General features: G+C 69.8%; 35 protein-coding genes and 1 riboswitch. Of the genes, 15 read left to right on the top strand and 20 right to left on the bottom strand.

Going from position 1 to position 50,777, the window contains the following annotated elements:
- A partial coding sequence (locus ABZY11_RS15375) for an MFS transporter (RefSeq protein ID WP_356479602.1) occupies positions 1–1,006 on the bottom strand: 1,006 nt, incomplete at its 3' end.
- A gap of 147 nt (positions 1,007–1,153) precedes the next feature.
- Here ABZY11_RS15375 and ABZY11_RS15370 point away from each other — a divergent pair.
- Entirely contained in the window at positions 1,154–2,344 is a 1,191-nt protein-coding gene (locus ABZY11_RS15370) for an ROK family transcriptional regulator (protein WP_356479601.1), read from the top strand.
- Between the two features lie 149 nt (positions 2,345–2,493).
- Here ABZY11_RS15370 and ABZY11_RS15365 read toward each other — a convergent pair whose 3' ends face one another.
- Positions 2,494–4,833 (bottom strand): chitinase C-terminal domain-containing protein, encoded by a 2,340-nt coding sequence (locus ABZY11_RS15365; protein WP_356479600.1) that lies wholly within the window; start codon positions 4,831–4,833, stop codon positions 2,494–2,496.
- Between the two features lie 268 nt (positions 4,834–5,101).
- Positions 5,102–5,232: riboswitch (FMN riboswitch) on the top strand.
- A gap of 158 nt (positions 5,233–5,390) precedes the next feature.
- Between ABZY11_RS15365 and ribD the strand changes: the two genes are divergently transcribed.
- The 10 genes from ribD (at position 5,391) to ABZY11_RS15315 (ending at position 13,945) form a co-directional block, all read left to right on the top strand.
- Positions 5,391–6,491 (top strand): bifunctional diaminohydroxyphosphoribosylaminopyrimidine deaminase/5-amino-6-(5-phosphoribosylamino)uracil reductase RibD, encoded by a 1,101-nt coding sequence (gene ribD / locus ABZY11_RS15360; protein ID WP_356479599.1) that lies wholly within the window; start codon positions 5,391–5,393, stop codon positions 6,489–6,491.
- Positions 6,492–7,109: a riboflavin synthase gene (locus ABZY11_RS15355; RefSeq protein ID WP_356479598.1), complete on the top strand. Its 618-nt coding sequence runs from the start codon at positions 6,492–6,494 to the stop codon at positions 7,107–7,109. It abuts the gene before it with no gap.
- Positions 7,106–7,750, top strand: coding sequence for a nicotinamide mononucleotide transporter family protein (locus ABZY11_RS15350; RefSeq protein ID WP_356479596.1), 645 nt, complete (start codon positions 7,106–7,108; stop codon positions 7,748–7,750). The genes ABZY11_RS15355 and ABZY11_RS15350 overlap by 4 nt, the downstream gene beginning before the upstream one ends.
- A complete protein-coding gene (locus ABZY11_RS15345) occupies positions 7,747–9,045 on the top strand; it encodes a bifunctional 3,4-dihydroxy-2-butanone-4-phosphate synthase/GTP cyclohydrolase II (RefSeq protein ID WP_356479595.1) in 1,299 nt (432 codons plus the stop codon). Before ABZY11_RS15350 ends, ABZY11_RS15345 begins: the two co-directional genes overlap by 4 nt.
- 28 nt (positions 9,046–9,073) lie before the next feature.
- The gene (gene ribH, locus ABZY11_RS15340; RefSeq protein WP_356479594.1) at positions 9,074–9,559 is read left to right on the top strand and encodes a 6,7-dimethyl-8-ribityllumazine synthase; all 486 of its coding nucleotides are present in this window, start codon (positions 9,074–9,076) and stop codon (positions 9,557–9,559) included.
- A 34-nt stretch (positions 9,560–9,593) separates the two neighbouring features.
- Positions 9,594–9,866, top strand: coding sequence for a phosphoribosyl-ATP diphosphatase (locus ABZY11_RS15335; protein ID WP_018524273.1), 273 nt, complete (start codon positions 9,594–9,596; stop codon positions 9,864–9,866).
- 71 nt (positions 9,867–9,937) lie between these two features.
- The gene (hisG, locus tag ABZY11_RS15330; RefSeq protein ID WP_072489486.1) at positions 9,938–10,786 is read left to right on the top strand and encodes an ATP phosphoribosyltransferase; all 849 of its coding nucleotides are present in this window, start codon (positions 9,938–9,940) and stop codon (positions 10,784–10,786) included.
- Positions 10,787–10,821: 35 nt separating this feature from the next.
- Positions 10,822–11,286, top strand: a complete 465-nt coding sequence (locus ABZY11_RS15325; RefSeq protein WP_356479593.1) for a PH domain-containing protein — start codon at positions 10,822–10,824, stop codon at positions 11,284–11,286.
- Positions 11,287–11,471: 185 nt separating this feature from the next.
- Positions 11,472–12,842: a hemolysin family protein gene (locus ABZY11_RS15320; protein ID WP_356479592.1), complete on the top strand. Its 1,371-nt coding sequence runs from the start codon at positions 11,472–11,474 to the stop codon at positions 12,840–12,842.
- Positions 12,839–13,945 carry a hemolysin family protein gene (locus tag ABZY11_RS15315; RefSeq protein ID WP_356479591.1) on the top strand — a complete coding sequence of 369 codons (1,107 nt, stop codon included), beginning with the start codon at positions 12,839–12,841 and terminating at the stop codon, positions 13,943–13,945. Before ABZY11_RS15320 ends, ABZY11_RS15315 begins: the two co-directional genes overlap by 4 nt.
- Before the next feature lie 56 nt (positions 13,946–14,001).
- Here the strand turns inward: ABZY11_RS15315 and ABZY11_RS15310 are convergent, their stop codons facing one another.
- Together ABZY11_RS15310 and ABZY11_RS15305 are read right to left on the bottom strand one after the other, a co-directional pair.
- Complete coding sequence (locus ABZY11_RS15310) at positions 14,002–15,915, bottom strand: AAA family ATPase (RefSeq protein WP_356479590.1); 1,914 nt, start codon at positions 15,913–15,915, stop codon at positions 14,002–14,004.
- Between the two features lie 362 nt (positions 15,916–16,277).
- Entirely contained in the window at positions 16,278–16,907 is a 630-nt protein-coding gene (locus tag ABZY11_RS15305; RefSeq protein ID WP_356479589.1) for a hypothetical protein, read from the bottom strand.
- Positions 16,908–17,085: 178 nt separating this feature from the next.
- On the opposite strand from ABZY11_RS15305, the gene ABZY11_RS15300 reads away from it, so the two are divergent.
- Positions 17,086–18,456, top strand: a complete 1,371-nt coding sequence (locus ABZY11_RS15300) for a peptidase C39 family protein (protein ID WP_356479588.1) — start codon at positions 17,086–17,088, stop codon at positions 18,454–18,456.
- 150 nt (positions 18,457–18,606) lie between these two features.
- Here the strand turns inward: ABZY11_RS15300 and ABZY11_RS15295 are convergent, their stop codons facing one another.
- On the bottom strand, positions 18,607–18,807 hold the full coding sequence (locus ABZY11_RS15295) for a hypothetical protein (protein WP_356479587.1): 201 nt from the start codon (positions 18,805–18,807) through the stop codon (positions 18,607–18,609).
- A gap of 743 nt (positions 18,808–19,550) precedes the next feature.
- Between ABZY11_RS15295 and ABZY11_RS15290 the strand changes: the two genes are divergently transcribed.
- The 3 genes from ABZY11_RS15290 (at position 19,551) to ABZY11_RS15280 (ending at position 21,641) form a co-directional block, all read left to right on the top strand.
- On the top strand, positions 19,551–19,742 hold the full coding sequence (locus ABZY11_RS15290; RefSeq protein WP_356479586.1) for a hypothetical protein: 192 nt from the start codon (positions 19,551–19,553) through the stop codon (positions 19,740–19,742).
- A 92-nt stretch (positions 19,743–19,834) separates the two neighbouring features.
- Positions 19,835–20,704: a cupin domain-containing protein gene (locus ABZY11_RS15285; protein WP_356479585.1), complete on the top strand. Its 870-nt coding sequence runs from the start codon at positions 19,835–19,837 to the stop codon at positions 20,702–20,704.
- Between the two features lie 34 nt (positions 20,705–20,738).
- Positions 20,739–21,641, top strand: coding sequence for a cupin domain-containing protein (locus ABZY11_RS15280; RefSeq protein ID WP_356479584.1), 903 nt, complete (start codon positions 20,739–20,741; stop codon positions 21,639–21,641).
- A gap of 67 nt (positions 21,642–21,708) precedes the next feature.
- Here the strand turns inward: ABZY11_RS15280 and ABZY11_RS15275 are convergent, their stop codons facing one another.
- The 15 genes from ABZY11_RS15275 to eccD form a co-directional block, all read right to left on the bottom strand.
- Positions 21,709–23,658 (bottom strand): amino acid transporter, encoded by a 1,950-nt coding sequence (locus tag ABZY11_RS15275; protein ID WP_356479583.1) that lies wholly within the window; start codon positions 23,656–23,658, stop codon positions 21,709–21,711.
- 723 nt (positions 23,659–24,381) lie between these two features.
- Complete coding sequence (locus ABZY11_RS15270) at positions 24,382–25,422, bottom strand: FAD-dependent oxidoreductase (RefSeq protein ID WP_356479582.1); 1,041 nt, start codon at positions 25,420–25,422, stop codon at positions 24,382–24,384.
- 191 nt (positions 25,423–25,613) lie between these two features.
- Complete coding sequence (locus ABZY11_RS15265) at positions 25,614–26,987, bottom strand: alkaline phosphatase (protein WP_356479581.1); 1,374 nt, start codon at positions 26,985–26,987, stop codon at positions 25,614–25,616.
- Between the two features lie 256 nt (positions 26,988–27,243).
- Positions 27,244–28,692 (bottom strand): argininosuccinate synthase, encoded by a 1,449-nt coding sequence (argG, locus tag ABZY11_RS15260; RefSeq protein ID WP_356479580.1) that lies wholly within the window; start codon positions 28,690–28,692, stop codon positions 27,244–27,246.
- Between the two features lie 133 nt (positions 28,693–28,825).
- Positions 28,826–30,205, bottom strand: a complete 1,380-nt coding sequence (locus ABZY11_RS15255) for a hypothetical protein (protein WP_356479579.1) — start codon at positions 30,203–30,205, stop codon at positions 28,826–28,828.
- Positions 30,202–30,888 carry a type VII secretion system-associated protein gene (locus ABZY11_RS15250; RefSeq protein ID WP_356479578.1) on the bottom strand — a complete coding sequence of 229 codons (687 nt, stop codon included), beginning with the start codon at positions 30,886–30,888 and terminating at the stop codon, positions 30,202–30,204. The genes ABZY11_RS15255 and ABZY11_RS15250 overlap by 4 nt, the downstream gene beginning before the upstream one ends.
- Positions 30,885–43,409 (bottom strand): hypothetical protein, encoded by a 12,525-nt coding sequence (locus ABZY11_RS15245; protein ID WP_356479577.1) that lies wholly within the window; start codon positions 43,407–43,409, stop codon positions 30,885–30,887. The genes ABZY11_RS15250 and ABZY11_RS15245 overlap by 4 nt, the downstream gene beginning before the upstream one ends.
- A gap of 19 nt (positions 43,410–43,428) precedes the next feature.
- The gene (locus tag ABZY11_RS15240; RefSeq protein ID WP_356479576.1) at positions 43,429–43,773 is read right to left on the bottom strand and encodes a hypothetical protein; all 345 of its coding nucleotides are present in this window, start codon (positions 43,771–43,773) and stop codon (positions 43,429–43,431) included.
- Between the two features lie 7 nt (positions 43,774–43,780).
- The gene (locus tag ABZY11_RS15235) at positions 43,781–44,275 is read right to left on the bottom strand and encodes a YbaB/EbfC family nucleoid-associated protein (protein WP_356479603.1); all 495 of its coding nucleotides are present in this window, start codon (positions 44,273–44,275) and stop codon (positions 43,781–43,783) included.
- A gap of 8 nt (positions 44,276–44,283) precedes the next feature.
- Positions 44,284–46,950 carry an AAWKG family protein gene (locus ABZY11_RS15230; RefSeq protein WP_356479575.1) on the bottom strand — a complete coding sequence of 889 codons (2,667 nt, stop codon included), beginning with the start codon at positions 46,948–46,950 and terminating at the stop codon, positions 44,284–44,286.
- Positions 46,951–47,100: 150 nt separating this feature from the next.
- The gene (locus ABZY11_RS15225; RefSeq protein ID WP_356479574.1) at positions 47,101–47,544 is read right to left on the bottom strand and encodes a type VII secretion system-associated protein; all 444 of its coding nucleotides are present in this window, start codon (positions 47,542–47,544) and stop codon (positions 47,101–47,103) included.
- A 13-nt stretch (positions 47,545–47,557) separates the two neighbouring features.
- Entirely contained in the window at positions 47,558–47,881 is a 324-nt protein-coding gene (locus tag ABZY11_RS15220; RefSeq protein WP_329814345.1) for a WXG100 family type VII secretion target, read from the bottom strand.
- 109 nt (positions 47,882–47,990) lie between these two features.
- Positions 47,991–48,356 carry a hypothetical protein gene (locus tag ABZY11_RS15215; RefSeq protein ID WP_356479573.1) on the bottom strand — a complete coding sequence of 122 codons (366 nt, stop codon included), beginning with the start codon at positions 48,354–48,356 and terminating at the stop codon, positions 47,991–47,993.
- A gap of 102 nt (positions 48,357–48,458) precedes the next feature.
- Positions 48,459–50,009 (bottom strand): type VII secretion protein EccB, encoded by a 1,551-nt coding sequence (gene eccB, locus ABZY11_RS15210; protein ID WP_356479572.1) that lies wholly within the window; start codon positions 50,007–50,009, stop codon positions 48,459–48,461.
- Positions 50,010–50,027: 18 nt separating this feature from the next.
- A partial coding sequence (eccD, locus tag ABZY11_RS15205; RefSeq protein WP_356479571.1) for a type VII secretion integral membrane protein EccD occupies positions 50,028–50,777 on the bottom strand: 750 nt, incomplete at its 5' end.

Here is a 50,777-nt window from a genome sequence, read left to right as displayed (position 1 = left end):
CCTGGCTCGGGTTCGGGCCGCTGCGCCCGGCCGCCGCGAAGGCGAGCGGGACGACCACCGCGACACCGAGGCCCAGGAGGCCGAAGCCGCACATCGCGAGCGGCGCGCTCGGCGAAGCCACCACGAGCCCCCCGCCGACCGTCGCGAGGACGCCGCCGACCCGTACGGTCCTGACCGCGCCGAAGCGGTCGACGATCTTGTCACCGGCGATCCGGGCGACCGCCATGGTCAGCGCGAACGCCGTCGTGGACGCCGCGGCGAGCCCGGCGGAGGTGTCCATCACGTCCCGGAGGTAGACCGCCGACCAGTCCAGGCTGGCGCCCTCGGCGAACACCGCGCAGAAGCCCACCGCGCCGATGATCAGCGCCGACTTCGGCGGCAGGGCGAAGCGCGGCGGCGGCTCCTCGTCCGGTTCGCTGCGCAGATCGAGTACGCTCCGACAGGCGATCAGGCCGAGCGTGGTGAGCACCAGCGCGGCGAGGGTGTGGTGCAGCCGGGCGTCGGCGCCCAGATGCGCGGCCACCGTGCCCGCCGCCGAACCGATCAGGGCGCCCACGCTCCACATCCCGTGCAGCCCGGACATGATCGACTTGTCGAGGCGGTTCTCCACCTCGACGCCGAGGGCGTTCATCGCCACGTCCGACATGCCGGCCGTCGCCCCGTACACGAGGAGCGCGGCGCACAGCGTCAGCAGGTTGGGTGCCAGCGCGGGCAGGATCAGCGCCAGCGTCCACAGGGCGAGCAGTCCGCGCAGCGCGGTCCTGGCGCCGAGGCGATGGCTGATCGCACCGGCCAGCGGCATGGCGAGCGAGGCGCCGATCGCCGGGAAGGCGAGAGCGAGGCCGAGCTGACCGGCGCTGACCCCGGCATGGTCCTGGATCCAGGGCACCCGGGTGGCGAAGCTGCCGGTCACCGCGCCGTGCACGGTGAAGACCGCGGCGACGGCGATCCTGGCCCGCCTCACCTGCTCCATGCCGAAGCCCGTCTCTGTGGAATCCGCTGTCATACCGCCGTGCCCTCCCCTGGGAAATTCTCCGACTCCGGTGGTCCCGGTGCCCGTCTCCACGGTGCGGGCCGTAAACTATCAGGAACCCTGCCTGATAAATAGTGCGCCTGTGCAGCCAGTGCGTCAGCGATCTGGAAGGATCCCGGCATGCCCGCATCACCGAGCACCGCACGGGCCATCAACGACCGGCTCGCCCTGCGACTGCTCCAGCAGGACGGTCCGCTGACGGCCACGCAGCTGAAGACCTTGACCGGCCTCTCCCGGCCCACCGTCGCCGACCTCGTCGACCGGTTGCAGGGGGCCGGTCTGATCCGTGTCGTCGGCGAGGCCGGTGCCGAGCGCCGCGGTCCCAACGCCCGGCTGTACGGGATCGCCGCCGACCGCGCCCATCTCGCCGCCCTCGACGTACGCACCGGCAGCGTCGCCGTGGTCGTCGCCGACCTGCTCGGCGCCACGCTCGCCGAGGCCACCCTGCCCATCGGCAGCGACACCGACACCGAGGCCGCCGCCGAACAGGCCGCCGCGCTCCTGGAACGCACCGCGCGCGAGGCCGGTGCCGGCCCGCTGCACAGCGTCGGCATCGGCGCACCCGGCCTGATCGACCCGGTCACCGGAGAACTCCGCGACACCACCGGGCTGCCCGCCTGGCACCGGCGACTGGTGCGGGTGCTCCAGCAACGGCTGCCCGCGACCGTGCTGGTCGAGAACGAGACCAATCTCGCCGCCGTCGCCGAACACCGCGGCGGCGCGGCCACCGACCGCGACACCTTTGTGCTCTTCTGGCTCGGCCACGGCGTCGGCGCCGCCGTCATGCTGGACGGGAAGCTCCGCCGGGGAGCCTCCGGCGGCGCGGGCGAGATCGGCTTCCTGCCGGTTCCCGGTATTCCCGGCCCGCCGTCGGCCGTCAACTGCGACGGCGGGTTCCACGCGCTGGTGGGCTCCGCCCCGGTCTGCGAACTGGCCGCCGCCCACGGCATCGCCGTGCCTCCGGGCGCCGCCGAAGGGGACAAGGAACCGGGCGCGGCGTCCGCCGTACGGGCCGCGCTGGCGGGGGAGGGGGACAGCGAGGCGTTCCTGGACGCCCTCGCCGGCCGGCTCGCCCTGGGCGCCGCCGCCATCGCTTCGGTCCTCGACCCGGGCTGTGTGCTGCTGGCGGGCGAGGTCGGCCACGCGGGCGGAGCCGCGCTCGCGGCCCGGGTCGAGGAGCGGCTGACCCTGATGTCACCGCTGCGCACCGAGGTCAGGGCCGGGCAGCTGGGCGGCGCGGCGGTGCTCCGCGGCGCGCTGCTCACCGCCCGGGAGGCGGCTCAGGACGAGCTGTTCACGCCGGCCGGCTGAACCGCCGGGCGGGGGAGCTCCCCGAACACCGTGCTCTGCGCGGTCCGTTCGGGGCGCGATCTGCCGCAATGCCGGTGTTCCGCGGAGCGCGGCCGAGCCCGGCGGCGACCGGGGGCGAACCGGTCACCGCCGGGCGGTACGGGGGAGGGTCAGCAGGCCCCGAGGTCCTGCCAGACGCCCCAGTCACCGGTGGAGCCGGGCGTCTCGCCCTTCGTCCACCACTTGGCCTTCCACCGGTGCGAGCCATGGCCGACCGCCGTACCGGCGCCGTACTCGGAGCTGGCGCTCCAGGCGGGCGCGGTGCAGTCGCCGCCGGGCGTCGGGCCGGTGCCGGTCGACGGGTCCGGTGACGGCGACGAGGTGCCCGTGCCGGGGTCGACCGGGGTGGTGCCGCGCGCCAGGTCGGCGGCGAGGGCGTACGACTTCCCGCCGAGGGTCACCGTCCAGTTCGACGGTGTGGAGGTCGGCAGGTAGTAGACGAAGTCGACCTGCACCGAGGCGCCGGGAGCCAGGCTCTGCCAGCCCGGCAGCTTCAGCGAGACGCGGTTGTGGTCGCCCTTGAGCCCGCCGATGTTGTTGGCGGCGGTGTGATCGCTGCGCACGATCGTCGTGCCGAAGCCCGACTGGTCCTTGGCGTTGGCCGGTGCGGACGTCGCGTAGTCGAACTGGAACTCCGTGCCGCCGGGCAGCGTCGCCTTCGTGTTGTTGGTGATCTTCAGCTTGGGGCTGATCGGGTAATTGGAGTCACCGAGCGGGAACTGGTCGAAGGACACGTCGATGTCGAGCGCCTCGGTGGGCAGAGCGATGGTGGACCGCTTCGCACCGTACGGGGTGGCCGACTTGAACTTGTCGTACATTGTCGAGGTGAGCGTGGAGCCCGGCTCGTACTGCCCCTTGGCGGCGTTCCAGCCGTAGTCGCCCGCGAGCTCCCAGATCATGGTGCCGCCGATGCCCTTGTCGACGACGTAGTCCGCCTTCGCGGCGACCGACTGCTCGTCCTCGGTGGACAGGAAGACCTTCTTCTCGGCGTTCCACAGCCAGGGCGCGACCAGCGTCGGGTCGTACCTGCGGGCGTAGCTGCCGGTCAGCTTCGTGTCCGAGGGGAAGCCGTAGTCGGTGACGTAGTCGCCGACGATGCCCTTCTCCAGGTTCTTCGCATGCCACATCGGGTTGGAACCGGCCGGTGATTCCTTGCCGTTCGCGTCCTGGTCGTGCCAGAGGTTGTCGATGCCGACGGCGCCGTCACCGCACTTGGTCAGCCCCGCGCCGGCCGGGCAGTCGGTGGTGGCGGCCCGGCCCCACAGCCCGTCCGTACCGCCCTGCACGTTCTTGAAGCCGCGGGTGTAGTACGGCAGACCGATGTTGATCCGGCCGGACGGCATGGAGCCGCGGAAGTAGTGGTACGCCCAGTCGGTGTTGAGGTAGCCGGTGCCGCCGTACTGCGAGGTCGAGTAGACGCTCGCCTGGACGAGTTCGGCGTCCTTGCCGTCGTCGTACAGCGCCGCGTTCGGACCGACGTACTCGTTCCAGGCGCCGTGCAGGTCGTACGACATGATGTTGACGTAGTCCAGGTACTTCTGGACCTGGAAGGTCTCCATCCCGCGCAGCAGATAGCCGGACGAGGGCGCGGCCACGCTCAGCAGGTAGTGGGTGCCGTCGGCGGCGGAGGCGCGGTCGAGCTTCTCGCGCAGGGTCTTCATCAGCGCGGAGTAGCCCTTGACCAGACCGGCCCGGCGCGTGTTGGAGAGCGTCCGGTCCAGCGGGTTGCCCGCGTCCTTCATGGTGGTCGGGTACTCGTAGTCGATGTCGATGCCGCTGAAGCCGTACTTCTTGATGAACGCGACGGCCGAGTCGGCGAAGGTGTTGATGCCGGCCTGGTTGACCGAGCCGTCGGCGTTGGTCGCCATCGAGTAGAAGCCGCCGGAGTCCACTCGCTCGCCGCTGTCGTCGAAGTAGCCGCCGGTCTCGGCCCAGCCGCCCACCGACACCATGGTCTTCACGTCCGGGTACTTCTTCTTGAACTTGTTGAGCAGGTTGAAATGGCCCTTGTAGGGGAGGTCCGGGTCCATCTCGGCGCCCACGACTCCCGGCCAGGTCATGCCGGTCGAGGCGTTGTCCGGCCCGTCGGCGCCGACGGAGAGCTTGTTGCTGCCGTCAACATGGGCGAACGCGTAATTCAAATGGGTGACTTTGTCCCAGGGGATGTCAGAGACGAGATAGGCGGGCTTGCCGTCCTTGCCGGTCCGCCAGTCGGTGAAGTATCCGATGACCCGCCGCTGGTGGTCGGCGCCCATCTTCTCGCGGCCCTCGGTGTCGTAGACGGAGCAGTAGGGGACGGCGACACCGGGGGTCCCGTAGAGCCCGTCGGGGCGACAGGACTCCTGGTCGGCGGCGGCCGACGGGGTGGCGGCGAGCGAGCCCATCAGTAGTCCGGCGACGACTGCGCCGGCTGCGAGCAGGGTGGCTCTCGCGCGGGTGGGGGACAACACGTTCGGTTCCTCCTGGGGAGGTCGGGCAGAACACAACTGGCAAAGGGGTGGGTCGTGTTGGTGCCCCGGGTGTGCGCACACCGCGGGGCCGCTCCTCGGAGGTGACGCAGAGATTAAGAGGACTAGACCAGTGCGTCAATAGGTCTGGACCTTCAAGGGTCGACTTGTTCGGAAGGGGTATCCCTCGCGGGCCCCCTGTGAGCCAGTCCACAGGAACTCACCCGCATGGCCCACCGCCGGGCGTGGCACACTGATCGTGTACCAGCAGCAGCGCACTCCGGGGTCGGTGCAATTCCGAACCGGCGGTTATAGTCCGCGACCCGTCCGCATCCAGCGGCCGGTTGACCAGGTGGGATTCCTGGACCGACGGTTAAAGTCCGGATGGGAGGCAGTGCGCGGCGGGCCGTTTCGCGGGTACGCCGCCGTCGGCGGATGGTTTTCGGGTGACCGAGCCATCCGTGTTTTCCGGCTTTCCGGCGTTCTCCTGTGGCGTTCCCGTTTCATCTGTCGTCATCGACAGGCCCCGGAGTCCGTGCCCGAAGAGGCAGGAGGACCCGGTGGACACCGCAGCCGACATCACCGCCATGCGCCGTGCGATCACGCTCGCCGCCCGCGGTCTCGGCTCCACCAGCCCCAACCCCGTGGTCGGCTGCGTCATTCTCGACGCCGCAGGCCATCCGGCCGGAGAGGGCTTCCACCGGAGGGCCGGCGGACCGCACGCCGAGATTCACGCCCTGCGCGACGCGGGCGAGCGGGCCCGGGGCGGCACCGCCTACGTCACCCTCGAACCCTGTAACCACACCGGCCGCACCGGCCCCTGCGCCCAGGCGCTCATCAAGGCCGGTGTCACCCGCGTCGTCTATGCGGTCGGCGACCCGAACCCGCAGGCCACCGGTGGTGCGGACACCCTGCGCACGGCCGGGGTCAAGGCCGAGCAGGGGCTCCTCGCGGCCGAGGCCGAGGCGGGCAACGCGGCCTGGCTGACCTCGGTGCGGCTCGGCCGCCCGTACGTCCTGTGGAAGTACGCGGCGACCCTCGACGGCCGGATCGCGGCCGCCGACGGCACCAGCCGCTGGATCACCTCCGCCGAGTCCCGCGCCGACGTCCACCGGCTGCGTGCCGAGGCCGATGCCGTCGTGGTCGGCTCCGGCACCGCCCGTACCGACAACCCGCAGCTCGGTGTACGTGGCCTCGAAGGCGCCGTGCAGCCGCTGCGGGTGGTCGTGGACACCGGCGCCGCCGCGGTCCGCCCCGGCGCCCGTGTCCTCGACGGCACCGCGCCCACCCTGATCGCCGTCGCCGAGGACGCCGACGCCCGGCACCTGCCCGAAGCGGCCGTCCTGCGGCTGCCGCGCGCCGTCACCGGCCCCGGCCTGGACATCCCCGCCCTGCTCCGTGCCCTGTACGGGCGCGGCATCCGCTCCGTACTCCTCGAAGGCGGCCCGACCCTCGCCGGGGCCTTCGTCGCCGCGGGAACGGTCGACAAGGCCGTCGGCTATCTCGCCCCCGTGCTCCTCGGCGCAGGCCCCGCGGCCCTCGCCGACGCCGGAATCTCCACCATCGCCGAGGCGTTGCGCCTCGATGTGACCGAGACCGTCCGGATCGGCCCCGATCTGCGCGTCACCGCCGTCCCCGGCCCTGCCCGGAAGGGAAACTGAGTGTTCACCGGAATTGTCGAAGAACTGGGTGAAGTCACTGCCGTCGAGAAGCTCGACGACGCCTCCCGATTCCGCCTGCGCGGCCCCGTGGTCACCGAAGGGGCCAAGCACGGTGACTCCATCGCCGTCAACGGCGTCTGCCTGACCGTCGTCGAGCTGGGTGACGGCGAGTTCACCGCGGACGTGATGGCCGAGACCCTCAACAGGTCGAGCCTCGGCGCCCTGGACACCGGCTCCCGGGTCAACCTTGAACGCCCCATGGCGGTCGGCGGCAGGCTCGGCGGACACATCGTCCAGGGCCATGTCGACGGCACCGGCCGCATCGTCGAGCGCAGGGTCTCCGAGAACTGGGAGATCGTGAAGATCTCCCTCCCCGCGGAGCTGACCCGGTACGTGGTGGAGAAGGGGTCGATCACGGTCGACGGCGTCAGCCTCACCGTCGTGGACGCCGGACCCGACTACTTCACCATCAGCCTCATCCCCACCACCCTCGCCCTGACCACGCTCGGCATCAAGGAGCCCGGCGACCCGGTCAACCTTGAGGTGGACGTCATCGCGAAGTACGTCGAGCGACTGCTCGGCAACACCGCGCAGGAGCCCGAGGAGTCGGCGAAGTGACCGCCCTGAGCTGGCTGAACTCGGAGGCGTTCACCGTCTTCGGACAGCACATCATCTGGTCCGACATGATCGGCAACACGGTCGGTCTGCTCGCGCTGACCCTGGGCTGGCTCCGCTCGATCTGGACCTGGCCGGCCCAGCTGCTGTCCGGTGTAGTCCTGGTCGCGGCCAACGCCTCCGTGCACCAGGCGGGCAGCGTCGGCAAACAGCTCGTCGTCATCGCCGTGGCCGTCTGGGGCTGGCAGCAGTGGACCCGGGGCAGGCAGCAGGCCCAGGACGGCTCCATCGCCGTACGGTTCGCCACCTGGCGCGAGCGCGGGTACCTGCTGGGCGGCGCGGCGCTCGGCACCCTCGCGGTCGGCGGCCTGTTCACCGCGTTCCCCTCGCTCTCCTGGAGCCCGTGGGCGGACGCGTACATATTCGCCGGCACGCTCGTCGCGATGCTCGCCCAGGCCCGCGGCATGGTCGAGTTCTGGTTCGCCTGGCTGCTGGTCGACCTGGTCGGCGTACCGCTGAACTTCCACAGCGGACTCGCCTTCTCCGGTCTCATCTACGTCGTGTACGGCGCCCTCGTCCTGTGGGGCATGCGCGACTGGTGGCTGCGTTCGCGCACACCCGCTCTGGAAGGAGCCACGGCATGACTGCCCAGCCCACCTGGTTGCACCGGGAACACGAAAGCGCCGCCGAGGACCTCCGCCTCGACCCCGTCGAGCAGGCGATCCGCGACATCGCCGCCGGCCGGCCCGTCGTGGTCGTCGACGACGAGGACCGGGAGAACGAGGGCGACCTCGTCATCGCCGCCGAGAAGGCCACCCCCGAGATCGTCGCGTTCATGATGAGCGAGTGCCGCGGTCTGATCTGCGCACCCATGGAGAACGACGAGCTGGAACGGCTCGAACTGCCGCAGATGGTCGACCACAACACCGAGTCGATGCGCACGGCGTTCACCGTCTCGGTCGACGCGTCCGCCGCCCACGGCGTCACCACCGGCATCTGTGCCGCCGACCGGGCCACCACGCTCCGGCTGCTGGCGGGCGGCGAGGCCGGCCCGGGCGACTTCGTGCGGCCCGGCCACATCTTCCCGCTCCGCGCCCGCTCCGGCGGGGTGCTGGTCCGCAACGGCCACACCGAGGCCGCCGTCGACCTCGCCCGGCTCGCCGGGCTGCGGCCCGCCGGGGCCATCGTGGAGATCGCCGGCGAGGACGGCGTGATGCTGCGGCTGCCCCAGCTGGTCCCGTTCGCCCGCAAGCACGGCCTCACGATCATCTCCATCGAGGACCTGATCGCCTACCGCCGCAGCTCGGAGCCGACCGTCCGCCGCGAGGCCGAGGTACGGCTGCCGACGAGCTTCGGCGCGTTCACCGCGTACGGCTACCGCTCCACCACCGACGGCGTCGAACATGTCGCGCTCGTCCACGGCGACCTCGATGACGGCGACGACGTACTGGTCCGGGTCCACTCCGAGTGCCTGACCGGTGACATCTTCCAGTCCCAGCGCTGTGACTGCGGCCCCCAGCTGCACGCGTCCATGCGCCGGATCACCGAGGAGGGCCGCGGCGTCGTCGTCTACCTGCGCGGCCACGAGGGCCGGGGCATCGGCCTGCTGTCCAAGCTGCGCGCCTACGAACTCCAGGAGCGCGGCATCGACACCCTCGACGCCAACCTGGAGCTCGGCCTGCCCGCCGACGCCCGGGACTACGCGGCCGGCGCCCAGATCCTCAAGGACCTCGGCGTCCACAGCCTCAGGCTGATGACCAACAACCCCGACAAGACGGCCGCGATCCTGCGGCACGGACTCGCCGTCACCGGCCGCGAGCCGATGCCCGTCCAGGCCGGCGAACACAATCTGCGCTACCTGCGCACCAAGCGCGACCGCATGGGGCACGACCTGCCCTGGCTCGACACCGCCACGGCGTCGACCTGCGGCAACCAGTGAGATCACGGAAACGAGCGGTGGGAGAGACATGAGCGGCAAGGGCGCACCCGAACTGTCCGTACGCAACTGCGGCGACCTGCGCGTGGCGGTCGTCGCCGCGCAGTGGCACGAGAAGGTCATGGACGGACTCGTCGACGGCGCCCTGCGCGCCCTGCACGAGCTCGGCATCGACGAGCCGACCCTGCTCCGGGTGCCCGGCAGCTTCGAGCTCCCGGTCGTCGCCAAGGTCCTCGCGGGCCGCGGCTACGACGCGGTCGTCGCCCTCGGTGTGATCATCCGCGGCGGCACCCCGCACTTCGAGTACGTGTCCCACGGCGTCACCAACGGCCTCACCCAGGTCGCCGTCGACACCGGCGTCCCGGTCGGCTTCGGCGTACTCACGTGCGACACCGAGGAGCAGGCGCTCGACCGGGCCGGCCTGGAAGGGTCCAACGAGGACAAGGGGCACGAAGCGGTCACCGCGGCCGTCGCCACCGCCGCCACGCTGCGCTCGGTCAGCGAGCCCTGGCGCTGAGCACAGGGCACGGACCCCGTACCCTAAGAGCATCATGGCGAACAAAACCTTCGAAGAGCTCTTCGCCGAGCTGCAGCTCAAGGCCGCCAACGGCGATCCCTCCACCTCCCGTACCGCCGAGCTCGTGGACAAGGGCGTCCATGCCATCGGCAAGAAGGTCGTCGAGGAGGCCGCCGAGGTCTGGATGGCCGCCGAGCACGAGAGCAAGGACGCGGCCGCCGAGGAGATCTCCCAGCTGCTGTACCACGTCCAGGTGATGATGGTCGCCCGCGGGATCTCGCTCGACGACGTCTACGCACACCTCTGAGCACCACCTCCGCACCACGTACATCCGCACGTCCGCAGAAGACTCCCTCCTCGCAAAGGAAACCTGACCTCATGCTGCGCATCGCCGTCCCCAACAAGGGTTCACTCTCCGGGCCTGCGATGGCGATGCTCCATGAGGCCGGCTACCAGCAGCGCAAGGAGTCCAAGGAACTCGTCCTCGTCGACCCCGAGAACGAGGTCGAGTTCTTCTACCTGCGGCCGCGCGACATCGCGATCTACGTCAGCTCCGGCCGCCTCGACATCGGCATCACCGGCCGCGATCTGCTGCTGGACTCCGGCGCCGACTCCGAGGAGATCCTCCAGCTCGGCTTCGCCCGCTCCACCTTCCGCTACGCCACCAAGCCCGGCACGGCCCAGGGCCCGCAGGACTTCGACGGCATGACGATCGCCACCTCCTACGAGGGCATCGTCGCCAAGCACCTCGCCGACGTCGGCGTCAACGCCTCCGTCGTCCACCTCGACGGCGCGGTCGAGACCGCCATCGAACTCGGTGTCGCCCAGGTCATCGCCGATGTCGTGGAGACCGGCACCAGCCTGCGCAACGCCGGGCTCGAAGTCATCGGCGAGCCGATCATGAAGTCCGAGGCCGTCGTCATCCGCCGCACCGGCGCCCCCGACGACGACCCCAAGGTGCAGCAGTTCCTCCGCCGCCTCCAGGGCGTCCTGGTCGCCCGCTCCTACGTGATGATGGACTACGACTGCCGCGTCGAGCACCTGGAGCGCGCGGTCGCCCTCACCCCGGGCCTGGAGTCGCCGACCATCTCGCCGCTGCACCACGAGGGCTGGGTCGCCGTCCGCTCCATGGTCGCCGCCCGGGAGGCCCAGCGGATCATGGACGATCTGTACGACCTCGGCGCCCGCGCCATCCTCACCACCGCCATCCACGCCTGCCGCCTCTGACGGCCGGGCGACCACCCGGAAGACAGAAGAACACCATGTCCGCCCCCGCACCCCGGCCCGAACTCCCTACCCTCCCGGTCACGTTCCGGCCGACCCGAACCCGGGTGGTCCTGCTGACCGTGGGGGCGGCGATGTTCCTCGTCATCACCGCCGTCGCTCTGACCCTGGAGCAGCTGAGCCCGGGGGAGCGGGCCAGCTTCATCTTCACGGCCCTGCTGTTCTTCGGAGTACTCGCGCTGCTCAGCCGCCCGAAGGTCGTCGCGAACGAGGACGGGGTGACCGTGGTCAATCTCACCCGGACGCGCCGGCTGTCCTGGGCGGAGATCCTTCGGGTCAACCTGCGGGTCGGTGACCCCTGGGTCTTTCTCGACCTGAGTGACGGGACCAGCATGCCCGCCCTCGGCATCCAGCCGGGAATCGCCAAGCAGCAGGCCATCCGCGACGCCCGCGCGCTCCGTGCCCTCGCCGAGAACCACGGCACCGGAACGGACATCGGCTGAGCCCCTGCCCCGTACGGCCTCTTCTTGATTACTCTGGAGGGCGGCGGTGCCCCTGTGCACCCCGCCCCGCACCCAGAGGTCCATGAGACCGGCGGGGCTTTCCTGCGACCCAAGGAGTGACTCCTTCCAGCAATGGACGGACCGTCCGGTAGTACCTGCGCCGCCCCTTCCCCGGAGGCGGCGGCATGACCACCCCCCTGCTGCTTCTCAGCGCGGCATTCCTTCTCATCCTCGCCAACGGATTCTTCGTGGCGGCCGAATTCGGGCTCGTCACGGTGGAGCGGCCGGACGCCGAGCGCGCCGCCGCCGAGGGCGACCGGCGGGCCCGCACCGTCGTCGAAGCCCTGCGCGAACTCTCCTTCCAGCTCTCCGGCACCCAGTTGGGTATCACCATCACCTCACTGGTCGTCGGCATGCTCGCCGAACCGGCACTCGCCCAGCTGCTGGACGGCCCACTCACCGCGACCGGACTGCCCGACGGTGCCGTCCCCGGCATCAGCGTGGTCATCGGGATGATGGTGGCCTCCGCCGTCCAGATGGTGATCGGTGAACTCGTGCCCAAGAACTGGGCGGTCTCCCGGCCGCTCCAGGTCGCCCGGTTCGTCGCCGGCCCCCAGCACCGTTTCTCCGCCGTGTTCCGGCCGGTGATCAGTCTGCTGAACACCGTGGCCAACCGGCTGGTGCGGCTGCTGGGCGTCGAACCCACCGACGAGCTGGCCTCCGCACGTACCCCCGGGGAACTGGTCTCCCTGGCCCGGCACTCGGCCGAGGCCGGCACCCTCGAACAGGACACCGCGGATCTCTTCGTACGGACCCTGTCGCTCGCCGGACTCACCGCCCAGCACGTCATGACCCCCCGGGTGAAAGTCAGCGCCCTGCAGTCCTCGGCGACCGCACAGGACGTCCTCAACCTCACCCGCGCCACCGGCCTCTCCCGCTTCCCCGTCTACCGGGAGCGGATCGACGAGGTCGTCGGCATGATCCACCTCAAGGACGCGCTCGCCGTGCCCGCCCAGGACCGGCTGCGCACCCCGGCCGGACGGATCGCCGTCCCGCCGCTGCTGGTCCCGGAGACCCTGCCCGTCGAACAGCTGCTCCAGCGGCTCCGCAACGAGCAGCCGATCGCCGTAGTGGTCGACGAGTACGGCGGCACCGCCGGAGTCGTCACCCTGGAGGACATCATCGAGGAACTCGTCGGCGAGGTCAGGGACGAGCACGACGCCGAAGGCGCCGACCGGCCCGAACTGGCCCCCGCCGCTCCCGAGGACGGCCGCCCGGCCTGGGACGCCGAAGGCAGCTGCCGGGTCCTCACCCTGCGCCGGATAGGACTCGACGTCCCCGACGGCCCGTACGAGACCGTGGCCGGACTCGTCGCCGATCTGCTGGGACGCATCCCCGCCCCCGGCGACCGGGCCGAGCTGCCCGGCTGGCGGATCTCCGTCCGCCAGGTCGGCCACTACCGCGCCGAGAAGGTCCGCTTCGTACGCACGGTCGAACCGACCGACCCCGGCGCCGGGGCCCCGGCGGCCCACGAAGTCCTGGAGGCCGTGCGATGAGCCTGGTCCAACTGCTCTTCGCCGCGCTCCTCGTGCTGGCGAACGGCTTCTTCGTCGGTGCCGAGTTCGCTCTCGTCTCCGTACGGCGCAGCCAGGTCGAGCCCCTCGCGGCGGTCGGCTCGGGCCGGGCCCGCCAAGTGCTGTACGGCCTGGAGAACCTGCCGCAGATGATGGCCGCCGCCCAGTTCGGCATCACCGTCTGCTCACTGACCCTCGGCGCCGTCGCCGAACCGACCGTCGCCCATCTGCTGGAGCCGGTCTTCCAGTCGATCCACCTGCCCGAGGGCCTCATCCACCCGCTCGGCTACGTCCTGGCACTCGTCTTCGTGGTCTTCCTCCACCTCGTCATCGGCGAGATGGTCCCGAAGAACCTCGCGATGGCGGCGCCGGAGAAGACCGCGCTCTGGCTCAGCCCCGGCCTCGTCGGCTTCGCCCGGCTCTGCCGCCCGGTCACCGCCGCACTGGGCGCCTGCGCCCGGCTGGTGCTCCGGATCTTCGGCGTCGAACCGAAGGACGAGGTGGAGGCCGTCTTCACCAGCGAGCAGCTCAACCGGCTCGTCGAGGACTCCGGCCAGGCCGGACTGCTGGAGCCGGAGGCGCAGGAGAGGCTGGAGGACGCACTGGAGCTGGGCAGCCGGCCCGTCACCGATGTGCTGCTCCGCCGGGCCTCCCTGGTGACCGTGGACCCGTCCGTCACCCCGCACCGGATCGAGGAGCTGACCGTACGCACCGGCTACTCACGCTTCCCCGTGTGCGCGGAGGGCGGCGGCCCGTTCATGGGCTATCTGCACGTCAAGGACGTCCTGGACCTGGAGGACGGCGAGCGGGCCGTCCCCCAGCACGTATGGCGCCCGATGGCGACCGTACGGGCCGAGCTGCCCCTGGACGACGCCCTGACCGTGATGCGCAGGGCGGCCACCCATCTGGCACAGGTCGCCGACGCGTCCGGCCGGATCCTCGGCCTGGTCGCCATGGAGGACGTCCTGGAGATGCTGGTCGGCGAGGTGCGCGACCCGGCCCACCGGGTCGCGGTACCGCGCCGGGCGGCGGAACCCGCGAGCACGACGACCGGCTCCGGGGAACTCACCGCGTCGGTCCGCTGACCACGTGGTCCCGGTTGCCGCAGGGGCCGTCGCCCGGTCCCTTCGGCAACCGGGGCTCACAGGAGCGGCGGCTCCTGCTGTCCCCGGTCCACCGGTCCCCGGCCGGACAGCACCTCGCCGTACGCCTGCATCAGGTCCGGCAGCCGCAACGTGGCCAGATCGTCCCGGCTCGGCACGGCCGCGTAGCCGGAGAGCCGCAGATCGCGGTAGGCGCAGCTCTTCTCGTACAGGGTGCGCAGGAACCGCCCGTTGCCCAGCTCGTCGATCCACCCCTGCTCGACGACATGGCCGCTGATGGAACGCAGCTCGTCCAGGGACTCCTCGTCCCACGCGTCGCCGTTCTCCGCCGCCAGCACCTCACCGATCGAGGTGAGCTCCAGCGGCCGGTAGCTCGGGAAGTCCACCCGGGTGGTGAAGCGCGAGGAGAGCCCCGGATTGGTGGCCAGCAGCCGGTCCATGCCCTCCGGGTAGCCCGCGAGAATGACGACGAGATGGTCCCGGTTGTCCTCCGCACGCTTGAGGAGGACCTGCAGCGCCTCGTCGCCGTACGCGTCGCCCTTGCTGTAGCCGCTGTTGGCAAGGCTGTACGCCTCGTCGACGAAGAGCACTCCGCCGAGCGCCGAGTCGATCAGCTCATTGGCCTTGACCGCGGTCTGGCCGAGGAACTCGCCCACCAGATCGGCCCGTTGGGCCTCGACCAGATGGTCACCGCCGAGCAGCCCCAGCGCGTAGAAGACCCGGCCCAGGATGCGGGCCACCGTGGTCTTGCCGGTGCCGGACGGGCCCGAGAAGACGAAATGGCGCTTCGGCGGCTGCACGGGCAGCCCCTGACCGGCCCGCAGCCGCGCCATGTTCAGCTGCGCGGACAACGCCTTGACCTGGCGCTTGACGGGCTCCAGACCCACCATCCGCTCCAGCTCGGCCAGCGCCTCGGCGAGCAGCACCGGATCGCTGGGCCCCGCCGGGAACGGGGACGGCGGCTGTCCGGGCGCCCCCGCCCTGCGCCGCGCCCCGCCGGACGGCGGCGGCATCACGACGCCCGGAAGACCGGACGCCTCACCGCCGGGCCGCAGCTCCCGGCCGTCCACCGGGTCGGCGCCGAGCAGCGGATCCGATTCCGGCTGCGCCTCCGACACGGTGCCGTCCGTACCGAGCCCGGCCAGGGACACGGCGGCCAGGCCCGCGGCCTCGTCCGAGCCCTCCAGGCCGTCGTAGTCCGCGATCGCGGCGAGCCGCGCCGAGGTGTCCATGAACGCCGGGTCGATCCGGTGCACCGCCCGGTAGAGCGGCAGGGCGGCGGCGCTGCGGCCGGTGCCCTCGTGCGCACGGGCCAGCCAGTAACGCAGCTCCTTGCGCTGTGGCTGCTCGCTGCGGCAGCGCATCAGGGCGGTGGAGAGCAGCGGCTCGGCCTGCCCGTACATCTCCAGACGCACCCGCGCCATGCCGCCGAACAGCCCCGCCTCGATGCCGAGCAGCGGATCGTCCACCAACTGCTCGGTGTTGCGTACGAGCTGCTCCCAGTCCTTGACCAGATACGAGCGACAGGCATGCAGAAAACGCACCTGTGGGTCCGCGTCCACCGGCGGCAGGCCCGCGAGCGCACGGTCCAGCTCGGGGACATGGCGGCCGTCCAGCCAGTGCGAGGCGTGCGCGAGCAGCAGATCACGCGCGCTCTCCAGCACCGGCTGCACCCACCAGCCCAGCCAGTACCAGGAGTTGAGCGTGCGCCGATGGCGGGTGCGCTGCTCGCCGAAGCGCTCGCGATGGCGGTACATGCGCAGCAGCGCCGTCGTCGTGTCGACCCTCAGCGCATGGAGGCCGAGCCAGCCGTCCGCCATGCCTGGATCGAGGCGAACCGCAGCCCTGAACTCCTCTTCGGCCTGGGGGTAGGCGCCCATGGTGTAGGCGTCCACGCCGCGCAGCCAGGCGAGGTCGGCAGGGGCCTGCGTGCCCTGCGTGCCGATGTCCATCTGGTCCCCCACAAACCGTGCCCCCAGGATGTCCCGCCGCACGATTCTGCCCACCGGGGCGCACCGAATCACATGGCCACGGACGGGAATTGACCGCACCGAGAGGCATCGTACCTGCGCAGGGAGTGTGCGACTAAGAGCGCCGCAGGCAGAAGGGAGACCGTGACCCAGGGTGAGCGGAATCCGCCGGACCGGCGTGGGGGAGGGGGGTGCGAGGGCAGAACGAAGCCCCCGATCACGGGGGAACAACCGGGGGCTTCGCGTCTGTGAGGGCTCCGAAAAGCCGCACATTGAGAACGTAAGACCTGTACCGCCCCTGGGTCAAGCGGAGTTGAGGTACTTCCGGGGCGTTTTCTCACCATTCAGGACGGCGGCGCCACGTACTCACGGTCCGTGACGGAATGGTTCGCTCCTGCTGCCGTTCTGGGTCCCTCCAGCAACTCGTACCCCACTGACAACTGCCGTATCAGAGCGTCCGCGTGGGGGCGGGAGGGGTCGGCCGAGAAGTGCCGCTCCTCGGCCGCCGTCCAGCCGTCCCAGAACTCCGAGAGCGCGGGCCCGTCCCTGCGGCGGCCGCGCTCCCAGGACTCCGCGGCGGCGAGATCCATCCACAGCAGCCGGGCCAGCCACGGCCGCAGCGCCCGGCGGCCGGCCCCGACCCCCTCGATCAGGACCACCGGCGCGGGCTCCAGGCTGCGCGGCGTCCCGAAGGTCCGCGCGGTCCAGTCGTACGGCGCGTACCGGGCGCACTCGCCGCGCTCCAACGGCCCGAGTACCTGCTCCCGCAGCCGGTCCACCCAGGTGAAGAAGGACTCGTGCGTGGCCATGTCGTCGAGATGCAGGACGGGGGCGTCATCGAGGGCGGCGGCCAGGCGGGAGGTGAAGGTGCTCTTCCCCGAGCCCGCGTGGCCGTCGACAGCGATCAGCCGGACCGGTCCGCAGGACGGTGCCAGGGCGCGCAGCCGTGCGGCGAGGAGCGAGAGGTCGTTCATGGCCCCCAGCCTACGAGCCGGTCCGGAGCAGTCGCAGGTCACGCCAGTGGACCAGACCAATATTGGTTTATTGACGCAAGCCGAACCGCTGGCCGGACCCGGCCACGACCCGCGATAGTTGGCGGCGCACTGTCGCGCACCAGCAGCCCCATTCCGCTTACGACCGGGGGTCTCGCCCATGAACAGACCGACCTCACGCCGAACCGTACTGACCGCCGCGCTCGCGGCAGCCGCCACCGCCGGAACGATGTCGACCGCCGGTCCCGCGGCCGCCGCCGTTCCCTCCGCCGCCCCGCCCCACGCCCCCTCGGCGAAGGCCCCTGCCGTGGACAACCGGTTCTGGCACACCTACACCGACTGGCGCGGCGGTTACCGCGCCGGGACGCGGGTCGTCGCGGGCCGCCGCCCCGGGCTGGTCATCGACCACGCCGCCGGGCGCACCGACTACACCGATCCGCACACCGGCACGACCACCACCTGGGAGTACGCGACCTGGACCTCGCCCGTCCACTGGTCCACCGTCCCGGCGACCGAGGTGATCGCCTCCTGGAACGCGGAGACCCCGGCGGGCACTTGGATCCAGATCGAGCTCCAGGGCCGCTACTCGGACGGCACCCCGACACCCTGGTACGTGATGGGCCGCTGGGCCGCCGGTGACGGCGACATCCGCCGTACCTCCGTCGACGACCAGACCGACGGCAAGAGCTCCATCTGGACCGACACCTTCTCGGTGGACGACGCGGCGAGCGGACTGCGACTGGTCTCGTACCGACTGAGGCTCACCCTCCACCGCGCCCCGGGCAGCCGCCTGACGCCCACCGTCCGGCGGCTCGGCGCGATGGCCTCCGACGTCCCGGACCGTTTCACCGTGCCCGCCAGCACCCCCGCCCTCGCCCGCGAGCTGTGGGTGCCGCGCTACTCGCAGAACGTCCACGTGGGCCAGTACCCCGAGTACGACAACGGCGGCGAGGCCTGGTGCAGCCCCACCTCCTCGCAGATGATCATCGAGTACTGGGGCCGTCGGCCGACCGCCGAGGACCTCGCCTGGGTCAAGCCCGGCCTGGCCGACCCGCAGGTCTGCCATGCCGCCCGGTTCACCTACGACTACCAGTACGAGGGCTGCGGCAACTGGCCGTTCAATGCCGCGTACGCGGCGACGTACGACGGGATGAACGCGGTGGTGACCCGGCTGGACTCGCTCACGGACCTGGAGCGGCTGATCCGCGCGGGCATCCCGGCCATAACGTCGCAGTCCTTCCTCAAGGAGGAGCTGACCGGCGCCGGGTACGGGACCTCCGGCCACTTGATGACCGTGATCGGGTTCACCGCGGACGGCGACGTGATCGCGAACGACCCGGCCTCGCCGAACAACGAGGCCGTGCGCCGGGTCTACAAGCGCAGGGAGTGGGAGAACATCTGGCTCCGCACCAAGCGCTACGACGCGAACGGCAAGGTCAGAAGCGGTACGGGCGGGGTCTGCTACCTCTACTGGCCGTCTGACCCGACACCGGGTCAGCGCTGGGTGCTGAAGTCGTTCGGCCTGCTCTGAGCCTGCGCGGCACCACAGCCGCCTCGACCACCTGACGGCAGCGTTCCCGGCCGTCCTGGGTGAGGTGGCCGTACTTGTCCACCGTGACCTTGATCGAGCGATGCCCGAGCCGGCGAGATACTCCGTGCATGGACACGCCGCTCGTCAAGGTCACGGTGGTCCATTTGTTTCAGCTGCCCCCTCCCGGTGGCGACGCGCGTACAGGCCCTCGATGTCCCCCGCAGTGACTTGGGAGATCGTCTTGCGCCCCAGGTGAGGGACTATGTGGAGGCGGACGATGCGCTCGCAGGACTCGAGGGTTCCAGCAGAGGCGGTCTTCTTCGCAAGCCAATCCGAGGCGTACGAGCGCAACGAGACCTTGCCGGCACTGGGGTCGACGTATACGTTCTCTCGCTTGTCGTTCTCTACCTCGGTGGCGAAGTCGACCGCGTCCTTCTTCCGGTCGAATGACTTCTACCGCTGCCGCGCTGTGCGCCCGCCCGGCTCCCTTTATCGGACGGTCCACCGCTTGCGCGACGCGCCAGGACCCTGGTCGATTATCTGAGCCAACTCGTTCACCTATCTCTACGCCTGTGCCCGATGGTCAGGGCCGTTCGTCGTAGGTGGTGTTGTAGTCGACGATTCCGGCCGCGCCAAATGGTTAAGGCCGAGAGATTTTCTGGCGGACGTTTTGTGTGGCTATCGCGCCAATTCACGGACCAGCCCCTCCCTGAACAGCCCCAGGACCGGAAGGGCGGGAGACGCCTCTGAGCTGGTTCGGATCGTCCTCGTCTTGACCCCCGGCATGCTGGTGATGGAGAAGCACAGGCCTCGTTCGTTCATCTGGCGAACCTGCCAGGTTCTCCGGGAAGGGGGGTCACCTCAAAACTCGCCGTCACCCTCTGCTGCTGCACACGACGACTCCTGCGACTCACAACACAGGACACTGTCCGGGGAGGAGAGGGCGCATCAGAGATCCGTAAGTGGTGTATGGAATACGTCAGTGCTGCTTCTCCTCCGTACGCGGGCCGACGCAAGATCAGTCCCGGCCTCGGAACCGGGGTCGAGTGAACACCCGGGTGCGGCGGAAACCGCTGCCGGGGAAGGGAGTGGTCATGTCGTATTCCCAGGCCGTAGAGCCGTTGAAGCGTGCGGAGATCTCCAAGCGTGCCGCGCTGAGCGTGGCGGCGCTCGCCGTTGCCGGAGGGGCGTTCTTCGTGCTGTCCGTCGGGGATGCCGCCGCGTCCCCGACCTCGGACCAGAAGATCGAGGCCGGGTGCGGGGATTGCTACCCCGACGTCATCTGATCGGCTGACCGACGCGCACGCGAGTGCGCGCAAGCGCGTCCGGGACCCGCCGGTGCTCACACCGGCGGGTCCACTCGGAGAGGGACGGAACTATGGACTGGCTGGAACGGTGCGTACCGAACGTGGAGCAGCTCCTGGGTACGTATTGGCGGAAGGAACCGGTGCTTCTGCGGCCGCAGGACCCGCCGTTGGAGGTGCTGACACTCGCGGACGTGGACGCGCTCCTCGACGCGGGGCTGCTGCGCGTTCCGTATGTCGGCCTGTACACCGCACAGGGGAGCATCGCCGACGAGCGTTTCTGTCCGACGCGCGTCATCACCGGGAACCCTGCCCAGGGGTACGTTGATGCGGCGGCGGTCCGACGACTGATCGATGAGGAACGGGCGACCCTGCAGTTCCGTTACGTCGATCAATGGCATCCCCCCGTGCGTGAACTCACGAGGGGCGTTGCCGAGCGGCTCGGCCGGCTTGTCGAGGCGTTCTTCTTCCTGAGCCGTCCCGGCCGCCGGGGTCCGGTGCATCGGGACGACGGGGACCTGCTGGCCATCCAGCTCAGCGGTGCCAAGCACTGGCAGGTGTACGCGGGTCCGGCCGACGGCGACTGGGCGCCGGTCCGCGAGGAGAATCCGGGAGCGCCACTGCTGGACACGGTCCTTGAGGCCGGGGAAGTGTTGTACGTGCCGAGAGGTTTCGCGCACACCGCCACAGCCGTGGGCGACTCCTCGTCGGCTCATCTGACAGTGGTGGTGAGGGAAGCCGGCGCGGAGCATCTGCGCACCGCTCTGCTGAGGGGGATCGTCGACGGCCTGGCTCTGCCGGGCCGTCCCCTGGACGATGACGCCCTGCTGCGCACTGCGGCCGACCTCTTGGACCATCTCAGCGCACGGCTCGACGCAGTCACCCCGGATGATGTCATCGGCCGGGCACGACCGCGTGCGTACAGCAACCGCCAGACCGTCTGATCACGCCGACGGCATGGAACGTGGAGAGGCAACGATGGACCCGCTTGCACGATTTGTGGACGACGAGCAGGCTTTTCATCACACCTTGTGGCGCCGTACACCCGCCGTACTGCATCCCCGCACACCCCTGATGGAGATGCTGAAGGTCGCCGAGCTGGACAGGATCCTGGATGCAGGTCTCCTCACCACCCCTTACGCGACGCTCGTGCACGAGGACGGTCCTGTACCGGAGGAGCGTTACTGTTTCCCCCGAGTAGTCCTGGGCGGGATCGACAATCGCTACGTGGATTCCGGGGCGGTGCGCCGACTGATCGGCGAGGAGGGAGCAACGCTCCTTCTGCGGTACGTCGACCAGTGGCACGCAGGCGTGCGGGAACTGGCCGATGGGCTCGCGGAGTGTTTTCGACGCCAGGTGGAGGCGTTCTTCTTTCTCACCCCGCCGGGGACGCAGGGCCGTCCTGTGCACCGCGACGACGCCGACGTGCTGGCCGTGCAGATACACGGTTCGAAGCGGTGGCGTGTGTATCCGGGACCGCCCGGCGGGAACTGGCAGCCCGAGCGGGTGGACGGCGACCCGGGGGATGCGCTGCTGGACGTGGTTCTGCGTCAGGGCGAAGTCCTTTACGTACCGAGGGGGTTCGCGCATGTGGCCGAAGCCACCGGGGGGAGCGCGTCTGCTCACCTCTCGTTCACGGTCCGCGAGGCCGGCTCCGCCCACTTGTACGCCGTTCTTGAGGCACTCCTGCTGGACGGCGACGGACTGCCCGCCCGGCCCAACGATGACGCAGCGCTGACCGGGGCCGCGAACGACCTCATCGCGCATTTTCACCGCACGCTCACCGGTCTCACGCCAGAAGAGCTGGTGCATCTGGCTCGGGGCGCGATGCGTCGCGAACATCACACCACCGAGGGTTCTTCGAGCGCACTGCTGGGCTGACCCGGTTGGGAGGGCGAGGTGAGTGGGGAGGTGAAGGCGTTGGCCTGGACCCGGGTGCTCGACCGGTTCATCCGACGTGGACACGGGGGCGTCGGGCCCGGTCGGGTTCGGCTTCGCGAAGGACCTCGCGAGTGACGGGGGCGACCTCGCCCTGGCCGAAAAGGAAGAAGCGCAGGAAGTTGGTGAAGGGGTTGCCTTCGGTCCATTCGAAGTAGATGTGCGGGTTGTGTCCGGTGAGGTCGCGGACGTGCAGGAGGAGGGCGGCCAGGGCGTTGGGGACGGAGGAGCTCTCCAGGGTCAGAACGCGGTAGCGGCCGTGCAGGACTTCGCCGCGTACGTTCAGGCCCGCTTCGAACTCCGAGGGGTCGAGGACGGTGACCTCGACGAAGACGAAGTCCTCCTGGACCGGGACGTCGTTGTCGTGACGGATCTGTTCGATCTTGTCGCGGTACTCGGCGACGTCACGGTTGTCGGGCTCATTGGCGATGAACCGGATCCTGCGGCTGGCGGCGTCCCGTACGAAGCGCTCCGCAATGCCGTCCATGGTCACGCTGGTGACCCGCAGCTCGAAGGCGCGCGCGAGCCGTGAAAGCAGGGAGACGAGGATGATCCCGGCGATGAAGCAAGCACCGATCTTCACGCCGTCGGGGCGTTCGATGACGTTCGCCACGGTGGTGTAGAGGAAGATCGCCGAGATGATGGCGAAGGCGATGGTCCAGTTGTGCTGGCCGGCCTTGCGTGAGGCGATCGTGACGGCGATGGCGGCGGAGCTGATCAGGACGAGGACGCCAGTGGCGTAGGCGCCGCCCTGGGCGTCGACGTCGGCGTCGAAGATCCATGTGACCAGGAACGCCACCAGGATGAACACGATCACCATCGGGCGCACGGCGCGCGCCCAGTGCGGCGCCATGCCGTACCGGGGCAGGTATCGAGGCATCAGGTTGAGCAGGCCGGCCATGGCGGAGGCGCCGGCGAACCACAGGATGGCGATCGTGGAGACGTCGTAGACCGTGCCGAAGATGTTTCCGAGGTACTCGTGCGCCAGATACGCGAGTGCGCGGCCATTCGCCCGGCCGCCCGACTCGAACTCCTTCTCCGGGATGAGCACGGTGGTGATGAAACTCGTGGCGATCAGGAACACGCTCATGATCACCGCAGCGGTGGTCAGCAGCTTCTTCGTGTCCCGGATACGGCCGGTGGGCTTCTCCTCGGTGTCGCCGGGGTCGCCTCCGACATGAGGCATGACCGCGACTCCGGTCTCGAAGCCGGACAGGCCGAGGGCCAGCTTCGGGAAGACCAGCAGCGCGACGCCCACCATGGCGACGACGTTGCCGTGCTCGGTGGTCAGGGCACTAGTCCAGTCGGTGACCACGTGCGTGGCTGTGGCGACGTGCCACAGGCCCGACGCCACGACGACAACGTTCAGGGTCAGGTAGATCCCGACCAGGACGACGGCGACGCCAATGGCCTCCAGGAAGCCCTTGAGGAACACCGCCCCGAGCAGCGCGACCAGCAACAGCGTGATCAGCATCTGCTTGTTGTGCAGCGCATCGTTCAGGTGCGGGTTCTCGACCAGGTGGGTGGCGGCGTCCGCCGCCGACAGCGTGATGGTGATCAAAAAGTCGGTGGCAGCGAAGCCGAGCAGCGTCAGGACGAACAGCTTGCCCTTCCAGAACGAGAGCAGCCGCTCCAGCATCGCGATCGAGCCCTCGCCGTGCGGGCTCTCCTCGGCCACCCGCCGGTAGACCGGCAGCGCACCCGCCAGAGTGACGACCACGAGCACGATGGTGGCCACGGGGGACAGCAGTCCGGCCGCGAGGGCGGCGATGCCCGGCTGATAGCCCAGCGTGGAGAAGTAGTCGACGCCGGTCAGACACATCACCCGCCACCACCGCTGGCCCTTGTCCGCGGGCTCGGGCTTGGCGTGCGGCCCCTGCTGGTGCCCGGCAATGTCGGACAAGCCTTCCAACATCCACGCGCGCAGGCGACTCGGAGGCTCGTGGGCGGGTCCGGCCATCGTTGTGCTCCTGACGTGCGGCGAAGCGAACGGTGCAGGCCATCGAGGAGACGGCTGCATCAGCGTACGCACGGAGTGATCCGCAGCCGAGCGCTTCCCGTACCGAGGGGATACGTGTCCGCGCCCACCCACTGCGTTCGTCCTCCGAAGTGTGCGGACGCCCCAGTGAGGTCACCGCGAATGCGCTGGACCCGGGCGCACAGGTGGCGCGGGCATCTGTACCGGAGTCGCTGACGACGACCCGTACAAGAAGGTCTTCAGCGACAGCGCCTTGCTGGCCCGGACGTTCGCCTCGTGCAAGGTCGTGCTGGGCTCGAAGAGCATGGACACAGCGACGATCCGTACTCGGCGCTGGACGCATGGTCCGCTGGTCGTCCAGGCGTTGCGAGCCCGGCGCCGACAACAGTCGAACATCTTCAACCGAACCGGACCGGAGCGTTGTTCGTTCCGGTCCGGCCGGGGCCCGCGGGCTACTGCGTCCGCCTCTTCCGTACGCCCCTCGGTGCACACCTCGGGAAGCGGCAGACCTGGATCCGGCTGTCCGAGCCGACGGTACGCGCCCTCGTCGCGCCGTTGGGGGGCGTCGATCTCGTCGTCGACCCGCTGCTCGCTGTCCCAGGTCCCAGTGCCGCCTCCTCTGCGCGGCTCACTGTCCACCCTGTCGCCAACTTCACTGACAGAAACGGGGCGGAAGGGCAAGATCACCCAAGGTATCGAGTACTGCTAGGGGTTCCCGAGTTGTTCCGCGGCCCGCAGCGCCAGCGAGGCCGCGAGTGTCACCCCGGGATGCGCAGCCAGTGCGACGACCTCCGGAGCACTCGCCAGCGGTGCGCAGAGCACGCCGTCGCCAGCCGGGATCGGGCGGACCCCTACGGTCACGTCCCCCAGCACCGGTTCCCGCGGCAGTCCGAACGCCTCCCTCACGGCGCTCAGGGACGCACGCACCCGCGCCCGCGTCGCCGTCTCCGTCTCGCCCGGGACCACGTCCTCGGCGCCGACGAAGCCGTGCCGGGCGGACGGCCGGATCTCGAAAGCCGGCGTGGACACCACCCGGTCCAGGCGTAGTTCCGGCGCGGAGAAGGTGAAGCGCGCGGCCGGGACACCGGGTACTTCGATGTGCTCGCCGAGTTGCTCCGCGAGGGCGGGCAGGCCCGTCCCGCAGGCGAGTACGATCCGATCGACGACGAGTGCCGCTCCGGTGCCCTGCAGTTCGTAGCCGCCCGCCCGCCGCGCCCGGATGCGATCAACCCGAGCGGCGACGACGGTGGCCCCGCCGGCCCGCGCGCGGGCGAGGAACGCGCGCCGCAGGTCGTCCGGCTCGACCATGCCCTCGTCGCTGGCGTGCGCGACGACCGGCGGCGGCACCCGCAGGCCGGGAAGGATCTGCCGCAGAGCTTCCGCCTCGACGGTCGCGACGCCGGGACCCGATCGCTCGGCGAACCGAGCCGTCGCTGCTGCGGTCGACGCCCAACTCACGGCGCCGTTCCAGGTGATGACGCCGCGCAACGGCGGCGTCGCCGTGACGTTGCGCAGCACGCCGAGCGACCGGGCGATCTCGTCCCGATCGCGCGCGCCCGACGGCGGCTCCGCCGCCGACCCGTGCGAGTTGAGCCAGCCGAACGCCACGTCCGTCACCGGCGGTCGCGACTCCTCCGCCGTGCAGACCACGACGGACAGGCCGCGGCGCACGAGCTCGTCCGCCACCGCCGCTCCCAGCACGCCCGAGCCGACCACGGCGACGCGCATCATGCTCTCCCGAACCATTCGCCCACCTCTGTTTCCTCGGCGACCATGCGCACCGTACGGCGACGGAGCTCAAGCGGGTAACGGGAAGGTCATGCCATGACTCGATCCTTTCATGAAATCGAGTCTCCATTCGAGACGGGGTGGTTCAGAAGGGGCCGCCCCGGGCCAGGTGTCCGCGGCACCGGGCCCGGGGCGACTCGCCGACGGGGTCAGCGCACCCGGAGCGCCTCGCGGATCGTGGTGAACAGGTCGGTCTGGTCGGTGACGCCCAGGACCCGGTAGGCCTGCGGGCCCTGCGCAGCGATCCGGACCTCGGTACCGGTGTGCTCCTGCGACTGGCCGGGCGCGTTGGTCGAGTAGTTGACCTTGATCTGCTGGCCCTCGTCGGTGACCAGCGTGGAGGACAGGCCGGGCGGCTGGGCCTCCAGGGGCACGATCTGGCTGGTGTGGCCGTGGTCGGCGGTGGTGACGACGAGCGTGTCGGGGTGCTTGGCGGCGTACGCGCGGGCCGTCTTCACCGCGCGGTCGAACGCGGCGGTCTCGCCGATCTGGCCGCACGGGTCGGCCGCGTGATCCTGCTTGTCGATCGACGCGCCCTCGACCTGGAGGAAGAAGCCCTTCTTGCTGTGGCTCCGCTTCTGCTTCGACTCCAGGAGCTCGATGGCCTTGGCGGTCTGGTCGGCGAGGTCCGGGGTGCCGGCGGGCCGGTTCGGGTTGGAGGTGACGCAGCGCTGCGGGTCGGTGCCGCCGAGCGCGGCGGGCTTGCCGGTCCACTCGGTGGGAACGTTGCCGGGCGCGAAGAGGCCGAGCACCGGCTTGCCGCCCTTGACCGACTTCAGCGAGGCGTTGTCCGTGACGACCTGGTAGCCGAGCTTTCGGGCCTGCTCGGTGACGGTCAGGCCCTTGTACCTGCCGTCGGTCACCTTCTGGTCGAAGCGCTGCTTGCCGCCGCCGAGCAGGACGTCGACCTTGTGGTTCACGCTCTGCTCGGCGATGGAGCCGGGCCCGCCCTTGGCGATGGTGTCGGTGGGGCACTTGGCCATGTCGGCGGGGCCCTGGCAGGAGCGGTCGGTGGCGTGCGAGGCGAGGACGGCCGGGGTGGCGTCGGTCAGCTCGGCGGTGGTCACCGAGCCGGTCGCGTACCCGCCCTTCTGCGCCAGTTCCAGAATGGTGGGGACGGCCTTGTCGGTGCCCGGTGTCTTGGAGATCCGCCCGTTGACGGTCTTCACGCCGGTCGCCCAGCCGGTGCCGCTGGCCGCGGAGTCGGTGACGTAGTCGGGCGTGCCGTCCGCGTGCACGGCGTAGGTCGTGTACGCGCCGGTCAGCGGGAACCTGTCCATGTTCAGGCGGCCGGCCGCGCCCACCGTGTAGTCGCGGGCGAGGGTGATCTCCGAGTCGCCCATGCCGTCACCGATGAGCAGGATGACGTTCTTCGCCTTGCCGCCCTTGATGGCGTTCTTCGCGTGCTCCTTCGTGCCGGACGCGCCGGCCGTCGCCGTGATGGCGACAGCGGCGGTGGCCGTGGCGACGAGGACCGCACCGGTGGCTATCAGGTGGCTGCGGGACAGGCGCTGACTGCGCATGGGAATCTCCTTGATCCGGCCGGCGGAGAGCACCGACGACGGTCAGCTCATCAGCGGCGGGTGAATCACCGGTGACGTGGAAGTCGCGCCCGTCCTGCCGGGACATGGCAGGAGAGGCCGGTCGACTCCGGGCAGGCGCTCGCCCGCCCGTGCCCCCACGCGGTACCGCCGCGACCCCGGCGGCACGGCAGCGGGCCCCGGCGGAAGTGAATCCGCCGGGGCCCGCTGCCCGGGTGCGTACGCCCGGTGGCCGGTGTCAGTCCGTGCCGGACTCCATCGCGGCGCGGTCCAGCATCGTCTCCTCGTCGGTGGCCTCGCCACGCGAGGCGATCGCCTGGGCGCCGCCCCGGTCCATGGCGCCGATCAGGCCGGTCGAGGCGGCCTGCGCGGCGCCGATCGGCGTCGGGTGGCCGGTGCCGACCAGGCCGAGGCCCGCGTACTGCTCCAGCCGGGCGCGCGAGTCGGCGATGTCCAGGTTCCGCATGGTGAGCTGGCCGATCCGGTCCACCGGGCCGAACGCCGAGTCCTCGGTCCGCTCCATGGAGAGCTTGTCCGGGTGGTAGCTGAACGCCGGGCCCGTCGTGTCGAGGATCGAGTAGTCCTCGCCGCGCCGCAGCCGCAGCGTCACCTCGCCGGTGACGGCCGCGCCGACCCAGCGCTGGAGCGACTCGCGGATCATCAGCGCCTGAGGGTCCAGCCAGCGGCCCTCGTACATCAGCCGGCCGAGCCGCCGGCCCTCGTTGTGGTACGCGGCCAGGGTGTCCTCGTTGTGGATCGCGTTGACCAGGCGCTCGTAGGCGATGTGCAGCAGCGCCATGCCGGGCGCCTCGTAGATGCCGCGGCTCTTGGCCTCGATGATCCGGTTCTCGATCTGGTCGGACATGCCGAGACCGTGGCGGCCGCCGATCGCGTTGGCCTCCATGACGAGGTCCACCGGGGAGGCGAACTCCTTGCCGTTGACGGTGACCGGGCGGCCCTGGTCGAAGCCGATCGTCACGTCCTCGGTGGCGATCTCCACCGACGGGTCCCAGAACCGCACGCCCATGATCGGGTCGACCGTCTCGACGCCGGTGTCGAGGTGCTCCAGGGTCTTGGCCTCGTGCGTGGCGCCCCAGATGTTGGCGTCCGTGGAGTACGCCTTCTCCGTCGAGTCCCGATACGGCAGCCCGTGCGCGAGCAGCCACTCGGACATCTCCTTGCGGCCGCCGAGCTCCGTGACGAAGTCCGCGTCCAGCCAGGGCTTGTAGATCCGCAGGTGGGGGTTGGCGAGCAGCCCGTAGCGGTAGAACCGCTCGATGTCGTTGCCCTTGAACGTGGAGCCGTCGCCCCAGATCTGCACCCCGTCCTCAAGCATGGCCCGCACCAGCAGCGTGCCGGTCACGGCACGCCCCAGCGGCGTGGTGTTGAAGTACGGGCGTCCGCCCGACCTGATGTGGAACGCCCCGCAGGCGAGCGCCGCCAGCCCTTCCTCGACCAGCGCGGCACGGCAGTCGACGAGCCGGGTGATTTCGGCGCCGTACGCGGAGGCGCGGCCGGGCACGGACGCGATGTCGGGCTCGTCGTACTGGCCGATGTCGGCGGTGTACGTGCAGGGGACGGCGCCCTTGTCGCGCATCCAGGCGACGGCGACAGAGGTGTCGAGCCCGCCGGAGAAGGCAATGCCGACGCGCTCGCCGGTGGGGAGGGAGGTGAGGACTTTGGACATGGCAAGACTATGCATCACTTCGCATGATCATGCAACATTTGGCGCGGGGAATCACGGCGGGCCGGCCCCCGGCGGGGGCCGGCCCGAAGCGGTACGCCGTCACGGGCGGCAGCTCGTCAGGACCGGTATGTCGTCAGGAGCGGCAGGTCGCCCTCATCTGGGCGGCTGCGTGGTGTGCCTTCTCCCATCCCTTGGACCAGTCGTCGCCACGGTCGAGCAGCTTCACCCCGATCGTGGAGCCCTTCATGGCGAAGGTGCCCGCGTCGACCCACTGGCCGCGGTGAGCGACCTGGTTGATCGTGAAGCTGCTGTACATGGTCGTACGGTCGTTGGCGTTCACCAGCACGTGGTACTTCGTGGGGTGCCCGCCCACGTACAGCGTGGTGTTGCTGTTCGGGATGTACACCGAGATCTGGCAGGTGCGGGCCCTGGTGCCGGGCTTCCACCACCACTTGACGCGGCTCTTGGCGTCGGTGCCGGTGTCCCCGGACATGGGGACGGCGACGTAGCTGCCGTTGCAGCCGTTGCCCGACCAACCGCCGGACGACCGGGTGTACCAGCCGGCGCTGCCGTCGGAGAAGTAGCCGTCCTGCTGGTAACCGCCACCGGACGGAGTGGGGCAGCCACTGCCGGCGACGCCGGAGTAGACCACGGTCGACTGCGGGGCGACCTTCTCCGTGGTGCCGCCCGAACCGCCGCCCGCGCTGCCCGTGCCGGTCCTGTTCGTGGTGGTCTTCCCGGCCGTGGTCTTCGTGCCGCCACCGGACTTCCGCGCGGAGCCGTCGCCGTCCGCGGTGGCCCCGCCCGCCAAGTCGCCGCCTTCGTTGAGCGGGGCGGAGCCGTGCGCGCCGTCGGCGGAGGGGCCGCCGTCCTTGCCGTCCTCGCCGCCGGGCACCTCCTTGCCGGTGGGCTTGCGGGGCGAGGGCGCCGCTGACTCGAACGCGCCGGGTATGTCTCCCTTGCCGGAGCCCAGCATGGTCCCGGGGGCCTCGCCGCCGGCCGCCGAACGCTTGCCGTCGTTGCCGCCACCGACGTGTACCAGGAAGGGGACGGTCACCAGCAGGACACCGGCGATGGCCGCGCCCGCGAGGAGCGCCTTGTTCGGGCGCCCCGTCTTCTCGGGAGCGTCGGCCGTGGTGGTGGCGGTCATGGTCGCGGTGGCTTCCGCTTCCGCCTCCGCTTCCGCCTCCGCTTCCGCCTCGGCGGTGGCGGTCGCGGCCTCGCCCTCGGCGGTCGCGGCCTCGCTCTCCGGCACGGGCGCGGGCGCGGCGCTCTCCTCCTCGCCGGACGCCTCGGAAGACTCCTCGCCGGACGCCTTGCCGGGTTTCTTCGAGGTCTCTCCGGCCGTCTCTTCCGGAGCGGTGGACGGCTCTGCCGCCCCCGCCGTGTCACCGCCCCCGGCGGAAGCCGCGCGAGCGGTCCGTACCGAGGTCTCGCCCGTGGCGGCCTCCGAGGTGGCGTTGGCCTCCGGCTCGGAGGCGGCCGCGGTTTCTTCGTTCCTGGACGTGGTCATGGGGTCCTCTGGGTGACGGGACTGGTGGGGAGCGGGTGGGACGGATCGGTGGAACCGGTGGCCGGAGTGGAGACGGTGGGCCGGACGGCGTCGAGAACCTGACGCGCGTCCAGCAAGATGCGTGCCGGGCCTGCCGGGTTGACGGAGAGACGGACCCGGTCCGTGGCGAGGCCGCGCACCAGGTCGGCGACGGCGACCGTGTCGTGCGCCAGGGCGCCCTCGAACGGCTGGTGGGGTACGGCGGTGAAGAGCGGGACCGCGGGTGAACCGTCGGCACCGGCGACCGTCAACGGGCCTCCGTCCGGGGCCCGGAGCACTGCCGCCTCCGCGCCTGCCAGCGCCTCGACGGCGTCGCTCAGCGGGCCGTATCCGGTGACGGCCAACTGTACGGCGGCATCGACCGGATCGGTCGGTTCGGGCCAGCCCAGGGCGAGCGGGGACGGCCGGTAGTCGTCGTTGGGCTGCCACTCCACGACCTCGCCGTCGAGCCCGGAACGCCACTCCCCGGCCACGGCCCAGGACGGTGGGGCGGCATCGTCCGTCCAGGCGGGGTCGACGACGCCGATCCAGTGGTCCGGCGCCTGCCGCGCGGCCTCGCGGATGTGGTCGGGCACGGGCGGGAGTTCCTGACCGGTCGGCCCGTCGGTGAGCTGCATGTGTGTGCCTCGGTTCGTGTCCGTCATGAAGTCGTGGTGCGTGTCGACGCCGAAGGAACCTCGTCGTCGTGCTGGAGGACCGCCGCGTACGACGGGTGCTTGAGCAACTCCCGTACCGCCTCCGGGGACAGATGGCGGTGGTGGGCGAGTACCTTCAGCATCTGATCATCGGTCAGCTCCAGGGCTCGCATGGACAGCCCCTGGGGGGCGAGGTCCAGCGCGGCCGTCGCGGATTTGAGCGGATCGTTGAGCGGGCGCAGATTCACCTGCCGTACGACGATGTCCCGCACCCCGTACTCGTCGAGGACCTGGGCGAGGACATCGGGGGAGGCGTCGTCCGAGTCCGTCGCGCCGTTGTCGTCGCTCGCGGGTGTGGGTGTGGGCGGTGGTAGCGGCGTCGATGGTGTCAGGGGCGGTGTCGATGCCTCGTCGGTGGTCGGCTCGACGACGGACTGGGATACGGACTGCCCGGTCGTGCGCTGCCGGGTCCGCGGCCGCGGTGTCGTGCTCGACTCGCTGTCCGCGAAGTAGTCCGACTCCGACGCGTCCCTCTCGTCGTCCGTGGTCGGCTCTGCGACGAGCCGCGATACGGACCGTCCGGTCGTGCGCTGCCGGGTCCGCGGCTGCGGTGTCGTGCTCGACTCGCTGTCCGCGAAGTAGTCCGACTCCGAAGGGTCCCTGTCGTCGTCCGTGGTGGTGTCGGTCTCCGACGTGTCCGTGTCGTCGTGTTGGCTGTCCTGCTGGTTGTCGTCTTGCTGGTTGTCATTCTGCTGGTTGTCGTCGTTCGAGCCGTCGTCGTTCGAGCTGTTGTCCTTCGGGATGTCGCTGTTCGAGTCCGTCTCGGAGGCCGTGACCACAGGCGACAGAGCCGCCTGGTAGTGGCGGTCCTTGAGGTACAGCACGACCTGGCCCGTGGACTCGTCGGTGGTCCCGGGCTCGAAGTCCTGGAACGTGCCGTCGTCCCGGACGACCGTCACCCTGACGCCGAAGGTCCGGGCGGCGAGCGCGGGCAGCAGGTCCGCGGCCCCGTGGTCCCAGCCGGTGTTGTCGGGCGAGTCGCCCGGGCGCCGCAGCTGTGTCAGCGCGAGGGCCTTGCGTTCGTCGGCCGACAGCCGCGCGTACAACGGCAGGGTGTGTGCGGGGTCCGCGAACTCACGGGCCTCGGGGGATCCCTCGGCGAACGTGGGGCCACCATCGGCCAGTTCCTGCGGATCGAACGTGTCGAGGAGGTCCGGGGTCGTGAAGTCCAGCAGATCGCCCGAGTCGTCCGTGAGAGTGTCCGTCATCCGTCCGAGCAGGTCGGTGACGGGCGTCGCGGTGTCCTCGGGGTTGCCGGTCGGGCCCGGCAACGGGGTGCCCGTGTGCCGGAGCCCTGCAGTGAGCGCGTGGAAGAAGGCGTCGCCGTCCTCGGGCACGTCATGCAGCGTGTACGTGTCACCGTCCGGGGAGACGAGCGTCGGCGGGGTGCCGGAGGAGTTCGGCGCCGTGTCCGGGACGGTGTATTTGGGGGCCACCGGTTTCGGCGATTCGGGGGCCGTGAAGACCACCGCGGGAGGCTGGGGGCCTCGGCGTGGCGTGCGGTGGTACCACCGGGTGAGCCGGTCCGCCGCCGCCCGTACCCGACGGAACTCTCGCATCGCGTCGCGGGAGCGGTCGGCCAGCTGCTCCATCTGCGCGAGCTGCTCGGGTGCGGCCTGAGCGTCTCCCGTCGATTCGGTGGCGGCGCGCCGGACCTTCCAATACGCCTTGTCCGCGTCCACCCATGCCTTGCTCGCCGCGGCCACCGAGGTCCAGGCGGCGGTGACGTCGGCCGGGAAAGTCGTGTCGTCGATCAGTCCGAGCTCGCGGGCCACGTCCTCCCGTACCCAGGCCAGGACATTGGTCCGGTACTCGACGACCTGCGACCTGCTTCCCGGGACGAAGACACTGGCGACCTTGCCGTGGACGATCGTCGCCTCGCCCAGCCAGTCCGTGGGGATCGAGAACAGCATCGCCCGACCGGTCTTGGGCTTGATGTTCTGCTGGGTGCCGTCGGCCGAGGCGATCTTGAGGGTCCCCGACTCGCCGGTGTTCCCTCCGCTGCCGGTCGGCGCGGGCGAGATGGAGCCGACCGGCGGTGCGGACGTGCCGACGGACGCACCGAGCGTGGTGCCCTGCGCGCCGGTCTCCGTGATCGAGATGTCCGAACTCGCGGTCTGCCGCTCGGGGCTCTCCATCGTGGCGTCCGCCGCCACGCTCAGCAGCACCGCCTGATTCAGCTGGGGGCGGGAGAACAACCGGTAGCTGCCCTGGGTGTCCAGGGCGATGCCGACATCGTGCATCGTGGCCGCCAGATAGCCGTTGGCCGTCGCGGTATTTCCGAAGAAAGCCGCCGTCTGGGTGCTCGCGAGCCCGTCGGACAGGGCCTGCCCGGAGGGCCGTCCCTGGGGGGCGAGACCTGACGTCCGGGCCTTGCCCGCGGCCTCCGTCAGCTGCGGGCCGGTGAGTTCGACGGGACCGGTGGACTTGGGCAGGTGCGGGAGCTTGGTGTTGAACGCCCTGGCCATGGCGAGATGGGCGGCGTCCAGCGCCGTGCCGGTGTCGGTGATCCGACGCGGCATGAAGCCGTTGGACGGCATGGTGAACACCTCCGTCACACCCTCTCGCCGCCAGTTCTCGATGTCCTCGTCCGTGAGCTGTCCGGGCCGTCGGAGCGTGACCCTGGGGGGCGGGTTCTCGTCCTCCGGCGAATTGCCGTCGGTGTTCTCCAGGGGCGGTGTTTCCTGGTCGGTGGCCTCCTGCTGCGGGACCGAGATGGTGTCCTGTGCCGAGGCCGTGGCGTTGTTCTGTACCGAGGCCGAGGCGTTGTTCTGTACCGAGACCGGGACGCTGTTCTCTGCGACGGAGTCGTCCATGTCCGGCATGGCCAGGCTGAGCGGCAGCTGCTCCCGCAGCGTGCCGACCGGGAAGTCCATCGACGGAAGCTCCGTTCCGTCCGAGTTCACCAGCACCATGCGGAGCCGGTACGTGGTGAGGAAGTCGGCGAAGGGCTCGTTGGGATAGAACGTGTAGTTCTTCATACGGCTCGCCGATGTGGTGACCGTCTTCTGCTGGGTGACGGCGAGCGATTCGGAGAGGCTCGGCCCGGCGGTGGGGGCAGCGGTGTTCTGGGTCCGCACCGCTTCGGTGACCGAGAAGCCGGTCGTCGTCGTGACGGCCTTGACGCCATTCACCTCGACGGTCTCGGTCATGCCCAGGGTCTCCTGGAACGTGACGCTGTGATCGATCCCGTCGAACTCCGTTTCCACCTGGATGAGTTCGATGCGTACCGTCGCACGCTGCGAGCCGATGGACACCTCGCCGAGCTTGGTCCAGGCGGTGCGGGTCACCGCCGTGACCCCGCCCCTGGCGGCGGCCATCTGCTGCCGGAGGGCGAGCAGCGCACGCGGTGTCACCATGTCCAGGATGTGGTCCCGCCCGGCGTCGTCCACCCCCTGCGACTTGAGGAGTGCGGCGAAGTCCCGCGCGGCCCGGGAGGAGTCCAGGGAGTTGACCGGGAACGAGCCGAACGGGGTGTCCTTCAGCCAGGGCGCCGGGGACCAGGAGTCCTCCGCGTAGCGGGGGGCGGGAGGAAGCCCCTGGCCGACCAGTCCGAGACGGTGCGCGGTCTTCTCCGGCACATGGCCGAGCCAGCCGTTGGGCACGTTCAGCTTGAATCCCGCGTAGTGCGAGTTCAGCATCGGCAACAGTGCGCGCAGTGGACTGGCCAGGCCGTTGGCGCGCGTCGTGAACCCGACCTCGTGCTGGACATCGGCGGTGACGAGGTACTTGAGGTTCTCGTCGTCCCGGTCGTTCTCCACCGACACCGTGTTCGTCACCATCGCCGTGCGGCCCTTGGTCCACGTCCCGTTCAGGACCAGTCCGTACGTACCGACCAGCGACGGCCCCTGGTCGTGGCTGCGCGCATAGGCGAGCCCGAGATTCAGCTTGGCCACGGTCACCGAGGTCTTCGCATGGGAGACCTGAGTCTCGGCGCCGAGCGTCAACTCGGTCTCCACCGCGACGGGTTTGGACTGCACGACCGGATTCCGCAACGAGACCCGGTGGGCGAGCCGGCCGATTCGATTGACGTACGGACCGGCGCCGAACAGCTCGACCATGCGCATGCCCGCGCGGGTGACCGACTGGTCCAGGAACGAAGCGAGGACCTGCGGCTGGAACTGGCGCATCACCGCATCGTGCGGCGCGGCCCCGTGCAGGCTGAACTGCCAGGCATCGCCCGAACCGTCCTTGAGTACCGATTCCACACCCTGGCTCAGCTCGGAGTTGCCGGCGACGGCGATTACCTGGTGGGGCAGATCGTCGAACGGAGTCAAGGGCGTTGGCTGCTCAGTGAGTTCGTGGGCGCCCGCATTCTCGTCCGTGTCGTCGTTCCGGACCGAATCGTCCGGATTCAGTGGCTGCGTCGGGCCGTCCAGCAGATCCTTGACCTCCTGGGGGCTCAGTGCGGTGGGGACCGGGTCGGGGTGAGCCGGATTCTGCGTCTGTTCCTGTTCCTGCCCCTGTTGTGGATTCGGCGGGTTCGGTGGGATGTGCTCGTCGGGCACGTCGAGCAGCACCCGTCCGGTCACCGCCGGACGGCTTGCATTGCCGCCGATGAGGTCGATCTCCGTGTTGCGTCCGACGGCGAGCCCCGTGCCGAGCACACCGAGGAACCGCAGCGGTTCGCGGAACCGCCAGTACCCGCCACTGGTGACGGTCACCGACAGCTGGTAGCTGAACACATGGGACGGGCCCGACGTGGCGTGCAGGGGCTCGTACGAGACCGTGGCACCGGATCCGGTCTTCCGGGCCTTCTGCCAGGCGAACCGGCCCGCCGGGGTGATCACACCGCTGTTGATCGGCTGCTTGAAGGAGTCGGTGTTGTTCTCACGCGCCGACACCCCGACGTCGATCCCGAACTCCCTGGTGTGGGACACCGTGCCCGAGCTGTCCAGCCGCTGAGTGCCGGGTGTGCTGCTCCGGAGGATCAGCTCGTTGCGTGTGCCCTCGTAGCGGCGTCCGGTCAGGTCGCCCTTGACCTGGATCCAGCGGAACTTCCGCTTGGTTCCGGTGATGTCGACGAGCCGGATGCGCAGTCCGTCGGCGGCGAAGGACTCCAGCTGTCCCGCCACACTGTGATGGCTGAGGGCGTCCATGACACTCAGGGTGTTCTGCAGGGCGGCGTTGAAATGGTTCTTGCCCCGCCACCCCTTCGACTTGTCCGCGGGATCCGTGAAATCCGCGAGGGGGGCGACGAGACCGGGGTGCTGCTCGGCGACGGCCGCGATCACACTGTTCGTCAGGTCGGTGAGGAATGAGGCGGGGGGGCGGGGCACGGTCGGTTCGGAAGCGCCTTCGGCAGCGTCCTCGTCGGAGTCCGTGCCGGTCCGGTCGTCACCGCTGTCGGGGAGGAACGCCTCCACCCTGGCCATACCGAGCAGTGTCGGATGGTCCACGGGGAGATAGACCGGGGGCGGCGGTTCACCCGTGTGAGGCGTCACGGACGCGATGACACCGTTGCTGTCGCCGTTGTTCCCACTGCCGACGTTGCTGCCGCCGTCGCTCCCTTCGGCCCAGGAGGCGACCACGGCCGGGAGCTGCGCCGAGCGGGTGCGCAGTGTCGTGCCGTCGTCCCATCCGGCGAGGCGGCGCGCTTCCGCACGGGTCATCCGGTCGAGGGTCCAGACGGTGAACGTCCGACCACCCTTCCCCCCGGATCTGCGGACGTGGACCTCCTTCTGCACCAGGTACAGCTCGGTGCGGACCTTCTTGGCACGTCCGACGATCTTCCGGCTGCCCGAACCGCCGAAGCCGGTGGTCCGGGTGGAGCGGTTGCCGAACTGCGCGAAGCCCGCCACCTGCACGCGCGGCTGGGCCGCGCTCGTCGCGTACTGGTCGAAGGAGAGGCTGGGGCCGACGGTGAACTGGAGGTCCTGGCTGTACGCGGTGGACGTACTGCGATCGTTCTTGATGACCCGCTGAATGGCGTTCCGCAGCTCGGCCGCGTTCGTCCCCGAGAGGTGCGTGGCCCTGCCCGGCACGATCTTGTCCACGACGAACACGCCGGCGGGTTCGCCGGAATCCGTGAACATGGGCTGACTGGTCACCGGACCGTGCGCCATCCGGTCCGCGATCCGGATGAAGTTCTCCGAGCTGAAGAACCGGGTGATCTCCGCGTGCATCGCCGAGCCGACGACGGCCTTGGCGTTGTCCACCGCCCACGTGTGGATGTCCGCCACTGAGCCGTATCCCTCGGTGTGCACCGTGCGGTAGTCACTGTGCTCGTCGAGCCGCATCTCCTCCGGTGCGTGCTCACGGTTGTGCTTGGCGGTCAGGTTGTCCGGGAGACGCAGCAGCAGCCCGTCCTTCACACCGAACGTGAGCTCGGTGACCGGCCCGCCCTGGACCGGTGCCGTGGACCGGGTGTTCGGCCTGCTGAACCGCTCGGCGATCCGCTTCAGTGTTCCGTGCTTCTCGGGCGCCGGGTCCGTCAACTCGACCGTGTACATCACATCGCCCAGGTACAGATGTGATTCGTCGGAGTGGCGGCTCTCGACCTGGCTCAGGGTCTGGTCCTGGAGGTTGAAGTCGACGGACTTCGTGAAGCCCAGGGTGAGACCCACCCGCCCGAACATGTTCGCCGGGCCGATCGGCGGCCCCAGAGGGACCGACAGGCCGAACTGCCTTGAGGAACCGGCCGTTTCGGACTTCCCGGAGGTGATCTGGCTGCGATGGATCTGGTCCACCTTCACCGGGTCGAGCGTGATCGGCGCGCCCTTCTCGTTGGTGATCACGGACCAGGGGGCCTGCGGCCGTTGGGAGACCCGCAGTCGGCGGACGCGTCCCGAGGTGTCCTTGAACGGGGTGGAGAGCCAGCCGTCCCCGTGGAACAGATGGGGCGTCTGCTTCAGGGCCCGTTCCAGTTCGCCGAGCGGGTTGTTCTCGACGAGACCGGGGCGTCGGGCGGGGACCGGAAGCGCCGACGTGGCTATGCGGTTCAGCACGTTGTCGACGCCGCGCTGGGTCACCTGGCTCTCACCGTAGGTGAAGGCCGAACCGGCCAGCTCGCCGTCTCCGGTGATGTACGTGGGCAGCTTCAGGCCGCCCGGGAACTGCTGGACCGCACCCTGGGGCGGTGCCGGCCGCATCTGGTCGTCGATGGTGGCCGGGCGCTGCTCGGCGAGCTGGGACACCACGAGTTGGACCACGTCGGTGGAGGCATTGGTGTCCGTGGTGTCCGTAGTGTCCGTGGTGGACGCCGTCACCTGCTGCCGGCTCTCCTGCTGTTGTTCTTGTTGTATCCGCGACGGTTCGAGCGCGTCCTGTGTGACGTCATGGGAGGGGGACCGCAGGTCGTCCTGGCGCGAAGCGGCGCCCGGCCCGTTCTCGCCGGATGCCTCGCCTACCCGGTCGAACAGAGCGGAGTACCGGTCCAGGCCGGGCATGCCGGTGCCGGACAGCCCCTCGGTGATGCGACGCAGCAGATCGGGCGTCATCCGCCCGTCACGGTACGGCTCCCAGACGGTGTCGTCCCCACCGAAACGCTCGTTGTCCAGTGCGCCGAGCGCCGCCAGCAATGAGTCGTGGTCGGGGGACTGCTCGATCTGTGTGCCGAAAGTGCCGCGCAGGGTACGCACCAGCTGGAGCGTTCGTGTCGTGGCCCAGGGCCCGGGGGTGTCCTCGGAAGGCGCGGGGGCGGTGGAACTCCCGGCGCCTGCGGTGTCCGAGGTGTCCGTGGTGTCGGCCGGTGGGTGCAGGCCCGCGGTGCGGGCGAGCGCGGTGAGTTCGGCGCCGGTCGGCTCGGGGGCGTACGAGGTCCAGTGGCCGGGATTCTCCTCGCTGTCCCGGAAGAGGACCGGGCGTATCCGCTGGTCGGAGCCGATCGCCGTACCCGCCGTCGTGGTGGGTGCGTACACCGGCCGGCCCGTCACATTGGCGACGTGCTGGGCGACGGACAGCCCGCCGTGAGTGGGCGAGGCACCGGTGGAGCAGGCGTACAGCACGATGGGGCGGTCCTTCGGACCGAGGTCGGCGGAGTGCTCCAGGTAGCGGCCGAGTTCCCTGCCGCTGATCACCGTGGTCGTCCCGTCCTGCCGCGTCAGCCTCACCCGGGTGGGAGTGCCGTGTGCCGCGAAGAAGGACACCTTCTGGCCGCTCCAGGGCAGTTGGCGCTGCCGGCGGTACATGGACGATTCGTGGTGATGGTGGTCCTGGAAGGTCGTGGAGGTGATGACGGTGTTGAAGCGTCCACTTCGCTGCGCCCAGTCCGTCTGCGTGTACGAGGCGAGGACCGACGAGCCGGACGAGTTGTCCGCGACCGTCTGCTGGACGATCTCGCCCGAGTCGACCGGAAGGTCATCGGCCGAGCGGGCGGACTTGAGCACGAGTCGGGGAGGGGGCGCGGAGGAACTCGTGGCAACGACCGCAGTCACGGCCGGGGAGCCGTTGTCCGGAGTCACATCGGGCTTGTCGTCGCCGAGGAGGCCGAGGCTGAAGTCGATGTCGATGTCGATGTCGCTGTCGAAGTCGTCGTCGCTGGTTGGTTGCTTGTTGTCGTCCTCGGTGTTGATCTCGGTGGTCTCGTTGTCGACGGTTTCGGTGTTCCGAACCGGGATCTCCGTGAGAGCCGTGAGATCCCTGGTTTCGGAGCCCTCGTTCTCGCTCTGCTCCTCGTCCGTGTTCTCCTGCCGGCTCTCGGTCCTCGGCCGGATGCTGTCGGGACTCGACGAACGGCTGGATGTCGGTGTGAAGTCGGACCGGGTGGAGCGACTGGACGTGGCGACGACGGGTGATGTCGGCAGGCTTTCGGAGTGGTCGCTCTCGTCGTCGGACTCGTCCACCCGGTCCCAGTCGGTCCGCCAACGCGGGGTTTCCTGCTGGGTGTTCCCTTCCTGACTCCGGTCCTGGGCGAGGGATTCGGTCCGGGGCAGTGCCGGACTGTCGGTGAGGACCAGGCGAAGGGCCTGAAGTGTCTGATCGTTGCCCGGATCGTGTGCCTTGGCCCGGAGGCTCTTGAAGTAGTTGTGCAGCCGGGAGCCGGGCCGCGTCAGCTCGCCGATGGCCTCCGCGACGACCTCGGTCGCACTCTCTTCCGGCGTGACGGACAAGTGGTCCATCGCGCTTCGGACCTTGACGAGATGCTCGGCCCGGAGCTTCTGCAGCCGGGTCTGGATCGTGTCGAACTGAGCCTTGGTGATGGTCACTTTGCGGCCGGAGTACGCGTGGTCGTCCATCACGGCCTTGACGTCCTTGCCGTCACCGAGCACCGACTTCAGGTCCTCCGCGCTCAGCACTCCTGTCGCCGTGAGGCGGTCCACCTCGTCCCGCGTCAGGATTCGTCCGTCCCCGTCCCCGGGCAGCGCCGGCATCACGGACTGCGCCGTGTGCACGTGCTGGAGCGCCGTCCACTCGGGCGTCGGCTGCTCGCTCGACAACTTGGCGGCCCTGCGGCCCCACTTGCTGGGATGGGTGATGGCCCTGGTCACCTGGCCGAGATGGTCTGCCGCGACCGGGTCGAGTCTGTCGTACGGGGTGTGGCGGGTCAGGGCGGAGAAGTACGGGCGGCCCAGCAACTGCATCAGGTTCGTGGTGTTGGCCCCTTCCAGCACTGCCGGAAGCGTGCCGAGCTGGAAGACCTGCCGGAACACGTCCTGGGGGAGGCCGGGAGACTGTACGACGAGGACGTCGTCCGGCCCCAGCTGTGCGAGTTGCTGGTCGAGGTCCCCGGCGGTGATCTCGGTCCGGCTCAGGTGCGCATTCGAGTGTGCGGGCGCGAAGTCCACCGTGGCGCGGCCGAACGAGAGGATCACGGACGGCTTGCCGATCCCGGATCTGCTGATCCCGGCGGCCAGGGAGCTGAGTGCGGACACCCGGCCCGGCTCGGCGACGTTGTGCAGGCCGTAGACCGGCATGACCTCGGTGCCGTTCTCGTGAACGGCCTGGGCGACCGCTTTGAGTCCGGCGGCGACGGCGGGGTCGGTGACTCGCCGGTCGATCAGGTCCTTGAGCGCGTCGTGGGTGAGGAGCGGGGTGTGGAAGTTGAACATCGCGTCGGGCGCCACGGCGTTGCCCGTGTCATCGGACGGTTCGCTGCTCTCCAGGTCCCTGACGTCGACGGCGTCGTCCGCGGACGGCCTGCTGTACAGATAGCGGTGCGAGGATTCCCAGGCGTAGGGCTTGAGCACGATCGCCCGGTCGGTTCCCAGGAAGTTCAGGAACCGCTCCGCCACCTTTCCGTCGTCGTCGAGCCGGTCGCTCGCCGCGACCATGACCAGTCCTTGAGCCCCTGGCTTCCCGGATGCCCGGGGGTCGGTCGCCGGCTGGTCCGGGTCGAACGTCCGGGTCTGCCAGGAGACGCGGGCGTTGAGGTCGTCACTCAGCAGGAGCTTGAGCTTCTGCTGGACGCTGTCGGGGGCGATGGCGGTGATGGGCCCCGTGTAGCCCAGCTCGTCGAGGGAGTCCATCAGCATCGTGGCGGCGGCCTGATGGCCGAAGTTGGCCGCGTCGTCGATGAAGATCGTGACGCCGCCCTCGGTGCTGTTCAGCTTCTCGTGCAGCTCCCTGCGGAGATCGATCTCCTGTTGTGACGGTGGGGTTCCCTGCCGGTGGGCGGCGATGTCGGTGAGCAACTGCTGCGGCGGGGTACCGGGGGTGCCGAGGAGCTGCGCCCACAGCTGATGCTCCGGCACGGTGACGGTGTGGGGGGCGGCCTGCGACATGGACGGGGAGGAGGAGGGGGACTCCGCGTCGGACAAGGGCTGCTCGGTGTCGGAGGAGCCGTCCTCGGTGAGCAGCCCCGTGCTGGGCTCGGTGTCGTTCTCCGGGGAGACGGTATCCGTGTCGGTCTGCGTGGTCGGTGTTTCGTGCTCCTGCTCCGGGTCGTGCTCGGAGCCCCGGCCCGTTCCGTTCTTCGTGTCCCGGTCCGGTTGGTTCTGCGTGTCCGGTTGTGCGTTCGGCGTCTGCTCGTCCTGCGATGCAGCGGGGCCGTGGTTCCGGGTGGGGCCGCCGCGCGAGGTGTCGGAGGAGTTGTTGCCGGTGTTGGGAGTGTTGGACGTGTGCGACGGACCGGAGTGCGAATCGGTTCCCGTCGGGGGGACCGTGCGCTCGTCGGAGGTCTGCTGGGTCTCCTCGTCCGTGTTGTTGTCCGCGTTGTTCGTCTCGCCCGTGAAATCGGTGTGGTCGTCGTTGCTGGAGGTGTTGACGGACCCCTTGGTGGCCGGTCCGGTCGAGCTGGACGGGCCCGTGGAGCCCGACGCAGGGGACGTCGACTTCGGCCCCGTGTGCTCGTTGTTTCCCGTCTGCTCGGACTGCTCGGACTGTTGCGTCTGACCCGTGTGTTCGGTCGAGTCCGTCTGGTCCTGGGAACCGGTGCCGTTCGTTGTGCCGCTGTTCTTCCCGCCTCCCGAGACCCCGCCGGTCCCGCTCCCGGTGCCGGCATTCGTTCCGCTCCCGGTCCCGCTCCCGGATTCGGTCCCGCTCCCGGACTTCGACCCCGTGCCGTCCCCGTCGGCCTTGCTCGACGTCGGCACGTTCTTCCTGGTGAAGTTGTTCTGCACCCAGGTACCGGGCTTGGACGCGCCGCTCCCGAGCAGGGATTCGGCCTTGCCGCTGATCCCGGAACCCAGGAAGGTGTCCCAGCCCGTAGTCCAGTTGCCCGTCGTCAGGCCACCGGCCACGATCTCCGCGACGGCCTCCGAGCCACCGGAGGTCAGGAAGTCCTTCGTGTCGTTCAGCACCGTGTTGCCCAGGTTCTTCGCCGAGAAGTTCTTCGGCCGAGGCGCCTTGTCGGTGACGTCCTTGGTGAGGTTCTTGACCGGCCCCTTGCCCGTGAAGTTCTTCAGCAACTTGCCGAGTCCGGAAGAGAACGCGCCGTGGAAGAACCCCGCGAACCCGCCGAAGACGGCGTCCTGCCCGATGGCCTTCCAGTCGAACCCCTTCGGCCGCCGCCCGTCGGGCCCCGCCATCATCATGGCGAGACGTACCGCGAAGGTCTGGAACGCCTCCTGGAACGCCTCGCTCAGGCTCGGCATCAGATGCGTACGCTTCAGCAGCGTGTCCAGCACCGTCAGCACCACCACCCGGCTGCGGCCCTTCGCCACCGCCGCGTCGCTCGCCGACGCCCCTCCCGAGAAGAACGACATCACGAAGATGATCAGCAGCTCGATCATCAGCCGGATCAGCTCGGCGATGATCTGCCACTTGGACTCGGTGATGTTCATCGACGTCTCGGTGCGGCCGTCACCGATGGTCTTCAACTGGTCGGAGAAGTCACGGAGATGGTTGGTGCCCCCGTTGTCGATGAAGAGCTTCATCGACTGGAGGTAGTTCGCGCCCACCTGGGGCGGGAGCGACCTGCTGATCCCGACGACCGACTGCTCGATCTCACCGGACAGGTCCGTGAGACGGTCGGCGAGCCGGTGGTACGGCCGCCGGCTGGCGTACGCCAGATCCTCGTCCGCCTGCAACAGCCGTTCGCCGATGAGGACGAACAGCAGATTGTTCAGCTCGGGCGTCGCCTTGATCGACATGGGGCCGTGCTCTCTGCCGTCAGCGCTTTCCGCTGTTGTCGGGCCTGATCCGGTGATCCCGGATGGCGTCCAGGATGTTGTTCTGGTTGGACTTGATCGAGGCCAGGTTGACCGAGGTCCCGTGGGCCACGCCGTTGACCGCGTCGGACAGGGCGAGCGCGGTCTCGCTGCTGCTCTCCCGCTCCTTCTGCTCCTGCGGGATGACCTCCTGGGCGAAGCTGTCGTCCTGGCCCGGCCAGTCGCGCGTCGCCCGTACGTCCATGACGAAGTCGTCCACCATCGAGCCGATCGAGGTGCTGATCGAGAACATCTGCCGCAACCCGGCCTGGATACGGGCTGGCTCGGCGAAATAGGCGTCGCTCATGCTCTGTTCAGCGCTCCTCGTCCTCGTCGATCTCGTCACGCAACCGGCGTCCCGAGTCCTGCCGGGCCCGCTCGTCCGGGCCCTGAAGCACCTCGGGCCCGAAGATCCGCGCCCAGTCGATGTCCACACCCGTGAGCTCGGGCACCTCGGTGCTCGGCCGGGTGAACGGCTCGAAGGTCTCCATCACCTGCCGGGCCATCTCCGTACGGGCCCGCCCGAACGCCTCCAGCACCGCCCCGGACAGCTCACCGGGCGACATGGTCCGGTACTTCCCCTCCAGGAACCGCAGCGCGGTCAGCTCTCCCTGCGGCCCGACCGTGACCTCCACCGACCGGTCCGCCGACCGTACGGTGCGCGTCGCCTGCCGCAGTTCGGCCTCGGCCTTCGCCACGCCCTTCTCGGTGGCCTCCAGTTCGGCCATCGCCGCGGCGAGCCGGGCCTCCACGGACCGGGCGTACGGCGAGACCTCGCCGCGTCCCGGACTCTCCGACGCCTCGTTCATCGCGCCGCTCACCGTCCGATCACCGTGGGCGTGCCGCCCTCTTCCGCGCCCCACACGTCCTCGTCCTCGGCCACCCAGTGCACCCGGTCGCGCTCACCGCTGCCGGTCGCCTGGCCGCCCTGGGTGCCGCCCGCCGCGCCGCCGGCGACAGCCGTGGAGCTGGTGGCCGTGCGGGCCCTGCGGGCGCTGCGCTCCTCGTCGGCGCCGCGCCGGCCGCCGGAACGGGACGACCCGCCGCGGGTACCGGGGCCACTCTCCGTCAGGACGTTGCGGACGCGTTCGCCCGACGAACCACCGGCCTGCCCGCCGGCGCCCATCCCGCCCATGCCTCCCATCCCGCCCATGCCGCCCATCGGCATCATGGGGTTGAGCGGTGTGGAGCCGTCCGACGACGCACCCGAACCCATGCCCGTACCCGTGCCCGTGCCCGTCGGCAGGGTGCCGGTGGTGCCGGGCGGCGCACCGAGCGTTCCGCCCGGGTGGAAGGTGCTGTCGTACTCCTCGTAGTCGCCCCCGCCGGACCGGTTCTGACCGCCGCCGGACGAGGAGTTGTTCAACGAGCTGTGGGAGTTCCCGCCGAGGGAGTTGAGATCCCGGTGGAGATCCCGGTCGAGGTCGTTCCGGAAGTCCCTGTTGAGATCGCGGTTCAGGTCGCGGTTGAGGTCCTGATGGGTCGGCGGCGGCGTGAGGTGGTTGTTGCGGTTCGGCGGCCACTGGAGCTCGGTCCTCGGATTGAGTTCGCTGACCGTCTCCTTGCCGTTCTTGTCGATGCTCGTGACCTTGCCGGTCTCCGGATCGACGATCTGCTTGCTGCCGTCCTTGAACGTGGTGGTGAGCGTGCCGTCCTTGTTCAGCTTGGTGACACTGCCGTCCGGGTTGGTCACGCTCTGGCCCGGGTTGAGGTCCTGCACCGTGGTCTTGCCCTGATGGGGAGTGACGGTGTACTTCCCGGTCTTCGGGTCGTACGTGACCCGGTCGCCGTTCGGGTACGTCGTGACCAGGTTGCGGTTCTTGTCGAGGGAGGTGGTCCCGCCACCGGGCCCCAGGACCGAGTTGTCGGGCAGCTTGGGCGGCGGGATCAGCGGATTCAGCGGGCCGGAGTGCGAGGAGTTCCCGTTGCCCTCGGTCGAGCCCTCGTTGCCCGGCTTGTCGATGTTGTTGAGGTCCTTGTTGAGGTCGTTGGTCAGGTTCTTGCCGAGCTGGTCGTCGAGACCGTTCCCCGACCCGCCGTTGAGATCCTTCGTATCGGTGTTGCCGAACAGATCCTTCAGACCGCCCGGCCCGCCCCCGAAGTCGTTGAGGGACTTGGTGACGTTGTTCCCCATGTCACCGATGCCCTTGTTGAGGTTGTCCAGCGCCGTGTTGAGATCCTTGTTGTTCTTGTCCGTCTCCTCCTTGGCCTTCTCGGTCTTCTCCTTGGTGTAGAACTCCGTCAGCGAACCGGTGTTCTTGGTGGTGAGCGGCGTCTCGAACGGTGTGGTGGCGTCGATCCAGGCGTTGTTGAGGTCGGACAGCACCTTCTGCGCCGTGCCGTTCAGACCGAGCTGGAGCCCCTCGATGTCCGGGTGGGGCGTTTCGATGAACTCGTTCCAGCGCCGTACGGCCTCCTCGCCCACCTTGGCCCAGTTCTGGATGTCGGTCAGGTCGCCATAGGTCGGATGGGGTTCCTGGAAACCGTCCTTGGTGGAGTACGTCGTGGTGGTGGTGGGGGTGATGACGTTTCCCTGGCTGGTCGTCGCAGTGATGAACGGGATGTTGTGCGCCGTCAGCCATGCCAGGATCTCGTCCAGGACCTTGATCAGGTAGAAGTGCGGGTCGTGCTCATTGCGCCCCATCCACGCGTTCCACGCCGTCTGGAGGGACTTCCCCTGGGTCAGCAGCGTCTGCTGCGCGGCCATCAGCTGCTTGGAGTGGTTGGACTTCGGAGTGAACGCGGGTTCCCCGACGGCGTCGAACTTGTCGCCCGCGCCCAACTGCTCCTTGTAGTTGTCGTAGTTCCCGTGCAGCTGATGGATCAACTGCCAGAAGATTCCCGCCGCCTGGCCCTTCCAGGAGGACTGCTCGCTGCCCAGCGACTTCTGCCACCCCGCGAGGATCTCCGTCTGGTCCACGAAGAACTGGGCGGCCCGGTCGAAGGCCTGGGCGGTGTTCCGGAAGGAATTGAGATCCACCACGTTGGCGTCCGGGACCGACGCGCCGTTGAAGGAGGCCCCCTGTGTGGTCTTCGAGTCGATCAGAGCACCCAGGGCCGCTCCCGGACCTCCCATGTACTGGCCCAGGGGGCCGATGTCGAAGTCGTCGCCGTACTTGCCCTTGTACTTCCCGCCGCTCAGGGACTCATTGGCCTCCAGCCCCCGGCTGCGCCCGTTGTCCGACATGAAGGCGCCGATGAAGACCAGCCGGGCGTGGTACATCTCCACGTGGCCGCCCTTGTTGGTGTAGAAGTACAGGTCGTAGTCCTGGCCTTCGCTCTTCAGTGAACCTTGTTTCGCCGCGTTCACCACCGACTGGACACTGATCTTGTCCAGGCTCATCCGGAAGAGCGGGCTCTTCTCCTTGCTGCTCAGGCCGGTGAACAGACCCTTCCGGCTGGGCATCGGATAGCCGGTCAGCTTGGTGACGGCCTGCCCCCAGTAGTCGTCGGCGTCGTAGCTCTGTGAAGTCGGGGTCGACATGCGGAACGCTCCGGAGGCGAAGAAGGGGATCGGGGCGGGCGGAATCGGGGCGGGCGGCGAGGAGACCGTACGGAGACGGGTCGGCCCGGACCGCCGGGAGCGGCCCGGGCGGATCGCCGGGGCGGACCGCCCCCGGCGGGAGCGGCCGGGTCAGGCGCCGGTCTTGGCGGTGGGGCTCAGGTCCTTGTCCACGTCCGAGAAGATGTCGAGCAGCGCGGCGCCATCGATCGATTCGAGGCTCTCGCCCTGAGTGCTGAGCAGCTTCTCGATGGTCGTCAGCAGGTCACTCTTGATGTGCTTGAAGAGCGTCTGCTGATTCGCGAAGATCTCGTCGACCGAAGCCGCCGCCCCCTTGACCGCCTTCACCAGGGACTGGCCGTGCACACTGTCGTCCGTTCCCAGCAGGCCGATGGCCAGCGCCGGGTCCTGCTGGAGCGTCCCGGGCGTGGTGCGCCCGTCGAGGATGCTCTTGAGCGCCCTGAGACCGTTGGGGTCGTCCTTGCGGATCTTGTCCAGCGCCGTCTGGAAATCCGTGACGTCGTTCTCGGCGAACGACTTGAGGTTCTTGCCGTCGAGGTGGGTCAGATCGGCCATCGGGTGCCCTCGCTCAGCGGCCGATGGAGATCTCGGACCACATCTGCGACAGCGAGTTCTCGCTGTACTTGTAGTTGCCCGAGATGTCGGTCAGCAGGGCCGCGTGCGAGTTCAGCAGCGTTTCCATGTTCCGTACCGCCTGGTCCCAGGCGGCCTGCTTCTGACGGTAGGTGTCGGCGTCGGAGCCGTACCACGTCTTGCGCAGCTCGGCGAGCTCCGCCTCCAGGGACGCGAGTGTCCGGGCGATCGCCTGGGTCTGGCGGACCATGTCGTCGCCGGCGTTGTTCATGTGGCCGTAGTCGACCAGGATGTAACCGTCGGTCAGGTTGTCGGGCATCGGGGAGACCTCGCTTCGCTGCCTGGGAAGGGTGCCCCGCCGCGATGGCGACGAGGGGTGCCGGACGGCCGGCGGAATGGACGACGGGATCACGTCGTCCGGGGCGGTCCTACGCCATGAGGTCGTCGAACGCCTTCTGCGAGGCGCTGTACGCCTGGTTGATCGCGTCGTTCGACGATCCCTGCGTCTTGCCGTGCTCCACCAGGCTCGTGTTGAGCTTGTCGACCATGTCCTCCAGGTTGCGCAGGATGATGTTGACCTGGTCGTCCCACTGCTTCAGCAGGACCCCGTACTGGCCGCCGTCGCTGCCCTGGTACCCCTTGCTCAGGTTGTTGCGGGTGTCGTCGACGTCCTGGCGGGACTTGAGAATTCCGCTGTAGGCGGCCTCAAGGGCCTGAATGCCGTTCCGGGTCGAACTCTCGCTCGACTGCTGGAGGTTGCCGCCCGGTCCCGCCTGCGCGCCTGCGTCTGCCACGGTGTCTCCCATGCTCAACTGCTGGATGGCCGTGATCCTATGATCAGATCCGTGGTGTGCTCAATGATCCTCGACCGCATCTGAGCTTTTCCTGAGGAACCATCAACTTCTTTTACCCGAAGGCAATGTCCTGTTGTCCCCACGGCCGCCCGCATCCCTTTCCGCCTGTGGGCACGAGGGCTCTGTCGTGCCCACCCCGCGTCCCGCTGCGGCCGCCTCCGGGCTCAGATCCGGGCCGGACGGCAGCATCGCCAGGAGCGGGGACGGAAGGGCCTGGGCGACGGCGCCGTCGTACCCCAGCGCCTTCTGCGTCGCCCGGGACAGCAGCCGGTACTTCACCCCGTTGTCTGCGACGAAGTAGGTGGTGGAGCCGACATCGGTGCCGCCCGCGCCGAGCGCCTTGACCAGCGCGCCGTGCCCCGGGCGTACGGCCGTCGCGTCCACCGGCAGACAGGCCGGGGCGATGTTCTCGGGCGATGCCGCGGAGGCCGGGGGCAGCGCGGCGAGCGGGACCAGCGCACCGGTCACCCGCGTGCCGTCCCCGTGGTCGGGCCGCACCCGGGCACAGGCCGCCCAGCCCGCCGGTACGGACTCGGCCCGCGGCGGCGTCCGCGGCAGACCGGCCGGCACGGGCTCGCTGCCCTCCGCGCCGGGCGCCAGCCCGGCCTTCACCTCGGCGGCGCCGATCACCACCGCGGCGGGCGCCGCACCGCCGTACGCGTCGTTCTTGGTCTCGGCGGAACCCAGGGCCAGCGCGGCCCCGGTCTCCGTCAGCGGAACCAGCCCCTCCTTGCGCAGCAGGTAGTACTGGCGCGCCGCCCCCGGCGTGCGCGACTGGAACACCTGCCCAAGCTTCGACGGACGCCCGCCCAACGACGGCCCCGCTCCACCACGGCCGGGCACGGCGGGCGGCACCAGATCCGGGCCCTGCACCAACGCGTCCAGGAACGCGGCGGACACCGGCCGGGGCGTCACCGACCCGTACCCCAGCGACACCGCGGCGTTCCCGCTCCTGTCCAGCCGCAACCGGCTGCCCTGCCAGACCAGATACCGTGCCCGGTCCGGCCCCGACACCACCACACCCTGCCCGGCGCCCATTCCGCGCCCTTCGACCGGCGCACCGGCCACCAACGCGGTGAAGGCACCCGTCGGGTTCCCCGAGCCACCGGACCCCCCACCGGCCTCCGACGCCAGCACCGAGCACACCTGCCACGGGTCCTGCTCCAGGTCCTTCACGCCCGGTACGGAGTCCGGCGCGCCCGGTATCCCGACCGGGGCGCCCACCGCGGTGCCCTTCAACGACGCCGTGCTCACGTCCTCGGACTTCAGCTTCCCGTCGCCGACCAGCAGCGCGGAGGCGTAGTTGCGCACCGGCCGCAGCCGGCCCTCCACGTACATGTAACGGGCTCCCGTCTCCCGGTTCACCACCAGAGTCCCCGACGCCCGCCAAGCGTCGTTGCCGCCGGGGGACATGAAGCCGTACACCAGCGATCCGGCGGCCACCAGCACGGTGATCACCACACCGATCAGCACCCCGCGGGTGGTCCGCCCCAGCGGGCTCTCCGGGGCGTCCGGGTCGGCGAGCAGCATCCCCGAGGTCAGCCGGCCCATCACGAAGGTGTGTGCCTGGACCTGGTCACGCTTGGACTGCATCTGGCAATACCTTCCGGGTCAGCCGTTGATCGCCCGGAGCGCGGCGAAGACGCCGAGCACCCAGAGCGCGAGCGGCAGCAGGCTGATCGCCAGTGCCGAGTGCAGCAGTTCGGCCGCGCGGCCCCAGTACGGCACCAGTCGCCGCCCCGGCACCGTCCAGGACACGATCGCCAGCAGCGCGGTGAACGCCACCAGCCCCGCCACCAGCAGCGGTCGCTCCTCGGGGGTCAGCGACGCGGCCAGCGCCACGGTCAGCAGCAGCGCACCCCACACCCCGGGCAGCAGCAGCGCGAGCCGCTGCGGCACATTGACCATGCCGCGCCCGTGCAGCAGCAGAAGCAGCGAAAGCACCGAAGCGGTGAGGGTCTCCGGCAGGTTCGGGCCGTCGGCCAGCACCACGAGACAGGCCGCGCAGACCGTGCCCGCCGCTCCGTAGAGCGCGGTCATCCAGCCACTCGCCAGCTCGGTGCGGGTGGTCACATCACCACCGGCGTAGGGCTCGATGCCCTCCTGCAACTGCTGGGAGTTGGTCGGCAGCGCGGGCATCCGCATTCCCGCCAGCTTGAACGCCAAGGCCGGTACGAAACCGCCCAGCACCACGGCCAGCGCGGCGAGCACCGTCGCCGCACCGTCCATCGTCAGATCGGCCGGCCCGGCCAGCGCCCCGCCCAGCGCGACGGCGCACCAGAACACCGCCGTCGCCAGGAAGAACGGCACGGACACGGCCGCGAGCGCGAGCCCCAGCACCGCACCGCCCGCACCGGCGGC

This window comes from Streptomyces sp. NPDC006510 (assembly GCF_040611955.1).
Lineage (GTDB): Bacteria > Actinomycetota > Actinomycetes > Streptomycetales > Streptomycetaceae > Streptomyces.
The sequence above is the reverse complement of the archived record's forward strand: the minus strand, read 5'-3'. Positions and strand labels throughout refer to the sequence as shown.

What these genes read in the sequence shown, in the direction of transcription:
- ABZY11_RS15305 (WP_356479589.1), bottom strand. Translation starts at nt 16,907, where the DNA reads ATGAACGACCTCTCGCTCCTCGCCGCACGGCTGCGCGCCCTGGCACCG.
- ABZY11_RS15310 (WP_356479590.1), bottom strand. Translation starts at nt 15,915, where the DNA reads ATGGACATCGGCACGCAGGGCACGCAGGCCCCTGCCGACCTCGCCTGG.
- ABZY11_RS15255 (WP_356479579.1), bottom strand. Translation starts at nt 30,205, where the DNA reads ATGACCACGTCCAGGAACGAAGAAACCGCGGCCGCCTCCGAGCCGGAG.
- ABZY11_RS15325 (WP_356479593.1), top strand. Translation starts at nt 10,822, where the DNA reads ATGTCCGCCCCCGCACCCCGGCCCGAACTCCCTACCCTCCCGGTCACG.
- ribH (WP_356479594.1), top strand. Translation starts at nt 9,074, where the DNA reads ATGAGCGGCAAGGGCGCACCCGAACTGTCCGTACGCAACTGCGGCGAC.
- ABZY11_RS15370 (WP_356479601.1), top strand. Translation starts at nt 1,154, where the DNA reads ATGCCCGCATCACCGAGCACCGCACGGGCCATCAACGACCGGCTCGCC.
- ABZY11_RS15315 (WP_356479591.1), top strand. Translation starts at nt 12,839, where the DNA reads ATGAGCCTGGTCCAACTGCTCTTCGCCGCGCTCCTCGTGCTGGCGAAC.
- ABZY11_RS15345 (WP_356479595.1), top strand. Translation starts at nt 7,747, where the DNA reads ATGACTGCCCAGCCCACCTGGTTGCACCGGGAACACGAAAGCGCCGCC.
- ABZY11_RS15240 (WP_356479576.1), bottom strand. Translation starts at nt 43,773, where the DNA reads ATGAGCGACGCCTATTTCGCCGAGCCAGCCCGTATCCAGGCCGGGTTG.
- ABZY11_RS15250 (WP_356479578.1), bottom strand. Translation starts at nt 30,888, where the DNA reads ATGACGGACACGAACCGAGGCACACACATGCAGCTCACCGACGGGCCG.
- ABZY11_RS15335 (WP_018524273.1), top strand. Translation starts at nt 9,594, where the DNA reads ATGGCGAACAAAACCTTCGAAGAGCTCTTCGCCGAGCTGCAGCTCAAG.
- argG (WP_356479580.1), bottom strand. Translation starts at nt 28,692, where the DNA reads ATGTCCAAAGTCCTCACCTCCCTCCCCACCGGCGAGCGCGTCGGCATT.
- ABZY11_RS15320 (WP_356479592.1), top strand. Translation starts at nt 11,472, where the DNA reads ATGACCACCCCCCTGCTGCTTCTCAGCGCGGCATTCCTTCTCATCCTC.
- ABZY11_RS15275 (WP_356479583.1), bottom strand. Translation starts at nt 23,658, where the DNA reads ATGGCCGGACCCGCCCACGAGCCTCCGAGTCGCCTGCGCGCGTGGATG.
- ABZY11_RS15235 (WP_356479603.1), bottom strand. Translation starts at nt 44,275, where the DNA reads ATGAACGAGGCGTCGGAGAGTCCGGGACGCGGCGAGGTCTCGCCGTAC.
- eccB (WP_356479572.1), bottom strand. Translation starts at nt 50,009, where the DNA reads ATGCAGTCCAAGCGTGACCAGGTCCAGGCACACACCTTCGTGATGGGC.
- ABZY11_RS15265 (WP_356479581.1), bottom strand. Translation starts at nt 26,987, where the DNA reads ATGCGCAGTCAGCGCCTGTCCCGCAGCCACCTGATAGCCACCGGTGCG.
- ABZY11_RS15230 (WP_356479575.1), bottom strand. Translation starts at nt 46,950, where the DNA reads ATGTCGACCCCGACTTCACAGAGCTACGACGCCGACGACTACTGGGGG.
- ABZY11_RS15245 (WP_356479577.1), bottom strand. Translation starts at nt 43,409, where the DNA reads ATGTCGATCAAGGCGACGCCCGAGCTGAACAATCTGCTGTTCGTCCTC.
- ABZY11_RS15300 (WP_356479588.1), top strand. Translation starts at nt 17,086, where the DNA reads ATGAACAGACCGACCTCACGCCGAACCGTACTGACCGCCGCGCTCGCG.
- ABZY11_RS15220 (WP_329814345.1), bottom strand. Translation starts at nt 47,881, where the DNA reads ATGCCCGACAACCTGACCGACGGTTACATCCTGGTCGACTACGGCCAC.
- hisG (WP_072489486.1), top strand. Translation starts at nt 9,938, where the DNA reads ATGCTGCGCATCGCCGTCCCCAACAAGGGTTCACTCTCCGGGCCTGCG.
- ABZY11_RS15285 (WP_356479585.1), top strand. Translation starts at nt 19,835, where the DNA reads ATGGACTGGCTGGAACGGTGCGTACCGAACGTGGAGCAGCTCCTGGGT.
- ABZY11_RS15280 (WP_356479584.1), top strand. Translation starts at nt 20,739, where the DNA reads ATGGACCCGCTTGCACGATTTGTGGACGACGAGCAGGCTTTTCATCAC.
- ABZY11_RS15290 (WP_356479586.1), top strand. Translation starts at nt 19,551, where the DNA reads ATGTCGTATTCCCAGGCCGTAGAGCCGTTGAAGCGTGCGGAGATCTCC.
- ABZY11_RS15270 (WP_356479582.1), bottom strand. Translation starts at nt 25,422, where the DNA reads ATGGTTCGGGAGAGCATGATGCGCGTCGCCGTGGTCGGCTCGGGCGTG.
- ABZY11_RS15225 (WP_356479574.1), bottom strand. Translation starts at nt 47,544, where the DNA reads ATGGCCGATCTGACCCACCTCGACGGCAAGAACCTCAAGTCGTTCGCC.